The organism is Streptomyces sp. NBC_00090 (assembly GCF_045160815.1).
Lineage (GTDB): Bacteria > Actinomycetota > Actinomycetes > Streptomycetales > Streptomycetaceae > Streptomyces.
Map to the genome: position 1 here is coordinate 455,269 of NZ_CP108224.1, position 56,262 is coordinate 511,530.

General features: G+C 72.7%; 51 protein-coding genes (2 of these 51 cut by a window edge). 22 read left to right on the plus strand and 29 right to left on the minus strand.

The window, feature by feature from the left end:
* The 8 genes from OG361_RS02110 to OG361_RS02145 form a co-directional block, all read right to left on the minus strand.
* Window positions 1-1,088, minus strand: partial view of an ATP-grasp domain-containing protein gene (locus OG361_RS02110; RefSeq protein ID WP_405851542.1) — the 5' portion only. 175 nt of this gene lie to the left of the window's left edge; only the first 1,088 of its 1,263 coding nucleotides appear in the window; the start codon lies at window positions 1,086-1,088; its stop codon lies off the left edge, out of view.
* A 145-nt stretch (window positions 1,089-1,233) separates the two neighbouring features.
* Complete coding sequence (locus OG361_RS02115) at window positions 1,234-1,605, minus strand: ArsR/SmtB family transcription factor (protein ID WP_405851543.1); 372 nt, start codon at window positions 1,603-1,605, stop codon at window positions 1,234-1,236.
* Window positions 1,606-1,614: 9 nt separating this feature from the next.
* Entirely contained in the window at window positions 1,615-2,688 is a 1,074-nt protein-coding gene (locus OG361_RS02120) for an inorganic phosphate transporter (protein WP_405851544.1), read from the minus strand.
* 70 nt (window positions 2,689-2,758) lie between these two features.
* Window positions 2,759-3,547 (minus strand): methyltransferase domain-containing protein, encoded by a 789-nt coding sequence (locus OG361_RS02125; RefSeq protein ID WP_405851545.1) that lies wholly within the window; start codon window positions 3,545-3,547, stop codon window positions 2,759-2,761.
* A 19-nt stretch (window positions 3,548-3,566) separates the two neighbouring features.
* On the minus strand, window positions 3,567-4,673 hold the full coding sequence (locus tag OG361_RS02130; RefSeq protein ID WP_405851546.1) for a GTP-binding protein: 1,107 nt from the start codon (window positions 4,671-4,673) through the stop codon (window positions 3,567-3,569).
* A gap of 54 nt (window positions 4,674-4,727) precedes the next feature.
* The gene (locus tag OG361_RS02135) at window positions 4,728-5,990 is read right to left on the minus strand and encodes a GNAT family N-acetyltransferase (protein ID WP_405851547.1); all 1,263 of its coding nucleotides are present in this window, start codon (window positions 5,988-5,990) and stop codon (window positions 4,728-4,730) included.
* A gap of 30 nt (window positions 5,991-6,020) precedes the next feature.
* Entirely contained in the window at window positions 6,021-7,271 is a 1,251-nt protein-coding gene (locus OG361_RS02140) for an RCCLKC-tail radical SAM protein (RefSeq protein WP_405851548.1), read from the minus strand.
* A gap of 590 nt (window positions 7,272-7,861) precedes the next feature.
* On the minus strand, window positions 7,862-8,170 hold the full coding sequence (locus OG361_RS02145; protein WP_405851549.1) for an ArsR/SmtB family transcription factor: 309 nt from the start codon (window positions 8,168-8,170) through the stop codon (window positions 7,862-7,864).
* A gap of 87 nt (window positions 8,171-8,257) precedes the next feature.
* Between OG361_RS02145 and OG361_RS02150 the strand changes: the two genes are divergently transcribed.
* Entirely contained in the window at window positions 8,258-8,674 is a 417-nt protein-coding gene (locus tag OG361_RS02150; RefSeq protein WP_405851550.1) for an arsenate reductase ArsC, read from the plus strand.
* 56 nt (window positions 8,675-8,730) lie between these two features.
* Here OG361_RS02150 and OG361_RS02155 read toward each other — a convergent pair whose 3' ends face one another.
* The 4 genes from OG361_RS02155 to OG361_RS02170 form a co-directional block, all read right to left on the minus strand.
* A complete protein-coding gene (locus OG361_RS02155; RefSeq protein WP_405851551.1) occupies window positions 8,731-9,111 on the minus strand; it encodes an ArsR/SmtB family transcription factor in 381 nt (126 codons plus the stop codon).
* Window positions 9,112-9,199: 88 nt separating this feature from the next.
* Window positions 9,200-10,258: an ArsO family NAD(P)H-dependent flavin-containing monooxygenase gene (locus OG361_RS02160; protein WP_405851552.1), complete on the minus strand. Its 1,059-nt coding sequence runs from the start codon at window positions 10,256-10,258 to the stop codon at window positions 9,200-9,202.
* Between the two features lie 134 nt (window positions 10,259-10,392).
* Complete coding sequence (gene arsB / locus OG361_RS02165; protein ID WP_405851553.1) at window positions 10,393-11,478, minus strand: ACR3 family arsenite efflux transporter; 1,086 nt, start codon at window positions 11,476-11,478, stop codon at window positions 10,393-10,395.
* Window positions 11,475-11,783, minus strand: coding sequence for an ArsR/SmtB family transcription factor (locus OG361_RS02170; RefSeq protein WP_405851554.1), 309 nt, complete (start codon window positions 11,781-11,783; stop codon window positions 11,475-11,477). Before OG361_RS02170 ends, arsB begins: the two co-directional genes overlap by 4 nt.
* A gap of 71 nt (window positions 11,784-11,854) precedes the next feature.
* On the opposite strand from OG361_RS02170, the gene OG361_RS02175 reads away from it, so the two are divergent.
* Entirely contained in the window at window positions 11,855-12,274 is a 420-nt protein-coding gene (locus OG361_RS02175) for an arsenate reductase ArsC (RefSeq protein ID WP_405851555.1), read from the plus strand.
* Between the two features lie 622 nt (window positions 12,275-12,896).
* Window positions 12,897-13,178, plus strand: a complete 282-nt coding sequence (locus OG361_RS02180; protein ID WP_405851556.1) for a pyrimidine/purine nucleoside phosphorylase — start codon at window positions 12,897-12,899, stop codon at window positions 13,176-13,178.
* Between the two features lie 274 nt (window positions 13,179-13,452).
* Here the strand turns inward: OG361_RS02180 and OG361_RS02185 are convergent, their stop codons facing one another.
* The 3 genes from OG361_RS02185 to OG361_RS02195 form a co-directional block, all read right to left on the minus strand.
* The gene (locus OG361_RS02185) at window positions 13,453-14,643 is read right to left on the minus strand and encodes an acyl-CoA dehydrogenase family protein (RefSeq protein ID WP_405851557.1); all 1,191 of its coding nucleotides are present in this window, start codon (window positions 14,641-14,643) and stop codon (window positions 13,453-13,455) included.
* Window positions 14,644-14,908: 265 nt separating this feature from the next.
* Window positions 14,909-15,109 (minus strand): hypothetical protein, encoded by a 201-nt coding sequence (locus OG361_RS02190; RefSeq protein WP_384559286.1) that lies wholly within the window; start codon window positions 15,107-15,109, stop codon window positions 14,909-14,911.
* 475 nt (window positions 15,110-15,584) lie between these two features.
* Window positions 15,585-19,067, minus strand: a complete 3,483-nt coding sequence (locus tag OG361_RS02195; protein WP_405851559.1) for an AfsR/SARP family transcriptional regulator — start codon at window positions 19,065-19,067, stop codon at window positions 15,585-15,587.
* A 116-nt stretch (window positions 19,068-19,183) separates the two neighbouring features.
* On the opposite strand from OG361_RS02195, the gene OG361_RS02200 reads away from it, so the two are divergent.
* A complete protein-coding gene (locus tag OG361_RS02200) occupies window positions 19,184-21,268 on the plus strand; it encodes a SpoIIE family protein phosphatase (protein ID WP_384559295.1) in 2,085 nt (694 codons plus the stop codon).
* 10 nt (window positions 21,269-21,278) lie between these two features.
* A complete protein-coding gene (locus tag OG361_RS02205) occupies window positions 21,279-22,307 on the plus strand; it encodes a PHP domain-containing protein (protein ID WP_405851560.1) in 1,029 nt (342 codons plus the stop codon).
* Window positions 22,308-22,427: 120 nt separating this feature from the next.
* Here OG361_RS02205 and OG361_RS02210 read toward each other — a convergent pair whose 3' ends face one another.
* On the minus strand, window positions 22,428-23,825 hold the full coding sequence (locus OG361_RS02210) for an NADP-dependent succinic semialdehyde dehydrogenase (protein ID WP_405851561.1): 1,398 nt from the start codon (window positions 23,823-23,825) through the stop codon (window positions 22,428-22,430).
* A 169-nt stretch (window positions 23,826-23,994) separates the two neighbouring features.
* On the minus strand, window positions 23,995-24,654 hold the full coding sequence (locus OG361_RS02215; RefSeq protein WP_405851562.1) for a ThuA domain-containing protein: 660 nt from the start codon (window positions 24,652-24,654) through the stop codon (window positions 23,995-23,997).
* A 188-nt stretch (window positions 24,655-24,842) separates the two neighbouring features.
* On the opposite strand from OG361_RS02215, the gene OG361_RS02220 reads away from it, so the two are divergent.
* Entirely contained in the window at window positions 24,843-25,658 is an 816-nt protein-coding gene (locus OG361_RS02220; RefSeq protein WP_405851563.1) for a DUF3626 domain-containing protein, read from the plus strand.
* A 119-nt stretch (window positions 25,659-25,777) separates the two neighbouring features.
* Window positions 25,778-26,584, plus strand: a complete 807-nt coding sequence (locus OG361_RS02225; RefSeq protein WP_405851564.1) for a class II aldolase/adducin family protein — start codon at window positions 25,778-25,780, stop codon at window positions 26,582-26,584.
* On the opposite strand, the gene OG361_RS02230 is transcribed toward OG361_RS02225, so the two are convergent.
* Window positions 26,548-27,204, minus strand: coding sequence for a TetR/AcrR family transcriptional regulator (locus OG361_RS02230; protein ID WP_405851565.1), 657 nt, complete (start codon window positions 27,202-27,204; stop codon window positions 26,548-26,550). The genes OG361_RS02225 and OG361_RS02230 overlap by 37 nt on opposite strands.
* Window positions 27,205-27,306: 102 nt before the next feature.
* Between OG361_RS02230 and OG361_RS02235 the strand changes: the two genes are divergently transcribed.
* The 5 genes from OG361_RS02235 (at window position 27,307) to OG361_RS02255 (ending at window position 33,292) form a co-directional block, all read left to right on the plus strand.
* Complete coding sequence (locus OG361_RS02235) at window positions 27,307-30,084, plus strand: FHA domain-containing protein (RefSeq protein ID WP_405851566.1); 2,778 nt, start codon at window positions 27,307-27,309, stop codon at window positions 30,082-30,084.
* A gap of 5 nt (window positions 30,085-30,089) precedes the next feature.
* The gene (locus OG361_RS02240) at window positions 30,090-30,830 is read left to right on the plus strand and encodes a hypothetical protein (protein ID WP_405851567.1); all 741 of its coding nucleotides are present in this window, start codon (window positions 30,090-30,092) and stop codon (window positions 30,828-30,830) included.
* On the plus strand, window positions 30,830-31,819 hold the full coding sequence (locus OG361_RS02245; RefSeq protein WP_405851568.1) for a serine/threonine-protein kinase: 990 nt from the start codon (window positions 30,830-30,832) through the stop codon (window positions 31,817-31,819). The genes OG361_RS02240 and OG361_RS02245 overlap by 1 nt, the downstream gene beginning before the upstream one ends.
* A gap of 517 nt (window positions 31,820-32,336) precedes the next feature.
* The gene (locus OG361_RS02250) at window positions 32,337-32,693 is read left to right on the plus strand and encodes a PadR family transcriptional regulator (protein WP_405851569.1); all 357 of its coding nucleotides are present in this window, start codon (window positions 32,337-32,339) and stop codon (window positions 32,691-32,693) included.
* Window positions 32,690-33,292, plus strand: coding sequence for an HAAS signaling domain-containing protein (locus OG361_RS02255; RefSeq protein ID WP_405851570.1), 603 nt, complete (start codon window positions 32,690-32,692; stop codon window positions 33,290-33,292). Before OG361_RS02250 ends, OG361_RS02255 begins: the two co-directional genes overlap by 4 nt.
* A 257-nt stretch (window positions 33,293-33,549) precedes the next feature.
* Here the strand turns inward: OG361_RS02255 and OG361_RS02260 are convergent, their stop codons facing one another.
* Window positions 33,550-34,902: a streptophobe family protein gene (locus OG361_RS02260; RefSeq protein ID WP_405851571.1), complete on the minus strand. Its 1,353-nt coding sequence runs from the start codon at window positions 34,900-34,902 to the stop codon at window positions 33,550-33,552.
* A 107-nt stretch (window positions 34,903-35,009) separates the two neighbouring features.
* On the opposite strand from OG361_RS02260, the gene OG361_RS02265 reads away from it, so the two are divergent.
* Window positions 35,010-36,473: a DUF6777 domain-containing protein gene (locus OG361_RS02265; protein WP_405851572.1), complete on the plus strand. Its 1,464-nt coding sequence runs from the start codon at window positions 35,010-35,012 to the stop codon at window positions 36,471-36,473.
* Between the two features lie 165 nt (window positions 36,474-36,638).
* On the opposite strand, the gene OG361_RS02270 is transcribed toward OG361_RS02265, so the two are convergent.
* Together OG361_RS02270 and OG361_RS02275 are read right to left on the minus strand one after the other, a co-directional pair.
* Window positions 36,639-37,226, minus strand: coding sequence for a universal stress protein (locus tag OG361_RS02270; RefSeq protein ID WP_405851573.1), 588 nt, complete (start codon window positions 37,224-37,226; stop codon window positions 36,639-36,641).
* Complete coding sequence (locus OG361_RS02275) at window positions 37,223-37,474, minus strand: hypothetical protein (RefSeq protein ID WP_405851574.1); 252 nt, start codon at window positions 37,472-37,474, stop codon at window positions 37,223-37,225. The genes OG361_RS02270 and OG361_RS02275 overlap by 4 nt, the downstream gene beginning before the upstream one ends.
* 101 nt (window positions 37,475-37,575) lie before the next feature.
* Here OG361_RS02275 and OG361_RS02280 point away from each other — a divergent pair, with 101 nt between their 5' ends.
* Window positions 37,576-39,042 (plus strand): PLP-dependent aminotransferase family protein, encoded by a 1,467-nt coding sequence (locus tag OG361_RS02280; protein WP_405851575.1) that lies wholly within the window; start codon window positions 37,576-37,578, stop codon window positions 39,040-39,042.
* A gap of 84 nt (window positions 39,043-39,126) precedes the next feature.
* Entirely contained in the window at window positions 39,127-39,630 is a 504-nt protein-coding gene (locus OG361_RS02285) for an FBP domain-containing protein (RefSeq protein WP_405851576.1), read from the plus strand.
* 65 nt (window positions 39,631-39,695) lie between these two features.
* On the opposite strand, the gene OG361_RS02290 is transcribed toward OG361_RS02285, so the two are convergent.
* On the minus strand, window positions 39,696-40,907 hold the full coding sequence (locus OG361_RS02290) for an acyl-CoA dehydrogenase family protein (RefSeq protein WP_405851577.1): 1,212 nt from the start codon (window positions 40,905-40,907) through the stop codon (window positions 39,696-39,698).
* Window positions 40,908-41,059: 152 nt separating this feature from the next.
* Between OG361_RS02290 and OG361_RS02295 the strand changes: the two genes are divergently transcribed.
* Together OG361_RS02295 and OG361_RS02300 are read left to right on the plus strand one after the other, a co-directional pair.
* Window positions 41,060-42,244 (plus strand): CaiB/BaiF CoA transferase family protein, encoded by a 1,185-nt coding sequence (locus OG361_RS02295; RefSeq protein WP_405851579.1) that lies wholly within the window; start codon window positions 41,060-41,062, stop codon window positions 42,242-42,244.
* Window positions 42,245-42,317: 73 nt separating this feature from the next.
* Complete coding sequence (locus OG361_RS02300; protein WP_405851580.1) at window positions 42,318-42,989, plus strand: GntR family transcriptional regulator; 672 nt, start codon at window positions 42,318-42,320, stop codon at window positions 42,987-42,989.
* A gap of 24 nt (window positions 42,990-43,013) precedes the next feature.
* On the opposite strand, the gene OG361_RS02305 is transcribed toward OG361_RS02300, so the two are convergent.
* Window positions 43,014-44,516 carry a hypothetical protein gene (locus OG361_RS02305; RefSeq protein WP_405851581.1) on the minus strand — a complete coding sequence of 501 codons (1,503 nt, stop codon included), beginning with the start codon at window positions 44,514-44,516 and terminating at the stop codon, window positions 43,014-43,016.
* Between the two features lie 185 nt (window positions 44,517-44,701).
* Between OG361_RS02305 and OG361_RS02310 the strand changes: the two genes are divergently transcribed.
* The 3 genes from OG361_RS02310 to OG361_RS02320 all read left to right on the plus strand — a co-directional run bounded on the left by OG361_RS02310 (window position 44,702) and on the right by OG361_RS02320 (window position 48,473).
* Window positions 44,702-45,472 (plus strand): hypothetical protein, encoded by a 771-nt coding sequence (locus OG361_RS02310; protein ID WP_405851582.1) that lies wholly within the window; start codon window positions 44,702-44,704, stop codon window positions 45,470-45,472.
* Between the two features lie 212 nt (window positions 45,473-45,684).
* Window positions 45,685-46,278 (plus strand): TetR/AcrR family transcriptional regulator, encoded by a 594-nt coding sequence (locus tag OG361_RS02315; RefSeq protein WP_405851583.1) that lies wholly within the window; start codon window positions 45,685-45,687, stop codon window positions 46,276-46,278.
* Window positions 46,279-46,400: 122 nt separating this feature from the next.
* Complete coding sequence (locus OG361_RS02320) at window positions 46,401-48,473, plus strand: discoidin domain-containing protein (RefSeq protein WP_405851584.1); 2,073 nt, start codon at window positions 46,401-46,403, stop codon at window positions 48,471-48,473.
* A gap of 3 nt (window positions 48,474-48,476) precedes the next feature.
* Here OG361_RS02320 and OG361_RS02325 read toward each other — a convergent pair whose 3' ends face one another.
* Window positions 48,477-49,826, minus strand: a complete 1,350-nt coding sequence (locus tag OG361_RS02325) for a YncE family protein (RefSeq protein WP_405851585.1) — start codon at window positions 49,824-49,826, stop codon at window positions 48,477-48,479.
* A 175-nt stretch (window positions 49,827-50,001) separates the two neighbouring features.
* Between OG361_RS02325 and OG361_RS02330 the strand changes: the two genes are divergently transcribed.
* Window positions 50,002-50,613 carry a CBS domain-containing protein gene (locus tag OG361_RS02330; RefSeq protein WP_405851586.1) on the plus strand — a complete coding sequence of 204 codons (612 nt, stop codon included), beginning with the start codon at window positions 50,002-50,004 and terminating at the stop codon, window positions 50,611-50,613.
* A 116-nt stretch (window positions 50,614-50,729) separates the two neighbouring features.
* Here the strand turns inward: OG361_RS02330 and OG361_RS02335 are convergent, their stop codons facing one another.
* Both OG361_RS02335 and OG361_RS02340 read right to left on the minus strand, forming a co-directional pair.
* Window positions 50,730-51,029 (minus strand): DUF1876 domain-containing protein, encoded by a 300-nt coding sequence (locus OG361_RS02335; RefSeq protein ID WP_405851587.1) that lies wholly within the window; start codon window positions 51,027-51,029, stop codon window positions 50,730-50,732.
* A 130-nt stretch (window positions 51,030-51,159) separates the two neighbouring features.
* Complete coding sequence (locus OG361_RS02340; RefSeq protein WP_405851588.1) at window positions 51,160-52,059, minus strand: maleylpyruvate isomerase family mycothiol-dependent enzyme; 900 nt, start codon at window positions 52,057-52,059, stop codon at window positions 51,160-51,162.
* A 143-nt stretch (window positions 52,060-52,202) separates the two neighbouring features.
* Here OG361_RS02340 and argG point away from each other — a divergent pair, with 143 nt between their 5' ends.
* Window positions 52,203-53,648, plus strand: coding sequence for an argininosuccinate synthase (gene argG / locus OG361_RS02345; RefSeq protein WP_384559378.1), 1,446 nt, complete (start codon window positions 52,203-52,205; stop codon window positions 53,646-53,648).
* Between the two features lie 116 nt (window positions 53,649-53,764).
* Here the strand turns inward: argG and OG361_RS02350 are convergent, their stop codons facing one another.
* The 3 genes from OG361_RS02350 to OG361_RS02360 all read right to left on the minus strand — a co-directional run.
* Window positions 53,765-54,157, minus strand: coding sequence for a nuclear transport factor 2 family protein (locus OG361_RS02350; RefSeq protein ID WP_405851589.1), 393 nt, complete (start codon window positions 54,155-54,157; stop codon window positions 53,765-53,767).
* 91 nt (window positions 54,158-54,248) lie between these two features.
* Window positions 54,249-54,752 carry a GNAT family N-acetyltransferase gene (locus OG361_RS02355; RefSeq protein WP_405851590.1) on the minus strand — a complete coding sequence of 168 codons (504 nt, stop codon included), beginning with the start codon at window positions 54,750-54,752 and terminating at the stop codon, window positions 54,249-54,251.
* Window positions 54,753-54,882: 130 nt separating this feature from the next.
* Window positions 54,883-56,262 carry the 3' portion of a helix-turn-helix domain-containing protein gene (locus tag OG361_RS02360; RefSeq protein WP_405851591.1) on the minus strand. The gene runs 252 nt beyond the window's last position, so 1,380 of the gene's 1,632 nt are visible here — the last part of the coding sequence; its start codon lies beyond the right edge, outside the window; it ends in the stop codon at window positions 54,883-54,885.

Genomic DNA, 56,262 nt, shown 5'->3' on the forward strand with positions numbered 1-56,262 from the left:
ACCGTGGGCCCGAAGAGGTCGGTGCGGACGGTCACCTCGACCGCCTCGCAGTCGGCCTCCGGGTAGAGGAACCTGATGGCGGCGGTCCGCCGGGCCTTCGGCGCGGTGTCGGGGGTGAGTCCGGCCGCGACGTGGGCGGCGGCGACCGCCGGGTCGGTGCCGGTGGCGAGCATCCCGATGAGGGGGATGAAGTCGCCGCCGAGGCGGGCGTTGATCTCGACGAGCCGGAGGCCCTTGGGGGTGAGCTTGAACTCGGTGTGCGTGGCGCCGTGTTCAAAGCCGAGTGCCTTGTGGATGGCGTGCAGCTGGTCCAGGAGCTCGGGGTCGCCGAGGAGCGGGTCGCTGGCGTCGACGGTGTGGCCGGTCTCCTCGAAGTACGGGTCCATGCCGACCTGCTTGCGCGCCACGATCATCGGGGTGACCACGCCGCCGACGACGACCGCGTCCACGCTGATCTCGGGGCCGGTCAGGTACTCCTCGACGAGGACGTCGGCCTCGTAGCGCGGTACTCCGGGCCAGTTGGCGGAGCTGGCGGCGTCGAAGGCCGCTTCGACGGCGTCTCCGTCGTCGGCGCGGACGACGCCGAGGCTTCCGGCGAGTCCGCGGGCCTTGATCACGACGGGGTACCCGGTCGCGTCGGCCGCGCCGCGGGCCTCGGCCGCGGTGGAGACCGGGGTGCAGGCGGGCTGCGCCACCTGTGCGGCCGTCAGCCGCGCCCGGGTGGTCGCCTTGTCGCGGCAGGCGAGCACGGCGTCGGGTGCGCTGCCGGGCAGGCCGAGTGCTTCGGCGAGCCGCGCGGTGGCGTGCACGAGCGACTCGTCGTAGGTGAAGACGCCGGCGATCGGCAGCTGTTCCATGACGTTCTTCGTCTCGGCGAGGAGTGCGTCGAGGTTCTTGGTGTCGAGGAGCGAGGTCCCCTGCACGTACGGCAGCTGCCAGGTCGGCTCGTGGGCGTCGAGGAGCCACAGCCGGAAGTGGCGGGAGACCGCCTCCACGATGTACTCGCGGTAGCGGCGGTCGCCGCTGCCGACGAGGAGCAGGACCGGGGCCTCGGTGGTGGACGAGTCGGGGTGGGGCGTGGCGGCCATGTTGCGGAACCTTCTGTCGACGTGTGGTCGGACGTGTGGTGGGACGGGCGGTCGGGCGGCCGGGCGGCCGGACGGTCGGGGCAGGGGCCAGGGCCGGGACCGGGAGCGGCCGACGGAGCGGGCTGGGGCCCGAGGGGTGTCTCCGTCAGTCGGCCCCGGCGCCCCGGTGGGGTCGGGCCGGGGACCCGAGGAGGATTTCGGCGGCGCCGGGAATCTCACCGATGCAGCGGGAGTTGACGGCGTAGAGGATGTTCGCTCCGGCCCGCCGTCTGGTGAGGAACCGCACGTTGTGGAGGATCTTCAGGTGGTGCGAAACGGTCGATTGGTTGAGCTTCAGGTGGGCGACGATCACGCCCGCCGGCACAGGATCCGGCCGACCGCTGAGGAAGCGCACGATGAGGATGCGCGTGGGGTCGGACAGGGCCTGGAACCAGCGGGCGTACTCCTCGACGGTCTCCCGTTCGAGCGAGGTCTCGGCACGGGGCGAGATCTCGGGCCCGGGTGAGGTCTCGGACATCGGTGATCCTCAGCGGACCACCAGGAAGACCACCGCCGCGACGGCCGCGGCGAACGGCGGGGTGACGAGCCAGGCGATCAGGAAGTGCCGGAGGGTCTTGCCGCTGAGGCGGCTCAGGTTGGGTCCGGCCGATCCGGCGATCGCGCCGGTCGACGTGTGCGTGGTGGACATGGGCAGGCCGTAGCCGGCTCCCAGTCCCACGAGCGTGGCGGTGGTGAGGTTGGCCAGGAACCCTTCCTTGTGGTTCATCTTGATGACGCCCTCGCCCAGGCGCTGGGCGATGCGCATGCCACCGGTGAGGGAGCCCACGGCCATGGCGGCGGCGACCAGGATCATGATCTGCCAGGTCGTCATGCCGGCCGGGATGAGCGCGAAGGCGCCGATGGCGACGATCTTCGGGGTGTCGTTGAGGCCGCGTGCGAAGCCGGTTGCGCCGCTGGTGAGCCAGTGCGCGGCGGTCAGGACGCGGCTGCCGGTGGTGGGCTCGGTGGCCTCGGCGGTCTGCGTGGCCACCCGCTCGGCGGCGAGAACGGTGCCGCCGTCACCGGTGGCCGTGGGCTTCGCCTGCTCCCCGGTGCCCGCGGCGGGCGTGGCCTTGCGTCCACTGAAGCGGCCGACGACGAGCGCGAGGATCAGCGAGATTCCGTAGGCGACTCCGATGCTGGTGAGCAGCGGGATGAGGAGCTTCTGCGGGATCGCGCTCCAGGCGATGGAGTCCGAGGCCAGCAGCAGGCCGGCGCCGAGGAGCGCGCCGATCAGGGCGTGGGTGGTGGACACCGGCAGACGCAGGACGGTGGCGAGCGCCACCCAGCTGACCGCGCCGGCGAGGACGGCCACGGCGAACGCCTCGGTCGGCTCGGCCGTGACGATGCCCTTGGAGAAGAGCTTGGTCATCTTGTCGGCGAGCGCGAGCGAACAGACGCACCCGACCAGGGTGGTCGCGGTGCCCCACATGATGGCGGTGCGGTAGTTCGTCACGCCGGCGCCGGCGAGGGTGGCGACACCCTTGGGGACGTCGTTGCTGCCGTTGGCCGCGGCGAGCGCCGCGACCAGTATGAACACGAGTACGACGGTGAAAGACATGGCGGTGTCTCCCTGGGAGTGGCCGCTACGAGCGGCGCGGCCATGGGTGAGTGGTGGGTGCTGGGACGCGTCAGCAGCACGAGCCGCCGGGGGCGCACTCCTGCGCCTCGGCGTCGCCGCTGACGGGCTTGTGGGCGCGGATGATCGCGGCGTGGAGGCCGTCGGCGGCCTCCTGGGTGAAGACGACCTCGGCGTCCTTGAGGCCCACCGCGTCGAGGAGTTCCTTGTACTCGGCGACCGACAGCGCGCCGGCGATGCACTGGCTGTGTCCGCCGCGCTCGGCCCGCTCCTCGGGGCTGAGCCGGTCCTCGGCGACGACGTCGCTGATGCCGAGGCGGCCGCCGGGGGTGAGGACGCGTGCCATCTCGGCGAACACGGCGGGCTTGTTCAGCGACAGGTTGATCACGCAGTTGGAGATGATCACGTCGACGGTGTCGGCGGGCAGCGGGATGGACTCGATCGTGCCCTTGAGGAGGACGACGTTGTCGATCTCGGCGTCGGCGACGTTGCGGGCGGCGAGGGCGAGCATCTCCTCCAGGAAGTCCAGGCCGAAGACGCGACCGTCGGGGCCGACGCGCCGGGCGCTGAGGATGACGTCCAGGCCGCCGCCGGAGCCGAGGTCCAGGACCGTCTCGCCCTCGCGCAGTTCGGCGACGGCGCTCGGGTTGCCGCAGCCGAGGCTGGCGAGCAGGGCGGCGTCGGGCGCGGTGCCGGGCCCGATCTCGTCGTACGCGGCGGGGCCGAAGGTCTGCGGGTCGGGCGAGCAGCAGGCGCCGCTCGTCTCGGCTTCGGCGGCCTTGGCCCGGTAGTACTCCCGGACCTCTTCCTGCAGGCTGCCGGCGGTGGTGGTCTCGCTCATGACAGGTGGTCCTTCTCGGTCAGGCGCCGGCGGGGGCGAGGCGGTGCACGGGGCGCGGGTAGGAGGGCTTGAACGACACCGGGGTGGTCGCCGAGGAGGTGACGGCGGTGGCGAGGTCGGCGGCCTTGACCGCCTCCGTCACGGCCGCGTCCAGGGCGTCGGGCTCGCAGGCGACCCGGGCGTTGACGACGGCCCGGCCGGTCGGAGCGTCGGCCTCGGCGGCGCGGTCGAGCGTGGGCCGCGCGCCGGACTCGGTGAGGCTGAGCTTGGCGAAGTCGCCGTCGGCCGTCTCCACGGTGATCTTGGCGTGGCCGATCACCGCGTCGTGCTCCGCCGACCAGGCGGACAGGCCCTCCAGGACGGTGCGGGCCCAGGCGGTCGCGTCGAACCCGTCCTCGGCGGCGGTGAGGTCGAGCTCCTGGTTCATCCAGGCGAGCTGGGCCTCGGCGGCCGCGTAGCGGTCGTAGTCGATGTCGAGGACGACGTCCTCGTTGGTGGCCGGCGCCTGCCACGCGTCGAGCAGAGTCTCCAGGTGGGCGCCGGTGGTGGCGGAGTATCCGACGACGGTCGCCTTCGGGTTGCTCTCGCGCAGCGAGGCGAGGAGCTCCTCGGCCCGGTCCGCCTTGATGGTGTCCAGCTTGTTCACGGCGATGACGTCGGCCTCGGTGACCTGCTGACGGAAGAGGTACGACAGGTCCGACTCCGGCTCGCCCCGCTCGGCCGCGCGGGCGAAGGCCAGGTGCCGCAGCGGGTCGACGACGGTGGTCAGGGGGGCGACGACCATGTCGTCGCCGTAGTACTGACGCAGCGGCCGTACGACGGTGGCCTGGAGGTCCGTGCAGCTGCCGACGGCCTCGGCGATGACGGTGTCGACGCCGTCGGAGGCGACCAGCGCGACGATGGCCTCGACGAGGTCCTCGAACTTGCAGCAGAAACAGCCGCCGGTGACCTCGGCGACGCTGTCGAGCTTGCTCCGTACGAGCTTGGTGTCGACCAGTTCGACGCCCTGGTCGTTGGTGATGACGGCGACCTTGCGGCCCTGCGCCTGGAGCGCCAGGGCGGCGGCGGTCATGGTCGTGGTCTTGCCCGCCCCGAGGAATCCGGTCAGGGGTATGAAGGTGATCATGTGGTCCTTCTCGTCCTTGTCGTCCTTGTCGGCCTGGTCGTGAGCCGGGCGGGGTCAGGCGCAGCAGCCGCTGTCGCCGGAGCCGCCCAGGAGGGGCAGGTTCGCGGGCGGGGCCGGGGCGGGGGACGCGGCGCCGAACGCGACGCGCCGGCTGTTCCCGAAGGCGGCGAGCCAGGCGTTCGCCTGCGGGCGCAGCGCCGGGTCGGAGAGCAGCATCGAGGTGGTGACTTCGCGCGGGGTGCAGCCGCGCAGGGCCTTCGCCTGGTGGGCTCCGGCGCCGAACTCGACGGTGCGCAGTCCCTCGGCGTAGGCGTCGCGGACGGGCGCGTCGAGGACGAGGGCGAAGTAGATGCCGCTGCGCTCGCCGATCGCGGCGTAGTCGAAGCCGGCCCACTTCGGGAAGAGGCGGTGGTTCTTGCGGATGGTGACGCAGGTGGCGACGAGCGCGCCGTCCTTGTAGCCGAGGTAGGCGCGGACGTCCGCGCCCTCGTCGATGAGCGCGGAGAGGATGCCGACGATGTGCTCGGGCTCCTCGCCTGCGCCGTTCTTCTCCCGGTTGAGGCAGGTGAGTTCGGCGATGCGGGCGATGTAGGGGCGGATGTCGGTGCCGTCGACCCGCTCGATCGTCACGCCGGCGGCTTCGGCGCGGCGCACGTCGCCCTTGATGCGCTGGCGCTTCTTCAGCGGCAGGGCGGCGAGGTGTCCTTCCCAGTTCGGCGCGTCGAGGCTCATGAAGTCCTCGTAACCCCAGAAGGTGCTGGACGCGCCGGCGGCGTCGAGGGCGTCGACCAGGGCGTCGTTGCCGCGCCGGCTGGGGATCCAGGGGGCGACGATGCAGCGGATGCCGGCCTCGAAGGCGGCGGGCACCAGCTTGTCGACGATGGCGCCCATCAGGGTGGGGGTCCAGAAGTTGTAGGCGACCTCGGTGCGGTAGCCCAGCGGGGAGCCGAGCAGGAGCGTCGGGAAGAAGGGCTCGGTGCCCAGGGCGTCGACCTCGGCGCTGCGCGCCGCGTCGGTCTCGGCACCGCAGCACACCTCTTCGCCGGAGGGCGCCTGCCACCCGAGGTAGGTGCGCGGTTCGTGGTCGACGACCGGCGGGGTGGTGAGGACGTAGCCGGGGAGGAGGGCCAGCTCGCCGCGGGCGCGGTGGGCGAGGGTGTGCCAGGGCTGGACGTCCGGGAGCACCTTCTCCGTGGCGCGGAGCCAGGTGGGTCCGAGGTACGGCCACGAGTCGGTGAGCCCTGCCAGTTCGCCGGTCCAGTCCATGTCCGGGAGGGCCTGGCCGGTGGAGATGACGACGCGGGGTGATCCACCCATGTCAGTGTCCTTGTCTTGTGAGCGGGTGGGTCAGCACTTCACGCAGCAGCGGATCTTGCCCGCGTCCTCGGCGTCGGTCCGGCGCTCCTGCCAGAGCTCCTCGACGCGCTTGTCGGGGTGCGTCCACTCCACCCAGAAGCCGCGGTCGACGGTGGCGATGTCCTCCATCCACGGCGAGGAGAGCAGCGGTGAGCCCTTGAACAGCAGCAGTCGGGTCTGCAGGGCGGTGGGGTCGGTGACGCGGGCGAGGCCCGTCTCGACCAGCCAGTCCTCGAAGCCGAGGAGCTCCTCGTACTCGATCCACGGGGTGAACGGGATGAACGTCGGGTACAGCTCGAAGCCGATCCGCTCGGCCTCGGCGACCGCCTCGCGCATGTGGTCGACGTCGATGTGCTTGTCGAAGATGCGCAGGATGCGGTTGGAGGGGAACTCCAGCGCGCAGGTGACGCGGCGCAGCCCGAGCGAGACGAGCTTCTCCAGCTCCTTGGTGTAGTCGAGGACGTGGTCGACGCGCGTCGTGAACTCGAACGTGATCGGACCGATGGCCTCGACGAGCCGCTCGACCACACCGATGCCGATGGTGCGGGAGTTGAAGAACTCGGCGTCGATGAAGCAGAAGTGCCGGACGCCCTCCTCCGCGAGCTGCAGGGCGTCGGCCAGGACGCTGTCGGCGTCGTAGGCGGCGACACCACCGTCGTACGCGCCGTAGACGGAGCAGTACGTGCACTTGTGGTGGCAGCCGCGGGACGCCTCGATGTTGCCCATCAGGCCGAACGGCGAGTGGTGCGCCGGGTAGTGCACGAGCGAAGGGAAGAGGTCGCGGGCGGGCTTGGTGACGGAGATGCGCCGGCGCGGGGGCTTGGGCCGCATGCCCGTACGGGTCATCAGGGCGGGCACCGCGTCGAGCGCGAGGGTGCCGGCGGCGAGCTGGGCCAGCTCCTCGCTGATGAGCTCGGGCTCCTCCATGATGATGCCGTCGGCGACGTCGAGGAACTCCCGGTGGTTCATCTGCGCGTACTGGCCGAAGGTCACGACCGTGGTGCCGTACGCCTCCGAGACCCTCCGCGCCAGGGCGATCCCGCGCTCCAGGCCCTCGAACTGCTGGACCGAGACGAGCGTGAGGTCGAAGGGGCCTTCCGGAAGGGCGTCGGGAAGCAGGTGCGCGTCCCAGCCGACGACGTCGGCGCCGTGGTGCTGCAGGGCGGCGGCCGCACACGCGGACGTCAGTGGTTGGAGCTCCGCTTCGAACGCGGAGGCAACGAGGACACGGGGATGGCTCACACTTCCCCCCCAGGGAGTGATCAAGGAATGTGACGGGTCTGGATCGGGCCGGGTCGGAACCCTGATCGGCAACGGCACTGTCGGCCGACGGCCGGAACCCTGCCAGCGTTAAGCGATGTATGTCAATAGATCGATGAATGGCCGAAGGGGCCCCTTACCCGGCGTCATCGCCGCACGACGCCGCTGCCCCGATTCGCCCGCCTCTGTGGGTGCTTGTGAAATCCCGTCACGTCACCTAGATGGCGCGTTCATGCAGATAGACGCGGTAAGAACCAAGGGCGGCCGCACTCCTTGCGCTCTCTGCGGATTTCGCCGCCACGGCCACGAAGGGCCGTCGCGGGAATGCGTCACGTGGCGGAAATCAATCGGCAATCATCGATGATTCCCGCGCGGGAGTTGGTCCCGAGTTCAACCTGTCCGGCGCGATCACCGGCCTGATCACCGACGCACCAAGCCGCTCGCACAGGGGTCGCCACAGAGGCGGGCAGGGAGTAACGTTCGCGCACGGATCACGATCCGCCGCCCGATGGGTCACGGGCGAGTGGACGTCGAGACGGTGCGGACGCTCCGAAGGCGAAGCGGCCGGGCTTTCAGCCGCAGGGACGTCGGGCCGCGGCGGCCTCACGGCCTCCGTCGGCCAGGCCGCCGAAGAACGTCGCCAGATCCGCCAGCGCCTCGGGGCGAAGTCGGTAGTAGGTGAAGCGCCCGCAGGGCTCGGTCTCCACGACGCCCGCTTCCCGGAGAACCCGGAGATGGTTCGACAGGTTCGTCTGCCGTGCGCCCGTCTCCTCGACGAGGTGAGTCGTACACAGCGACTCACTGGCAAGCAGGCACACGATGCGAAGCCGCAGAGGGTCGGACAGGGCCCTGAGCAGTTCCGCGTTCACCGACGTCAGCATGGCCCGATCGTGACACACCGAGTACAACCAGTGTCAACCACACGATTCTGAACACCCATGCTTTACAAGCCACTTGAAGAGAAGTAGGTGTCTCGGATGCCCTCTGTCCTGTTCGTCTGCATTCACAACGCGGGCCGGTCCCAGATGGCCGCCGCGTGGCTTCGCCACCTGGCCGGAGACCGGATCGAGGTCCGTTCGGCGGGCTCCGCTCCGGCCGCGACCGTGAATCCGGCGGCCGTCGAGGCGATGCGAGAAGTCGGCATCGACATGTCCGCGGAGGTCCCCAAGATCCTCACCACCGAGGCCGTCAGCGAGTCGGACGTGTGCGTCACGATGGGCTGCGGTGACACCTGCGAGGTCTTCCCGGGCAAGCGTTATCTCGACTGGAAGCTCGACGACCCGGCCGGGCAGGGAGTGGAGGCGGTGCGCCCCATCCGCGACGCCATCAGGGGACTCGTCGAGAACCTCGTCGAGGAGATCGACTCGACGCGACCGACGCGCTGAGCAGCCGCCGGAGGCGGAGCCAGAGCTGGAGGCGGAGCGGTCAGAACGGTGAGCCGTCAGAACGGTGAGCTGTCGGCACCTCGCGGGAAAGCCCGCTTCCGGAGCTCCTGAAGAGCGTCCCAGCGAATCGAGAACCAGGCCCAGGTTCCGCGCTGTTCACGGCGCAGCAGCCCCGCGGTCGTGAGGATCTTCAGGTGGCGGCTCACCGTCGGCTGGGCCAGGTCGAGCGACTCGGTCAGGTCGCAGACGCAGAGCTCGCCGGCCGGCGCCTGGTCGATGAGGTGGATGATCTGCAGACGGGTCTGGTCGGCGATCGCCTTCAACTGGGCGGTCAGCGACTCGACTTCGTCGCGGTCGATCAGTCGTCCCGGGGAGCACGGCACACAGCGCTCCCCGCTCAGATCCTCGATCGGTATGTCCGCCAACGGAATCGCCATCCGGACACCATACGAGCCGACAAGATCGAACGGCGAATCCGAGGAACGATATCCGTCAGGCGTTCACCATCCGTTCACCCTCGCGGTCTCATCGCAGGAGGGCCGCGATACTGCGAGCGGCTTCGCGGGCGGGACGGCCGACGCCGACAAGGGTGGCCGAGGCGGGACCGGTCCAGTCTCCGTATCCGAGCAGATGCAGACGGGGCTCTCCGACCGCTTCCGTTCCCTGGGTGGGGATGTGTCCACGAGGACCGCGGAGCCCGAGCGGGGCGAGGTGGGCGAGAGCGGGACGGAAGCCCGTGCACCAGATGATCGCGTCGACCTCGGCCCGCGTACCGTCGGCCCATTCGACACCGGTCCCCGTCACACGCGTGAACATCGGCTGGGCCTTGAGGAGTCCGGCATCACGGGCTTCGCGCACGGGAGGTACGGCCACGATGTCGCCGAGCGAAGCGACTCCCCCGCCGTCGGCGCGGCCTTCGTCGAGGGCCCGGCGGCGGGCGGTGGCGTGGTCGAAGAGAGCGCGGCCGTCGATGTCGTCGGCGAGGAACCGCGCGGGCCGCTGCGTGACCCAGGTGAGGTCGGCGCCGTACGCGAGATCGGCGGCGATCTGCGCTCCGGAGTTCCCGCCTCCGACGACGGCGACCCGCATTCCGGCGAAGTCGCGGGGAGTGCGGTACTCGACGGTGTGGAGCTGTCGCCCCCGGAACACGTCACGGCCGGCGACGGCGGGGATGAAGGGCCGTGACCACGTTCCGGTGGCACTGACGACGGCGCGGGCGCGCCAGGTTCCGGAGTCGGTCTCGACACGAAGGAGCTCGCCGTCGCGGTGGACCGCCCGGACCCGGACGGGCCGGTGGACGGGGAGCTCGTAACGCCGCTCGTAGTCGGTCAGGTACTCGACGACGTGGCCGGCGTCGGGGTACGTCTCCCCCTGCTGCGGCGGCATGAGGCGGCCGGGCAGGGAGGAGTACGCGGCCGGCGAGAAGAGGTGGAGCGAGTCCCACGTGTGCTGCCAGGCCCCGCCCGGCGTGGGCTGAGCGTCCAGGACGGCGAAGTCGAGGCCGCCGAGGCGACGCAGGTGGTAGCCGGCGGCAAGTCCCGCCTGTCCGCCGCCGATCACGACGACGTCGAGTGAGCTGCTCATCTCTCCGGCTTCCCTTCGTACGACGGTGCCTCGCCCGGTCGGAGGGGCGAGGCGCCGAGGAGTGACGTGGTGGGGCTAGGGCCTGTCCGGCGGACCAGACGCCGCGGCCCCGGCCGTGATCCGCCGGACAGGCCCTAGTGCTGGGCGGGGGCGAACTTCTTGCGCCAGGCCAGCGACATGTACACGAGCGCCACCAGGACCGGGACCTCGATGAGGGGGCCGACCACTCCGGAGAGGGCCTGCCCGGAGGTGACGCCGAAGGTGGCGATGGCGACGGCGATGGCGAGCTCGAAGTTGTTGCCGGCGGCGGTGAAGGCGAGGGTGGCGGTGCGGTCGTAGTTCAGCCCGATGGCCTTGCCCAGCGCGAAGGTGCCGAACCACATGACCGCGAAGTAGACGAGGAGCGGCAGCGCGATCCTCGCGACGTCCAGCGGCTGCGAGGTGATCGTCTTCCCCTGGAGGGCGAAGAGGATGACGATCGTGAAGAGCAGGCCGTAGAGCGCCCACGGCCCGATCTTCGGCAGGAACTTCGTCTCGTACGACGCCCGGCCCATCTTCTTCTCACCGATCCGGCGGGTGAGGAATCCGGCCACCAGCGGGACGCCGAGGAAGATGACGACGTTCAGGGCGATCTTCCACATCGAGATGTCGAGCGTCTCGCCCTCGCCGAGGCCCAGCCAGCCGGGCAGCAGGTCGAGGTAGAACCAGCCCAGGGCACCGAAGGCGATGACCTGGAAGACCGAGTTCAGGGCGACGAGGACCGCGGCCGCCTCGCGGTCGCCGCAGGCCAGGTCGTTCCAGATGATCACCATGGCGATGCAGCGGGCCAGGCCGACGATGATCAGGCCGGTGCGGTACTCGGGCAGGTCCGGCAGGAAGATCCAGGCGAGGGCGAACATGAGTGCCGGGCCGAGGATCCAGTTGACGACGAGCGACGAGACCATGAGCCTCCGGTCGCCGGTGACGGCGTCGAGCTTGTCGTACCGGACCTTGGCGAGGACCGGGTACATCATGATCAGCAGGCCGACGGCGATGGGGAGCGAGATACCGCCGATCTCGACCTTGGCCAGGACGTCGTTCAGGCCGGGGATCAGCCGCCCGAGCCCGAGGCCGAGGCCCATGGCGAGGAGGATCCAGACGGCGAGGAAGCGGTCGAGTGTCGACAGCTTCGCGACGACCGGGGAATCCGCCGCCGGAGCGGGCGCTTGGGTGGGGGTCACGGACAGGCCCTCTTGTTCTCGGCAGCGGTACGGGTGGACTCGGCCAGGTCGGCGAACTGGCCGGCGAGCTGGGCGATGACGTCCGGCTTCAGGCGGTAGTACGTGAAGCGACCGCAGGGCTCGGTCTCCACCACACCGGCCTCGCGCAGGACGCGCAGGTGGTTGGAGAGGTTGGTCTGCCGGGCACCCGTCTCCTCGACGAGGTGGGTGGTGCAGAGGGTCTCGCGGGCGAGCAGGGTCACGATCTGGAGCCTGAGGGGATCGGCCAGAACCCGGATCAGGTCAGCGTCGACTGACGTCATCATGGACTGATACTCTCACATCACTCGCTGCTGATACCAGCCGGGGCTGACCTCTTGCCGGCAAGGAAGAACCGATGACCACCGCTCCGCTCGCCTCCGTGCTCTTCGTCTGCGTCCACAACGCGGGCCGCTCCCAGATGGCCGCCGGGTTCCTGAACCACCTCGGCGGCGACCGCATCGAGGTCCGCTCCGCCGGCTCGGTCCCGGGCGACCGGGTCAACCCGGCCGCGGTCGAGGCGATGAGGGAGATCGGCATCGACATCTCCGACCAGAGGCCGAAGGTGCTCACCACCGAGGCCGTCCAGGCGTCGGACTACGTCATCACCATGGGCTGCGGCGACGCCTGCCCGATCTTCCCCGGCAAGAAGTACCTGGACTGGGCCCTGGAGGACCCGGCCGGCCAGGGCGTCGAGGCCGTCCGCCCGATCCGCGACGAGATCAAGGTCCTCATCGAGGGCCTCATCGCCGAGATCGACGCGAAGCAGGAGGCGTGAGTCCCGCGACGGACCCGACCGCCACCGGCGGCGACGACATCCGCGCGGTCATCGCCAGAGGCTCCGGACCCGCCGATACACCGCCGCCCTCCTCACCGCCCGGTCCCCGCTCAGCCCTCCACCCGCACGCCCCCTGAACACCAGCTCCTGTCCGTCGCGTTGGCGGACCTGACGGGCAGGAGCTGGGCCCACTCCCCATCGCCCTCGATGCCGACGAGAGATGCTCGTGACAACGCGGTGTGATGGTCGGCGCCCTGGTCCGAGGACGGCCGTAACGAGGCCATCCGGCAGAACCGGCTTACCTTCGCCCGCGACGCACGGCTCACCGTACGCAAGGAATGGGAGGTGTCCGGAGTCCTCGGGACGCTGGGAGACATCGCGACGGCGGTGGCCCAGTTCCTCGGCGCGACAGCCGTCACGGGCGCCGACGGAATGGCCGCGGCACTGGTCATCGGCTCCCCACTCGGAGAGGCCGCCGGCGAGCCCCCCCTGCTCCGTCCAGCACGTGAGACCGACCGAGGGGGCGATTTGTCGGCTGCCCCCGCGGCGTTAAAGTTCCCCTACCGGTGGCCGGTACGCGATGCCCCGGCCACCTCTTCTGCCTGATTCCACGAGGATGCCCATGTTTACGGTCAACGAGTACTTCGACGGCACGGTCAAGTCGATCGCGTTCACCCAGGAGCAAGGCCCGGCGACCATCGGCGTCATGGCTCCCGGAGAATACGAGTTCGGCACCGCCGCTCCGGAGATCATGCACGTGGTCAGCGGCGCTCTCACGGTCAGGCTGCCCGGCGCCGACGATTGGGAGACCTTCGCCTCCGGGGACCACTTCAAGGTCCCCGGAGACAGCAGGTTCCAGCTCAAGGTCGCGGTGGAGACCGCCTACCTCTGCGAGTACCGCTGACCCTGCGCGGGCCGCGGACGTAGTCCTCGCCGACCTGCATCAGTGTGGTGAGGCCCTTGGCCGTCTGGCCTTGGATGGACATCAGCACCACGATCGCCCGACGGAGTTTCACCCGGGTCCTTCGCGGTTCGGCTGATCCGCTGCAGCTTCCGGCCCTCGTGCGACCGGGCTGAGCACATCGGTGGTGTGTCGGCAGGGCGCAGGGTGCGAACCGGCGCCCCTCATCACACGGCTGGCGGTTCCAGGTCGACCCCGTCACGGAACCTGAACGCGGTCACCGGCGGACGCGGGGCATTCCCAGGCCGATCCAGGAGATGATCTCGCGCTGGATCTCGTTGTTGCCGCCGCCGAAGGTGAAGATGACTGCGGAGCGGTAGCCGCGCTCCAGTTCGCCGTGGAGGACCGCGCCCGCCGAGCCCTCCTTGAGCGCGCCCGCCGAGCCGACGACCTCCATGAGGGCGGCGTAGGCGTCGCGGCGGGCCTCGGAGCCGTAGACCTTGACCGCGGAGGCGTCCTGCGGGGTGAGCGTGCCGTGCTGGACGGCGTTCACCATCTGCCAGTTGAGGAGCTTCATCGCGTCGAGCCGGGCGTGGGTACGGGCGAGGGTGCGCCGGACCCAGGGGAGGTCGAGGACGCGGCGGCCGTCGGTGAGCGTCGTCGCGGCGGCCCAGCGCTGGACGTCGTGGAGGGCGCGGATGGCCATGGTCCCGTGCGCGGCAAGGGTGACGCGTTCGTGGTTGAGCTGGTTGGTGATGAGCCGCCAGCCCTTGTTCTCCTCGCCGACGCGGCGCGAGGCCGGGACGCGGACGTTGTCGTAGTAGCTGGCCGTGGTGTCGTGCGAGGCAAGGGTGTTGATGATGGTGCAGGAGTACCCGGGGTCGCTCGTCGGGACGAGCAGCATGGTGATGCCCTTGTGGGGCGGGGCGTCGACATCGGTGCGGACGGCGAGCCAGACCCAGTCGGCGGTGTCGCCGTTGGTGGTCCAGATCTTCTGGCCGTTCACCGTGTAGTGGCCGGTGGTCTCGTCGCCCTCCCGTACCGCGCGGGTCTTGAGGGCGGCGAGGTCGGTGCCCGCGTCGGGCTCGCTGTAGCCGATGGCGAAGTCGATCTCGCCGGAGAGGATCCGGGGCAGGAAGTACGCCTTCTGCTCCTCGGTGCCGTACCGCATGATCGTCGGGCCGACCGTGTTGAGGGCCATCAGCGGGAGGGGCACCCCGGCCTGGGCGGCCTCGTCGAAGAAGATGAACTGCTCCATCGGGGAGAGCCCGCGGCCGCCGTACTCGGTGGGCCAGCCGACCCCGAGCCAGCCGTCGCCGCCCAGTCGGCGCACGGTCTCCCGGTAGAAGCGCTTCTGGGCGGCGGGGTCCTCGTAACGGGTGTGGACGTCGTCCGGGACGAGTTCGGCGAAGTACGCCCGCAGCTCGGCGCGCAGGCGGTTCTGGGCGGGCGTGTACTCGAGGTGCATGGGGGCCTCCCGTGGCGGCGCGCCCTTCGGCGTCCTGTGGCGTCCTCGGTGCGGTGCGGTGGCATGTGGTGAGGTGCGGTCGCATGCCCGTGAGGTGCTCTGCGACGCGCGGCGCGTGGGGCGACTCGCGCGACGGCGGCCACGGTAGAACGTGTTCCACAAATGCGGAAGCCTCGGGGCGACACCGGACAGCCCGAAGCCCCGGATCGGAAGGACCGATCCGGGGCGAAACGGGAGAGTGGGCGGCTGGGCCCTGCCCTGCGGACTACGGCAGGAGCTCGTCCATGGAGGCGCGCCCCTTCTCCGCGATACGGCGTTCGGCCCAGGCGAGGGTCTTCGGATTCACGTCACGGCCGGAGGCCAGGATCAGGTCCTCCGGATCGAACGGGCGCTCCGAACCGGCATGGAGCAGCCGGTCGGGCGTCGGAAGGTCCCCCGCGGACGTCTTGTCGGGCTCAGCGTTCATAGCGCCTCCTACGTGTTCTTCCGGCACTGGCCATTCTCGTGTCCTGTCGGCGGGAGCGCATCCGGGACGGCGACGGCCGGCGGTGGCGTGTCGGCACCTCCGCGTGGCCGCCGTCCGCCGGATCACCCCGCGCACGCTGCGGATCACCCTCGGTGGCCCGTCCCTGGCCCCGCCGATCCCGGCGCGGGCGACTGGACGCTCCTGTACGCCGACGCCTGCGCGCTGCCCGCGCTCGCCACCGTCGTCACCGCGCTCCCGGCGGGTCGGCGGGCCCTCGCGTACGTCCAGGGCACCTCCTGGAGGAGCGCGGCGTCGACCGCCGTTACCTCCACTTCACCGGCTACTGGCGCCGCCGCCTCACCCAGGACGACGCCCCCACCCCCGAGGACCTCGCGGGCTCGGGAACGCCTGGCGGCCGACTGAGCGGGAACGCCGTCCCAGCCACGGTCGGGACGTGATGCGGTACGCGTGGCGATCAGGTGCCCAGGATCTCCTTCGGCAGCCGGACGAGGGCCGCGGCGGTCTCCACGGCGAGACCGGCGCCCTCCTCGTAGTGACGGATGTACGTCTCCGGGGTGAGGGCCGCGCGGAGCGTCTCCTCGGCGCGGGCGCGGATCTCGGCCTCCGTCTGGGGGGCGAACGGGCGGAAGCCGCCACTGGCCCCGGAGCCGACGTGGGTGTCGTACGCGCCGAGGAGCCCGGCCCCGGTCTCGGCGTCGCCCGGGCCGCCCCGTCCGCCGCGGGCCCAGGCCGCCGTCGCGAACTGGACGACGACGAGGTGGGGCGCCACCAGGTGGGCGAGGGTCTCCACGTCCACGACGGCGCGGGCGAGGCGGTCCAACGCCCGGTCGTAGGCGCCGTCCAGGCAGTCGAGCCAGGCCCACATCCCGCCCACGAGGCCCCAGAAGAGCGCCGGGGTGTTGTCGCCGAACTCGCCCTCGAGCCGGGAGAGCTGGGCGCGGGCCAGGGCCGCGCGACCGGTGTGGCCGTAGTGCTGGGCGAGCAGCAGCCGGGCGGCGCCGGCGGCGTCGGCACCCCACTGTCCCGCCTCGTCGGCGGCCTCGGCCAGGAGCCGCTCGGCCGCCTCGTCGCCCTCCGGACGGAGCCGGAGCCGTACGGCCGCGAGGCGGGCGGTGAAGACGGGCACCTGGGAACGCGCGCCCACGCGGGCGGCTGCATGGGTGGCCCGCTCGAAGTCGGCGGCGGCCTCGGTGAGCCGTCCGGCGCACTCGTAGGCCTCGCCCCGGGCGGAGAGGGACTCCGCGATGCCCCAGGAGTCGCCGGCGGCCTCGAAGAGGGCGAGTGCCCCGCCGGCGTCCTCGGGTCCGTGACCGAGGAGTTTGCCCCGCATGAGGAGGGCGAAGCCGAGGTCCCAGCCGGTGCCGAGGTCGCGGCAGGCTGAGACGATCAGCGTCAGGGTCTCGTCGAGGTCGGTCAGCTCGCCCGTCATCAGGCGGGCGAAGAACCACATCGTCCCCGGCTGGCGGCAGGTCTGCGGGAGGCCGGGGCGGTAGGCGGTGACGAGGGCGGTGAGCCGGGCGCGGGTCTCGGGCCGTTCGAGCGAGGTGGCGCCCTCACCGCCCTCGGTCGCGAGCACGTAGAGGTGTCCCCCGCGCCGGGCCTCCCAGAGCCGTTCACCGGTCCACGGCGGCGGTACGTCGACGCAGCGGCCGTCGAACGGTTCGGCGGGACGGACGGGCTCCGCGAACGGGTCGGGTCCGAGCCGGGCCGCGGCCGCCGCCCAGGTCCGGGCGTCCGTCCCGTGGTTCCGCAGTTGCCAGAACCAACTCAGTGAGTGGACGAGGCAGAGCGCCTCCTGCTCGTCGCCGATCGCCACGGCGGTCCGCAGGGCGCTCCGCAGGTTGCCGTGCTCGCGCTCCAGGCGGGCGATGGCCTCCGCCTGTCCGGGGCCGCGGAGTTCGGGGTCGGTACGGCGGGCCAGCTCGCGGTAGTACGCGAGATGGCGCCGCTCGGTCGCGGCCCGCTCGCCCGCCTCGTCCAGCCGCTCCCCCGCGTACTCCGCCACCGTCTCAAGCAGCCGGAACCGCATCCCCTCGCCCTCGGGACCCGGCCCCGCGACGACGAGCGACTTGTCGACAAGAGCACCCAGCACGTCCAGAACGTCCGGCCCGGCCTCCCCGTCACCCTCGCCGTCGGCGCACACCGTCTCCGCCGCCGCCAGATCACACCCGCCCGTGAACACCGCGAGCCGCCGCAGCACCGCCCGCTCCGCCCCGTCCAACAGCTCCCACGACCAGTCCACCACCGCCCGCAAGGTCTGCTGACGCGGCAACACCGTCCGCGCACCCGAGGTCAGCAACCGGAAACGATCGTCAAGACGGTCCGCGATCTGCCGCACCGACAGCATCCGCAACCGCGCAGCCGCCAGCTCGATCGCCAACGGCAACCCGTCCAGACGACGACACACCTCCTCCGCCGCCCCCGCGTCATCCGCCACCCGGAAACCCGGCCGCGCCGCCGCACCCCGCTCACCCAGCAGCCGCAACGCCATCCCCACCGGCAACGGCCCCAACGGACGCACCACCTCCCCCGGCACCCCCAACGGCTCCCGGCTCGTCGCCAGGACGGTCACGCCGGGGCACCGGGTGAGAAGCGTCTGCGTGAGCTCCGCCGCCGCGTCGATCACGTGCTCGCAGTTGTCGAGGACGAGCAGCATGCGCCGCCCGGCGCAGTACTCGACCAGGTGGGCGAGCGGGCCTTTCGGCCCGGCCGACTCGGAGACGGCCGGGCCGTTCCAGAGCTGGGTCTCGCGGGCACCGAGCGCGCTGAGGACGGCGGCGGCGACCGTGGACTCCTCCCGTACGGAGGCGAGTTCGGCGAGGTGCACCGGGCCGTCCTCGTAGGCCTCGGCCGCCTCGACGGCGAGCCGGGTCTTGCCGACGCCGCCCGGTCCGGTGAGGGTGACGAGCCGCCGGTCGGCCCACTCGGCGGCGAGGGCACCCAGTTCGTCGTCCCGGCCGATGAACGAGGTCAGCCGGGCGGGCAGGCCTGGGGCATGCCGGGACCCGAGCGCCGGGGCGGGAGTGCGCGCCGGGGCGGGCACGTGCGCCGGTTCCTGCGCCGGGGCAGGCGCGTGCGACGGCCCCGATTCCTGCGCTGGGGCGGGCACGTGCGCTGGGGCAGGCGCGTGCTGCGGTGCCGGCCCCGGCGACGCCGGTGCCTGCGCGCGTGCCGGTGCCGGACCCGGTGCGGAGGTACCGAGCAGTTCGCCGTGCAGGGCCCGCAGCTCGGGGCCCGGGTCCGTGCCCAGCCGGTCCGCGAGGCCCGCGCGCACCTTCTCGTACGCCGCCAGTGCCTCGGCGGGACGTCCGGCGGCCCGCAGGGCCCGGATCCGCAGCGCCTGGAGGGGCTCGTCGAGCGGGTGCCCGGCGGCGAGGGCCGCGAGCGGTGCGAGGACCTCCGTGGCCCGCCCCAGGGCCAGCTCGGCGGCCAGCCGGTCGCGGCGCGCCTGCGTGTGCCGCTGTTCGAGGCGTACGACCAGGGGGTCGGCCTCCCGGCCGGGCAGGTCCGCGAGGGCGGGCCCCCGCCACAGGGCGAGGGCCTCGTCGAGGAGGACGGTGGCCCGCCCGGCGTCCCCGGCCGAGAGGGCGGCCGCGCCCTCGGCGGCGAGCCGTTCGAAGCGGTGGAGGTCGACCTCGTCGGGGCCGGCGGCCAGCCGGTAGCCGCCTCCGGGCGCCGTGGCGACCGCCTCGTGCCCGAGGGCCCTGCGCAGCCGGCCGACGAGCGCCTGGAGCGCGGCCGTACGGTCCTGGTCCCCGGCCGGGTCGTCGTCGGCCCACACCTGGGCGATGAGCGCGCCGGCGCTCATCGGCCGGCCGGCGGCCGCGGCGAGCGCGGTGAGCAGCGCCCGGAGCCTGGGACCGCTCAGGGCGGCCTCCGTCCCGTCGTCGGTACGGAGCGCCTGACAGGGACCGAGAACACGGTAGGGCGGCTGCACCGGCCCATTCTGCCCCGCCCGGTGAGGGGCACGGCGCGCCCGCCCTCGAGGCGAACTCGCGCCACGCCGTGTCACCGCCATGGCGTCCGCGGGGTGCTGGTTCGACAATGGGGGGGATGACCGACGACGACCGGCGTACGCGCAATGGCGAGATCGGGCCCGCCGAGCGGCTCGCCATGAACCGGACCGGCAGCTTCGACTGGGATCTCGACACGGGAACGATCGATGTCGACGAGTCCGGGCTGCTGGTCTTCGGGCTGGCCCCGGACGCCTACGACGGGCGCCCTGCGACCCTCGTCGCGCGGCTGGCCCCCGAGGAACGGACCCGGCTCGAAGGCATCGTCCGGGAGGCCGTGAAGAGTGGCTCCGTCTCGTACACCGCGCACTTCCCGATCCCGCAGGACGAAGGCGCACCCCACTGGACGCATGTCCAGGCCCGGATCCTGCGCAAGCCGAACGGACGGGCCCAGCGGATCGTCGGTGTCGTACGGGACACGACCGCCGAGGTCACGCACACCGCCTTCGTGCTGGAGCTGGAGAAGCGGCGCGAGCTGCAGACGAGCATCGTCGAGCGGACGACGAACGCGCTGTCGCGGGCGGTGACGGTGGACGACGTGACCGCCGCCCTGACCGGCCCCGGCGGGCTCGCCCGGCTCGGCGCGGAGGGGCTCGCGCTCGGGCTCGTCGAGAACGGTTCGCTCAACGTGATCGCGCTCAGCGGCGAGTCCCTCGACGTCCTGAACGACTTCCGCAGCCGCCGGCTCGACCGGGGGCTGCCGCTGGCCGAGACGGTGCTGAGCGGCCGGCCGCGGTTCGTCTCCTCGTTCCAGTCGCTCGGGCTGGAGTTCCCCGAGCTGGCCCCGTACCTCTCGCGGCTCCAGTTCCGGTCCGCCTGCTACCTCCCCCTGGTGGCGCAGGCCCGCTCGCTGGGCGGCATGGCGCTGTTCTACCGGGGCCGTTCGTCCTTCAACGCCGACGAACGCAATCTCGCGCTCGGTCTCGCCGCGATCGTCGCCCAGTCGCTCCAGCGGGCCATCCTCTTCGACGAGGAGCGGGAGCTCGCGACGGGGCTCCAGGCGACGATGCTGCCGCGCCGGATCCCCGAGATCGCCGGCGGCGAGATCGCCGTGCGCTACCACGCGGCATGGAGCGGGCGGCAGGTCGGCGGCGACTGGTACGACGTGATCCCGCTGCCCCGCGGCCGGGTCGGGATCGTCGTCGGCGACGTGCAGGGGCACGACACCCACGCGGCCGCCATCATGGGCCAGCTGCGGATCGCGCTGCGGGCGTACGCGGGTGAGGGGCACGCCCCGTCGACGGTCCTCGCCCGGGCCTCGCGCTTCCTCGCCGAGCTGGACACCAACCGCTTCGCGACCTGCACCTACGCGCAGGTGGACCTGGCGAACGGCACGCTGCGCGCCGTACGGGCCGGGCACCTCGGTCCGCTGATCCGGCACACCGACGGGCGGGTCGGGCAGCCCAAGCTGCGGGGCGGCCTGCCGCTGGGTCTGGCGACCGTGTTCGGGGACGAGGAGTTCCCTGAGACGCGGCTGGACCTGGTGCCCGGGGAGACGCTCGTGCTGTGCACGGACGGACTCGTGGAACAGCCCGGCTCCGACATCGACGCGGGTCTCGACGCGCTCTCCGACGCGATCCGCAGCGGCCCGCCGCAGGCGGAGGCCCTCGCCGACCATCTCTCCGAGCGGCTGTGGGAGCGGTGGGGGTCGGGCGACGACGTGGCCCTGCTCGTGCTGCGGCGCAGCCCGGACCCCGGCACGCCCCGGGCGCCGCGGATCCACCAGTACATCCACCAGGCCGACCCGCAGGGCCTGTCGGACGCGCGGGCGGCCGTGGGGCAGGCGCTGCGCGACTGGGGGCTGCCGGAACTGGCCGACGACGCGGAGCTGTTGACCGGCGAGCTGCTCGTCAACGTCCTGCTGCACACCGAGGGCGGCGCGGTGCTCACCCTGGAGGTGCTGCCCGAACCGGTGCGGCGGGTAAGGCTGTCGGTGCAGGACCGGTCGAGCGCCTGGCCCCGTCGGCGTACCCCCGGTGAGGCGGCCACCTCGGGCCGGGGGCTGCTCCTCCTGGACGCGCTCGCGTCCCGATGGGGGGTCGAGCCGCGCGGCGAGGGCAAGGCGGTCTGGTGCGAGATCGAGCCGGTGCCGGTCGCGGTCGACACCGCCCCGGGCGGTGGGTGAGGAGGACGGCGTGGACCCCGTGGCCGCCCTGAACCGGATCGCGTTCCTGCTGGAGCGCGCCCAGGCGCCGGGATACCGGGCTCGGGCGTTCCGTACGGCCTCCGCCGCCGTCGACGCCCTGCCGGAGGGCGACGCGGCCCGGCGCGCGGCGGCGGGCACCCTGGAGTCGGTGAAGGGGCTCGGGCCGAAGACGGCGGCGGTGGTGCGCGAGGCGCTGGAGGGCCGGGTGCCGGAGTACCTGGCCCGGCTGGAAGCGGAACTCGAGACGACGCTACGGCCCTTGGAGCCGGCGGACGGTGGCGGCGAGGCGCTGCGGGCGGCCCTGCGCGGCGACTGCCACCTCCATTCGGACTGGTCCGACGGTGGCGCCACGATCGAGTCCATGGGCCGTGCGGCGGCGGACCTCGGGCACGAGTGGGCGGTGCTGACGGATCACTCGCCCCGGCTCACGGTGGCGCGGGGGCTGTCGCCGGAGCGGCTGCGGGAGCAACTGGACGTGGTGGCGCGGCTGAACGAGGAGTGGGCGCCCTTCCGTCTCCTCACCGGGATCGAGTGCGACATCCTGGAGGACGGTTCGCTCGACCAGGAGCCCGGGCTGCTCGAACGCCTGGACGTGGTGGTCGGATCGGTGCACTCGAAGCTGCGGATGGACGCGCGGACGATGACCCGCCGGCTCGAACGGGCCGTCCGCGACCCGCTGGTGGACGTGCTGGGGCACTGCACGGGGCGGCTCGTGGCGGGCGGGCGGCTGCGCCCCGCGTCCGAGTTCGACGCGGAACGGGTCTTCGCCGCGTGCGCGGAGGCGGGCACGGCCGTGGAGATCAACAGCCGTCCGGAGCGCCTCGATCCCCCGCGCGCGCTGCTGCGGCTCGCGGTCGACGCGGGGGCGTACTTCGCTATCGACACGGACGCGCACGCGCCGGGCCAGCTGGCGTGGCAGCTCCTCGGCTGCGCCCGGGCCGAGGAGTGCGGGGTACCGGAGGACCGGGTGATCAACACCTGGTCGGCGGAGCGGCTGTTGGAGTGGACGCGGGCCTGAGGGCCCGAGGTGGAACGGGCCCGAGGTGGTGCGGGCCCGAGGTGGAGCGGGCCTGAGCCGGCGCGGGCCCGAGGTGGCGCGGGCCCGAGGTGGTGCGGGTGTCCGAAGAGGTGGCGCGGGTCAGGCGCGCTGCCAGACCGTGGTCGCGTTGCAGAACTCGCGGATGCCGTGGCCGGCGAGTTCGCGGCCGTAGCCGGAGCGCTTGATCCCGCCGAAGGGGAGCGCCGGGTGGGAGGCGGTCATGCCGTTGACGAAGACCCCGCCCGCCTCCAGATCGCGGACGAAGAAGGCGACGTCCTCGTCCTTGCGGGTCCAGACGTTCGAACTCAGCCCGAACGGGCTGTCGTTGGCGACCGCCACGGCCTCCTCGATGTCCCGCACCGGGTAGACGGTGGCGACCGGACCGAACGTCTCCTCCTGGTGGATCCGCATCTCGGGGGTGATCCCGGTGAGCACGGTGGGCCGGTAGTACCAGCCCCGCCGGAGCGCCTCGGCCTCCGGGCGGCCACCACCGCACAGGACGACCGCGCCCCGGTGCACGGCGTCGTCGACGAGGGCCTCCAGGTCGGTGCGGCCCTGTTCGGTGGCGAGGGGGCCGACGTCGGTGGACTCGTCGAGGGGGTCTCCCACGGTGAGGGCGTTCATGGCGGCGGCGAAGCGCTCGGCGAAGTCGTCGTAGACGTCCTGGTGGACGATGAACCGCTTGGCGGCGATGCAGGACTGGCCGTTGTTCTGCACGCGCGCGGTGACGGCGGTCTTCACCGCCCGCACGATGTCGGCGGAGGGCATGACGATGTACGGGTCGCTGCCGCCCAGCTCCAGGACGGTCTTCTTGACCTCGTCCCCCGCGACGGCGGCCACGGCCCGGCCCGCGGGTTCACTGCCGGTGAGGGTGGCGGCCACGACCCGCGGGTCCCGGAGGACGGCCTCGACGTCCCGGGAGCCGATGAGGAGCGTCTGGAAGCAGCCGTCCGCGTAGCCGGCCCGGCGGAACAGGTCGCCGAGGTAGAGCGCGGTCCTCGGCACGTTGGAGGCGTGCTTGAGGAGGCCGGTGTTGCCGGCCATGAGCGCGGGCGCGGCGAAGCGGATCACCTGCCAGAGCGGGAAGTTCCACGGCATGACGGCGAGGATCGGGCCGAGGGGCCGGTAGTGGACGCGGGCCAGGTCCGCGCCGGAGTCCTGGACGTCGCTCTCGGCGGGATGCTCGTCGGCGAGCAGCTCCTCGGCCTTGCCGGCGTACCAGCGCATGGCCTTGGCGCACTTGGCGGCCTCGGCGCGGGCGGCGGCGATCGGTTTGCCCATCTCGACGGTCATGGTGCGGGCGATGTCATCGCCGTCCTCGTCGAGCAGGGTGGCGGCGGCCCGCATCAGACGGGCGCGCTCGGCGAAGGAGGTGGTGCGGTACTGGCGGTAGGCCTCGTGCGCGGCGGCGATGCGCCGCTCGACCTCCTCGGGCCCGTGGGCCTCGTAGGTACGCAGCGTCTCGCCGGTCGCCGGGTTCACCGTGGCGATGCCCATGACGTCTCTCCTCCTGCCATCGGCCCCCACCGGAAACCTCCCGCGCCGGGCGCGGCGGCGCAACAGGGGCGGGGCGGTGGGGTGACGGGACGGCGGGGACTGGATGGTGGGGACTGGATGGCGGTGTGACGGGGCGGTCGGGCCACCGGCGGGGGCGGAGCAAGCGCCGTCAGGCGGTCAGCCACGCCAGGGCGCCGCCCAGGTGTGCGCGGAAGGCCGGGTCGTCGTACGCCTCCGATGCGTGCCCGAGCGCGGTGAAGAAGACGCGCCCCCGGTCCACCTCGCGGCACCACACCAGCGGGTGGTCGTCGCCGAGGGTGCCACCGCGGTACGAGCTCTCGTCGGCCCGCGCGAGGACCCGTACGCCGGACCCGCGCGGATTGGCCGTGAAGTTGTACCACTCGTCGGTCCAGGCCCAGCGGCCCGGGAGCGGCGCCGTCGCCGGGTGGTCGTGGGCGTCCACGAGAACCGTGCCCGGCTGGATCTCCGGGTGGCCGTCGAAGCGGGTGCCCAGGAGCTCCCCGTAGAAGGGCCAGTCCGGCTCGGCGTTGGCCGCCGCGTGGACGGCCAGGAGGGCGCCGCCGCCGCGGAGGTACGCCTCGAAGGCGGCGCGGCCCTCGGGCGTCAGGACGTTGCCCGTGGTGGAGAGGAGCACGACGGCGGCGCACCCGGCGAGCCGCTCGGGCGTGAAGGCGGCCGGGTCCTCGGTGACCTCGGCGCTCCAGCCGCGCTCGCGGGCGATCCCGGCGAGGGCGGCGGCGCCCGCGGGGATGGAGTCGTGGCGGTAGCCCGCTGTGCGGGTGTAGATCAGCACGTCGGCGGTGGGCACGCGAGGGACTCCCGGGGCGAGGGCTGGGCGGACGAACGGACGACCGGACGGATGGATGGACAGACGGACAGACGAATGGACCGCGGAGGTGACCCAAGCCACAGAAAGCGCTTTCTGTCATCCACTCCCCGACCGTAGCCAGCGGAAACCCCGGGCCGCAAGTCCCGCCCCTCGGGCACACTGCCCCGATGACGCGCTTGGACGACCACGCCCACCGGGCCCTCGCCCATGTCGCCGACCGCTCCACGGGCGATCCGCTCGACCCCCACCTGCGGGTCACGCTCAACTTCCACCCGCACTTCCTCGACCGGCTCGCGGACGACGGCGTCTACCACTCCCAGTTCGTCACCGGCACCAGCAACGGCGGCCTCACCGCCCGGCCCGGCGGGGACCGCCGGCGGTGGGAGAGCCGGATCTTCGGCGGGGCGTACGACGAGGCCCCCGCGCACGCGCGACCGGTCTACGGCGCCCTGGACTTCCGCCGCCGCCCCGTCGGCGCCGCGCCCCGCTTCGGCTCCGCCCATCTGCGGCTGACGGCGGCGACCCTGCAGCGGGCGTCCTTCTGCTACCCCGACAGCGTCCTGGAGCCCACCGACTTCGGCGTCGCCTCCCGCATGCGCCTGGTCGCCCTCGCCGAGGCCGACGGGAAGGATCCGCTCGACGACTACGTCGAGGCGCATGTCCACGGCCCCGTCGTGATCGGGCGCGATGTCGAGGCGCTGGTCCTGGACCCCAGCCACCGGGGTACGGAGGTCGAGGCGGCCGCCCGGCGGCTGCCGTGCGCCGTCGAGTGGCACGGCGGCTTCCGGCTCTCCGTCGAGGAGCTGCGGCGGCACCCCGGCTTCCGGGGACCCGAGTACGTCGAGCTCGGCGCCCGGATATCCGTCGACGGGTTCCTCGACCCCCGGATCGTCCAGGCGGCGGCGGGTTCCGGGGACCACGACCCGCAGGACGTGAAGAAGGTCTGGCACTACCTGGCCCGGTTCGGGGCGCCGACCCCCTGAGTCGCGAGGCGGCCGGGAGCGCACACCTCCCGCACGGGTTCCTCGGATCCGTTGTCGTATCGGATACATCTCTGTATCTTTTGGCGCGCCGTGCCCCACCCGCTCGTCGAGGAGCCGCCATGAGCACCGTGCCGCCCGCGCTCGCCGCCGCCGTCGGGCCCCTGCCCGACGGGGTCGTCCTGCCGCTGCCGCCCACGTTCGACACCGTCGAGGAGGAGCGCGCGTACCGCAAGGAGCAGCTCGCCGCCGGGTTCCGGATCTTCGGGAGGTTCGGCTTCTCCGAGGGGGCCGCCGGGCACATCACCGTCCGCGACCCGGGTGACCCGAACGCCTTCTGGGTCAACCCGTTCGGGATGAGCTTCAGTCAGATCAAGGCCTCCGACCTGATCCTGGTGGATCACGAGGGCACCGTGCTCGAAGGGCGCAGGCCCGTCAACCGGGCCGCGTTCGTCATCCACTCGCGGGTCCACGCCGCCCGGCCCGACGCGGTCGCCGCCGCCCACTCGCACTCCCTGCACGGCAAGGCCTTCTCCAGCCTCGGCATCCCGCTGGACCCGATCACCCAGGACGCCTGTGCCTTCTTCGAGGACCACGGGATCTACGACGACTACCGGGGCGTGGTCAACGAGACCGAGGAGGGCGAGCGGGTCGCGAAGGCCCTGGGCGCGTACAAGGCCGTCATCCTCAAGAACCACGGGCTCCTGACGGTCGGCCACACCGTCGCCGAGGCCGTGTGGTGGTTCGTCACCATGGAGCGCTCCTGCCAGGCGCAGCTCCTCGCGATGGCGGCTGGCACCCCGCAGCTGATCGACCGGGAGACGGCGCTCCTCACCCGCGGCCAGGTCGGCGGCCATCTCGCGGGCTGGTTCCAGGCGCGCCCACTGTGGGATCAGATCACCGCGTCCGACCCGGACCTCTTCGGCTGACCGTCCGGGCCCGTGAGCTCCCGGGTCGACACCTCCAGGAGCGGGGCGAGGAACTCGCGTTCGAGGCTGCCGGGCGGCAGCGCCGCCGGTTCGACGTAGCTCTGCGCGAGACCGCCCTCCCGCAGGGCCACGATGAGCCGGGCGAACCGGTCGGCGTCCACGGTCAGTTCGCGTCCGGCCCGGCGCAGGACGAGGGCGAGCCCGCGGGCGATCTCGGCCCGCAGCCGTTCGTCGTGGCGCGCGAGCACCCAGGCGGCCTGTCGGTCGCGGATGGCGTGCAGGGTGAACTCGGTGGTGACGAGGTACCAGTCCCGCTCGTCGGGTTCGATGCGGGAGGCGAGCTCCGCGAGCCGCGTCAGCGTGTACTCCTCGGCGGTCAGCGCGTCGATCGCCTCGGCGAGCCGCTGCACCGTCCGGTCGCTGTGCTCGTCGAAGAGCGCGAGGAAGAGCTCTTCCTTGCTGGCGAAGTTCGAGTAGTACGCGCCCCGCGTGAACCCGGCGCGCTCGCAGATCTGCTCGATCGTCGTCGCGTGGAAACCGTGCTCGGCGAAGGCCTCCAGGGCGGCTTTCAGAAGCGCCGCGCGCGTGCGGGGCCGTCGCCCGGTGACACCTTTCGGCACGGGTGGGCCTCCTTCGTCGGGCGCCGCGTCCGCGGCGGAGGCGACCACCCTACCGGCGCTCCTTCCCGGGCACGGATCAGCACCGGCGGATAGGATTCACGCATGGGAGAGCGGCCCGTCGCGCCCGCCCTGATCCTCGAGATCGGCGGGGACGCGACCCTCATGAACCCGAGCCGCGTCTATCGCATCGGGCGCGACCCCACCAGCGACATCGTGCTGTCGGACGCCCGGGCGTCCTGGCACCACGCACTACTACGCGCCGTCAACGGCCACTGGGACCTGACGGACGAGGACAGTACGAACGGGACCTTCGCGGACGGCCTGCGGCTGGCGGGATCTCGGCCGGTCGGCCCCGGGACGGTCGTACGCTTCGGGCATCCGACGGACGGCCCGCGCGCGGTGCTCACGGCCGGAACCCCGGCCCGCCCGCCCGCCGCGGAACCCGCGGCGGACGATCCTCCGCGCCCCGGACCGGTGGCCGCCGAGCCTCAAGCGCCCGCGCCTCCGGCCCCCGAACCTCCCGCGCCCGAGCCGCCGCGCCCCGGGCCACTGGCCGCCGAGCCACCGTCGCCCGCGCCTCCGTCACCCGAACCGCCGGCACCCGAGCCACCGCCCTACGCGTCCCCGGCCCCCGAGGCCCCGGCCTCCTGGGCCCCGGCCCCCGAAGCGGCGACACCCCCGCCCGTGCCACCCCCGCCCGCACCGGCGGCACCCGGACCGGCGCCGTACGCACCCGAACCGTCCACATCGGCGCCGTCCACACCCGCGCCGTCCACACCCGAGCCGTCCGCACGCCCCGTCCCCGAGCCGCAGCCCTCCGCCCCGCCCCGCCCCTCCTCCGTCTCGTACCCCGCCGCCACGGGCACGTTCCGGCAGCCGACCTCCGTGCGGCCGCTGCCCGCCCACAGCGTCCGGATCGGCCGTGCCCCCGACAACGACGTCGTCGTATCCGACCTCGTCGTCTCCCGCCGCCACGCAGAGCTGAGGGCCCACCCCGACGGCACCTACTGGATCCACGACCTCGGCAGCCACAACGGCACCTTCCTCAACGGCCGGCCCGTCGTCGACGCGCGCGTGACGGCGGACGACATCGTCGGTATCGGCCGCTGCGCGTTCTGCCTGATCGGCGGGCAGCTCGTCGAGTTCACCGACACCGGTGAGATCTCCCTCGACGTCCAGGAACTGGCGGTCACCGTCGACCACGGGCGCAAGACGCTCCTCGACGAGGTGTCGTTCCCCGTGGGCGAGAAGTGCCTGCTCGCGGTCGTCGGGCCGTCCGGCGCCGGCAAGTCGACGCTCCTGGGGGCCCTGACCGGCCAGCGCCCCGCCGACCGGGGAACCGTGCTCTACGACGGCCGTGACCTCTACCGGGACTACGCCGAGCTGCGCCAGCGCATCGGGCTCGTACCGCAGGACGACATCCTGCACCTCCAGCTCACCGTCCGCCGGGCCCTCGGTTACGCCGCCGAGCTGCGCTTCCCCGAGGACACCGCGCCCGCCGAGCGGCGGGCCCGGGTGGACGAGGTGATCCGCGAGCTCGGCCTCGTCGAGCGGGCGGAACAGCCGATCCACAGCCTCTCCGGTGGCCAGCGCAAGCGGGTCAGCGTCGCCCTGGAACTGCTCACCAAGCCCTCGCTGCTCTTCCTCGACGAGCCGACCTCCGGTCTCGACCCGGGGATGGACCGGTCCGTGATGCACATGCTGCGCGGACTCGCGGACGACGGGCGCACGGTCGTCGTCGTCACCCACAGCGTGCTCAGTCTCGACGTCTGCGACCGGCTCCTCGTCCTCGCCCCGGGCGGCCGCGTCGCCTACTACGGACCGCCCGCCGACAGCCTCGACTTCTTCGGCTACCCGCAGTGGCCGGAGGCCTTCGAGGCCTTCGAGAACGACCGGGACCGCGACTGGGCCGGACAGTACCGGTCCTCCCGCTTCCACCGCCGGTACGTCACGGAGGCGACGGCGCGCCCGTTCCTCCCCGGCGGGGACGGCGGGGACGGCCGGGTCGGCGAGGACGGCGGCGGCGCCGCACGGGCCGTGCGGGAACCGATTCCGCCGCCGAAGGCGCAGAGCTGGGGCTCCCAGCTGCGGACGCTCGTGCGCAGGTACGCCGCAGCGCTCGCCGCCGACCGCACCTTCCTCGCGATCATGATCGCGCTGCCGTTCGTGATGGGCGCGATGGCCCGCGCCCTGTCCGAGGGCGCGCTCAATCCCGAGTCGACCCTGAACGTGCTGCTCATCCTGTGTGTGGGCGGCGTCCTCACCGGCGCGGCGAACGCGGTGCGCGAGCTGGTCAAGGAGCGCACGATCTACCGGCGCGAGAGAGCCGTCGGCCTGTCCCGCTCCGCGTACCTCGCCTCCAAGGTGGTGGTCCTCGGTCTGATCACGGTCGTGCAGGCGGTGGTCCTGACCCTGGTGGCCCTGATCGGCGTGCCGCTGAACGTGCCCGGCGGAAAGGGTGTCCTGCTGCCCCCGCTCGTGGAGATCACGCTCGCCGTCGCGCTCCTCGCCTTCACCGCGATGATGCTCGGTCTGCTCGTGTCGGCGGTGGTCCGCAAGGAGGAGGTGACGATGCCGCTGCTCGTCCTCCTCGCCATCGTGCAGGTGGTGTTCTGCGGAGCGCTGCTCACCGTGCGCGGTACGCCCGGCCTGGAGCAGCTGGCCTGGCTGGTGCCGTCGCGCTGGGCGTTCGCCGCGATGGGCGCGACGATCGACATCGGTGCGGTCGCGCCGAGCGAGAAGACCGACGATCCGCTGATGCACCACACGCTGGAGGCCTGGCTGTTCGACATGGGCATGCTGGTCGTGATCTGTCTCGCCCTCGGTGTCGTCGTGGCGCGGCTGCTGCGCCGCCACGAGCCGGTCGTGATGCGGAGGTAGGGCCCGTGAGCGTCCCCGTACCCGACTACGTGCCGGACTTCCGGCCCACCCACGTCGTGCCGCGCGACGGACTCTCCGCCTGGGAGACCCCGGATCCGGGGCTTCCGACGGCCTCGCTCGACGCGTTCCTGCCGGTACGGCTGATGGAGCGGGCCGGCGACTGGGGGCGCGTGCTGTGCTCCAACGGCTGGTCGGCGTGGGTCGACGCGCGGCTCCTCGTCACCGTGCCGGACGATCCGCCGGCGGCGGGCCGGTCGCTCACCAGGACGGCCGATCCGCGGCCCCTGATCGCCCGCGCAGAGGACGCGCTCGGCCGCTACCGGCGGGCGGCCGAGGAGCTGGGCGCGGGTCGCCTGGACGGCGAGGCCTTCCGGCTGCGGACCCGCGGCCTGCGGGTGGGCATGGTCGTCGACGGCGAGTCCGTGTGGCTGTACGACGCGGAGCACGAGCGCTGGGTGTTCTGCGACGGCCTCGGTCTGAGCACGTACGCCGCCGCCGCGGCCCCGTCGCCGGCTGCCGACGCCCCCGACTCGGCGCCCGCCGCGGGCGACCGGGTGGGAGCGGGGTCCGAGGAGTCGCCGTCCGCCGGGGCGTCCGGGGACACGGCGGTGGCCGAGCCCGCTGTCGCCGAGCCCGTCGCGTACGAGCCGACCCAGGTGGTGCCCCGGGTGGACCCCGCGGTGGCGGCCGGGCCACCGCCGACGCAGGTCGTGGAACGGCCGCCCGACCCGGCGGGTGAGGACTGATGGCCGGCACCGCGCCCCGGGACGAGGACCTCCCGGCGGGCCGTCCCTCGGGACTGCTCGGCAAGGAGATCGCGGGCTACCGCGTGGAGGGCGAGATCGGGCGCGGCGGGATGGCCGTCGTCTACCGGGCCCGCGACCTGCGTCTGGACCGGACGGTGGCCCTGAAGCTCCTCGCCCCCGAACTGGCCCGCAACGACACCTTCCGCAAGCGCTTCGCGCACGAGTCCCGGGTCGCCGCGTCGATCGACCACCCCCACATCGTGCCGGTCTTCGACGCGGGCGAGACGGAGGGCGTGCTGTACATCGCGATGCGGTACGTGGCGGGGCAGGACCTGGCGGCCCTGCTCGACCGCGAGGGGCCGCTGCCGCCCGTGAAGGCGGGGCGGATCGCCGTACAGGTGGCCTCCGCCCTGGACGCGGCGCACGCGCACGACCTGGTCCACCGGGACGTGAAGCCCGGCAACATCCTGGTCGCCGAGGGCACCGACCGCGACCACCCGGAGCACGTGTACCTCACCGACTTCGGGCTGACGAAGAAGTCGCTCTCGCTCACCGGGTTCACGACGGTGGGCGAGTTCGTCGGCACGCTGGACTACGTGGCGCCCGAGCAGATCTCGGGGAAGCCGGTGGACGGCCGGTGCGACGTCTACGGCCTGGCGTGCGTGGTGTACGAGACCCTGGCGGGCGCGCCACCCTTCCGCCGCGACACGGACTGGGCGGTGCTGTGGGCGCAGCAGTACGATCCGCCGCCCCCGCTGTCCGAGGTCCGTCCGGGACTTCCGGAGGCGGCGGACGCGGTGTTCGCGAAGGCGCTCGCGAAGACGCCCGAGGAGCGGTACGGGACGTGCCTGGAGTTCGTCGCGGAGCTACGGGCCACGCTGGCGGACCCGGGCACCATCGGCGACCCGGTGGTCACACCGGGCCCCCGGCCGCTCGGCCCGCCACCGGACCCGCCCGCGTGGGCGCGGCCGGTCTTCCGGGAGCTCTAGCCGGCGGGATGAAGGGTCAGCCGACCGGACCGGCGTCCGCATCGGCCACGACACGATCACCTGGAGAGCGACGTGGCCCCCGAACCCGGGACGGCCTCCCGCCCGCGCTCCGCAAGCGCCTCGCCACCCAGCTCGCCGCACCGGACAGGCCCAAACCGTGGCCGGCGCTTCCCCCCGGGCGTACGCGTCCAGACGCCCCACGCCGACGGCCGAGCCGTCTTCGTAAAGGGAAGATCGCACGCGACCGGGATCCCGACCCCGCCCTCAGCACCCCGACGCACACCCGGACCTCGCCTGCCCTGGGTCCTCAGCCGGCTGCTCGGCGTCAACATCAATACCGCAGCCCCCTGGTCCCAGGAAGCTGGAAACACTCGCCCCGGCTACCCGGCAGAGGTTGCCCGCAGCACTCCGCAAGGACGAACAGCCGAGTGGCCAGAAGCCGTTCGGAGCTTGGTGGCCTGGCAGAAGAGGCGGCGAGGCTAGCGGGATTGGGTGCCCACCAGGTACCTTGCTGCACATGGTACTGCCGGGTGGGTCACGTTCAGGAGTGAGTCAACTCCGTCGGGGGATCCTGCAGTTCTGCGTATTGGCGCTTCTGCGTGACGGGGAGAAGTACGCCTTTGATCTAGTGCGGGAATTGTGCGATGCCCACGGACTGGTGACCAGTGAAGGCACTATCTATCCGCTCCTCTCACGCCTTCGGAAAGAGGGATGGGTCAACACGGTGTGGAGGGAGTCCGACTCAGGCCCTCCCCGCCGCTACTACACGCTGACCGCGACGGGGCGAGGAGCGCTGGATGAGTTCGCAGCCGAGTGGGGAACTTTCAGAACCACTGTCGACAACCTCCTGAGCAGTGAAGGGAGCCACGAGTGACTTCGACTCGAGATCAGCTCATAGACGAGTACCTACGCCGCTTCGACAACGCGTCTGTATTCCTTCCCGCCGACCGACGCGTGGAGCTCAGGCAGGAAATTGTCGAACACATAGAAGCCGGCCTGGAAGAAGCGGACGCCCGGCATGCCGAAGTAGTCCGGACCGTCCTGGAGCGACTTGGGCCTCCCGCAGACATCGTGGCAGCCGAGGTGAGCGGCCCGAGATCCACCGGCTCTACACCAGTACTCAACCCCATCGCTCCCCATGCGGCACAAAAGTGCGAGGCGGACAGCCAGGAACAGCTTCGGCAGGACGGCGTCTCTGGTCCTCATGTCTCCTCGTCACCTTCGCGACGAAGGAAGATGTTCCTGATCGGGCTCGTGACGACAGTGCTCGCCATCGGCGCACTGACAGTAGGCGTCAACACATCCAGCAGCGATCCAGAGCAGCCGCCCGTGCACGAGACACCGGTTAGCACCTACACCGAAGACGAAGGACCCAGCAGCACGCCACCGAGCGAGGAGCCGACGACTGCCGACGACGGGTCCACCACACCGCCCTCCGAACCCCCTTACGAACCCACAGCCTCGCCGTCCTGACGATCATGCTCCGGCGGCAGGCCTGAACGCGTTCCCCCCGGCCCGAGGCTTGGAACGTGGACCCCGCCGCATGACGGCCGTGGGTCATGGCGGAACGTGCACAGGCGCTGCCGCACGGGCGCGGTCCGCTGGGCCACTCGTTGACGGATGTAATGCAGGACGCCCCACGGCCCGTACTCGGCGGGTACGTCCCGCCACGGAACACCCGTCCCGACCATACGCCGCCGATCAGCTGCCGTCGGGGCCGGACGGGCAACCTAGGCGGCGGGCGGCTGCGGCTGCCGCTGTTCGACCTCGCCCTTGCGGTGGACCCGGGAGGCGAGCAGGCCGCCGAGGAAGCCGAGGACCAGGCCCCAGAGCAGGGCGAACCCGACGATCTTCCAGACGTGCGGGCGCAGCAGCACCTCTCCGCCGAGCGATTCGAGGTCGCCGATGCCGAGGATCGAGAGGCCGAAGCGGGCCTCGACCAGGGTGACGGGGGCGGCGACCAGCATGGTCAGCGCGAAGGCGACCCCCACGTGCAGGGAGTGCTGCCAGAGCCGGATCCGGGCCGGGGAGCGGACGGCCGCCAGGAAGGCCGCCGCGAGGACCAGGACGGCGGCGACGGGAAGCAGCCACCAGGCCCGGCCGTCCTGCGCGGCGAGCGAGGACAGGTCGACCGTGGACAGCTCCGTACCGTCACCGCCGCCGTCGCGGAGGACGGCGTCGAGGACCTGGGGCATGGGGAGGCCGAACGGGCCCTCGACCTTGCCCTCCCAGGACCCGCCGATGCCCACGCCCAGCGCGAGCCAGGCCACGTTGGGCAGCCCGAGCAGGAGGACGGCGAGGGTCTCCGCGACGTGTCCCCTGGTCGCCGCGACGACGATCCCGATGACCAGGCCCACGGCCACGTACGCGAGGAGCAGCAGGAGCATCGCGTGGGCGGCGGGCCGGACGGGCTCGTGGAAGCGGACGAGCCGGGCCGGCAGCGGGGTCTTGCGGGAGACCAGGAGGGCGATGGCGAGCACGCCGAGGATCCACAGGAGTCCGTAGAAGAGGGTGGGGCCGACGTCGGTACGGAAGCCGACGGTGGGGTTCGTGGCGTCGAGGAGCTCCCCGAAGATGTCGCCGAGGGAGTCCTCGGAGGTGTCCGAGGTGTCTCCGCCGATCGTGATCGGGAAGTCGTGCCGGGCGAGGGCGGAGAGGCCCGCGAGGGCGACCAGCCAGAGGACGACGGTGCTCGCGGCGCGGAGCAGGAGTTCGCGGGAGCCGGCCACCGCGTGATGGCGCAGGGGACGCAGGAAGCAATAGCCGGTGACGAGTGCGCCCACCAGGGTGACGGTGAGGGGCATCGCGGTCAGTTCGGCCTGGGTTCCGGCGAGGGCTCCGGCGTCGCCGGAGAGGTCGATCTTGCCGCCCGCGGCCATGACGACGACCGCGGCGAGTACGGCGGTGAAGCCGCCGGGCAGATCGGCCGCGCCGGCCGCCCAGAGGCCGAGCCCGGCGAAGACGCCCATCGCCACGTACCCGGCGAACACCGTTGCCAGGGCCTGGACGCCGATGCGCAGGAAGAGCCCGGTCGGGGTCGCGGGGCTCGCGGAGGTGGAGAGCCGACTGCTCACCCTGACCACGCTAGTACCGGTCGAGGCCGCCCGCTTGTGGACCGGGGATTCCGGGTGATCGTCCGGTCGCGGGCGGTGGTCCTCCGCTTGCGGGCGGGGGCTGTTCCGCGCACACAATGGGCGCGGAACGGAAGAAAGGGAAAAATGTGACTTCCCACCCGCCGTCCGGCCCCCCGTCGGTTCCCCCGTCAGGCCCGCCCTCCGGCCCCCTCTCGGGGCCGAGCACCCGTCCCGGGTCCGCCGCGCCCCCACCACCTCCCGGACCACCCTCCGGCGGCGGCCCGGGGGGCGGCGGTTCCGGCGGCGGCGCGGGCGGAGGCGGCTCCTCCGGCGGAGGCCCGGCCGGCGGAGGCCCAGCCGGCGGCGGTCCTCCGGGCGCGGGGAACGGCGACTCCGACAAGGGCGGCGGCCCGTGGTGGCGCTCCGTCCCGAAGGTCGCGTCGGCCACCGCCATCCTGGTGGCGGCCGCCGCCCTGGCCGTCGTCCTCACCAACCAGCCCGACGACAAGGGCGGCACGACGGGATCGGGCGGCGGCGAGGTCTTCCTCCAGAACGCCTCCGCGTCCGGACCCGCCCCCTTCACCCAGTCGACGGCCCGCACCGGCGACGGCTCCGCCTCGCCGGCCTCGATCCCGCCCCGTACCACCTCGGCCGAGGCGGGCACGCCCCGGGTGTCGGGCTCGGCGCCCGGCCTCTACGGCGGGACGCAGTCGGTCGCGAGCTGCGACGTCGAGCAGCAGGTGCGCTTCCTCGCCGCCGAGCCCGCCAAGAACGCGGCCTTCGCCTCGGTCCTGGGCATCGAGGCGAACGAGGTTCCGGGCTATCTCCGCTCCCTGACCCCGCTTCAGCTCCGGGTCGACACCCGGGTGACCAACCACGGCTTCCAGGACGGCTCCGCCACCACGTACCAGGCGGTCCTCCAGAGCGGGACCGCGGTCATGGTCGACGGCCGGGGAGTGCCCCGGGTGCGCTGCGCGTGCGGCAATCCGCTGACCGAACCGGTCGCGCAGAAGGAGCCGCGGACGAGCGGCACACCGTGGCAGGGGTACAACTCCTCCCAGGTCGTCGTCGTGGCGCCGTCGGTGACGGTCGTGAACGTCTTCGTGGTGTACGACCCCGAGAACGACAGCTGGTTCGCCCGGCAGCACGGCGACACCGGCCAGCACGACAAGCCCACCCCGCCGCCCCCGCCGCCCTCGCCGTCGAAGTCGCCCTCGGTGTCGCCGTCCACCTCGGTCTCCACCTCCCCGTCGGTCTCGCCGTTGTCGCCGGTGCCCTGTGTGACCGTGACGGGCACGGAGACCCCGACCCCGAGCAACGGGATCACCCCGTCGCCGTGCCCGTCGACGCTGTCCCCCTCCGCGTCGACGTCCTCACCGACATCGCCGTCCGACTCGACGAGCCCGTCCGACACCACGCCGTCGACCGAGTCGCCACCGCCGGCCGAGTCGCCACCGCCGGCCGAGTCGTCGGGTCCGGCGTCCGGGCCGGCCACGGACGGGTCCGCGGATCTGACGACGAGCCAGTCGGCGGACGAGTCGGTCTCGACGGTGTCCCCGCAGTCCCAGCCCCTGTCGTAGTCCCTGCCTCGGTCCCTGTGCCCCTGCCGTAGTCCCTGTCTCAGTCCCTGTCGAACTCGCCGTCGGTGTCGGGGACGGCCGGCGGCTCGGCCTCGGGCTCCGTGTCGGCGTCCGGCCGCCCGGGGACCGCGCCGTTCGCCCGACGCTTCCCCGAATTCCCCGTCCTCAAGGCCGCCCCGGCGAAGGGCCGATCTCTTCCCCGCGTACCTCCGTCCCGGCTCCGTCCGGTACGGAGGTACGCGCGTTCCGGCGCAGGACCCGTGCCTCCCCCGGACGCAGCACCGGACCCGGCACGGTCACCACGGGGCGGGCCGCGCGCTCCTGGAGCGCCCGCAGGACCGGCCGGCGGCGCAGCCGCGCGAGACGACTCCGGCGCGACGCGGCACCGACGACGAGGACGTCGCCCGGGCGGTCCGCCGCCGCGCGGAGGGCAGCAGCCGGGGCGTCCCTGACGATCCGGCGCTCGACCTCGATGCCCTCGGGGGCGGCCCCGAGGGCATCGGCGAAGGCACCCCGCAGACGGCTCCGGGCGTCCCGGCCCCACAGCCGCGCCCACTCCCGGTCGGGCGTCCGGGCGTACAGCGCCTCCCCTTCCGGCGGCGCCCAGGCCAGCACCGCGAGCAGCGGCACGGACTCCCGCCGGGCGAGGGCGGTCGCGTACCGCAGGGCGGCGAGCGAGGCGAGCGAGCCGCTCACCCCGACGACGACCCGCCCGACGGCCTGCTCGGGGACCGGTGGGTACGTCCCGGTCACGCCGTGGCGCGCGGCATGGAGGCCGCCGTCGCCGGGGCGGGCGTCGCGGGAGCGGGCGTCGCCGTGTCACGCCTCGCGGTGTCGCGCCCCGCCGTCTCGCGCCCCGCCGTCTCGCGCCACGCCGAGCCGGTCCCGATCGCCGCGCGCAGGCCACGGAGCCAGGCTCCGATCGGCAGGGGCCGGGCCGCGCGCTCCTCGGCGCGCAGCTGCCACATCCGCTCGTCGCGGTCGGTGAAGTGTCCGGACATCGGTCGTCTCCTCTCCCGTGGGGAACATGGCCACCAGGCCACTGCGAAGGAGTCTGTAGTCTTATTGGCCTGGGCAGCAGAGCCAATAAGGAGTGATTGGCATGGCAGTGGCACGTGTGGTCCACACAGCGGACCGGACCCTGACGGGCCGCCAACTCGCGTCGCTCCTCACCCCTCCCCCCGAGGGCAGGTTCGGCTACCGCGAGCTCGCGCGGGCCGTCCGCGAGGCCCTGCTCGACGGGCGGGTCGCGCTCCGCCTCCGGCTGCCGGCCGAACGCGAGCTCGCGACGGTGCTCGCGGTCAGCCGGACGACCGTGACCGGGGCCTACGACCTGCTGCGCGAGAGCGGTTACGCGCACAGCCGCCGGGGCGCGGGCACCTGGACCGCGCTTCCGGACGGCCAGGCGCCGATCGCCCTCGGTGCCTTCCAGGACGACGGGGGGTCGACCATCGACCTCGCCCTGGCCGCGCCCCAGGCTCCGGAGGAGCTCGCCGCCGCGCTGGCGTCGGCCGCCGCCGAGCTCCCCCGCTACGCCGGCTCGCAGGGCTACCACCCGTACGGGCTGCCCGCGCTGCGCGCGGCGATCGCCGAGCGGTACACGGCCCGGGGCCTGCCGACCATGCCCGAGCAGATCCTCGTCACCACGGGGGCGCAGCAGGCGCTGTCGCTCGTCCTCGCGCTGCTCGGCCGGGCCGGCGACCGGGTGCTGGCCGAGAACCCCTCGTACACGAACGCCCTCGACGCGATGCGCGGGCGCATGCTCCGCATCACGCCCGTGCCGGTGACCGAGACCGGCTGGGACACCGGGCTCGTCGACGCCGCGCTCCGGCAGACAGCGCCACGCCTGGCCTATCTGATCCCCGACTTCCACAATCCGACCGGGCACCTCATGCCGCAGGAGCAGCGCAGGGAGCTCGCGCGGGCCGCGCGCGCCACCGGGACCTGGCTGGTGGCGGACGAGACGCTCACGGACATCGCCCTCGACGTGCCCGCCCCGCTGCCCTTCGCCGCGGCGGCCGGCGGGGGCGACGGCGAGCAGATCGTCTCCGTCGGCTCGCTCAGCAAGAGCTGCTGGGGCGGGCTGCGGGTCGGCTGGGTCCGGGCCGCGTCCCGGATGGTGAACGAGCTGGCCCGGGTGCGGATCACCGCCGACCTGTCCGGTTCCGTCCTGGACCAGCTGGTCGCGGTCGCCCTGCTGGAGCGGCTCGACACCGTCCTGCCGCTGCGCGTCGAGGAGTTGCGGCGGCGACGGGACGCGCTGACCGCCGCGCTGGCCCGGCACGTGCCGGAGTGGCGCTGGACGGTGCCGCCGGGCGGCATGTGCCTGTGGATCGACCTGGGCCGCCCGGTCGCCTCCGCCCTCTCGGCCCGCGCCCTGCGGCACGGGGTGCGGGTGGAGGGCGGCGCGCGCTTCGGCGTGGACCCGGGCACGCACGAGCACCGGCTGCGGATCCCGTACACGCTGCCGGAGGACGTGTACGAGCCGGCGGCCGAGCGGCTCGCGGCGGCCCTCGAAGGGGCTCCGGGGCGGTACGCCGACCCGGCCCTGCCGGACTGGGTGGCCTGAGACCCGTCGGCGGCCCCTATGCGCGGCCCCTGTGCGGCCCTTATTCGGATGCCCGCCCACGGTGGTCCGTGTACGGTCCACCGAGTGGAACCACTGACTGACAAACAGATCCGCTCGTCCTTCGTGAACTGCACCAAGGGTGAGGCGGCGCGCCTCAAGCTGCCGCTCGACTTCGCCGAACTCCCCTGGGACGACCTGGACTTCCTCGGCTGGGTCGACCCGGGCGCGCCGCTGCGCGCGCACCTGGTCGTCCCGCGCGAGGACGGGCCGCTCGGCGTGACCCTGCGGGTCCCGGCCACCGGCCGGACCAGCGCCGTGAAGTCGAGCATGTGCCAGGTCTGCCTTACCGGACACGCCTCTTCGGGCGTCACGCTCCTCGTGGCACCGCTCGCCGGGAGCCGCGGCCGCGAGGGGAACACGGTCGGGATCTACCTCTGCGCCGACCTGGCCTGCTCCCTCTACATCCGGGGCAAGCGGCAGCCGAAGCTGCGCGGCCGACGCCACGAGGAGTCCCTCAGCGTCGACGAGCAGATCGCCCGGACGACGGCGAACCTCGACGCCTTCGTCGGCCGGGTGACGGCGGGCTGACCGGCCTCCGGTCGGTCAGCCCGCCCCCGTCAAGGGATCAGAAGGGATCAGAAGGGATTGCTGGGTCAGCGGAAGGCCTGCTCGCCGGTGAGCGCCTTGCCGATGACCAGGGAGTGGACCTCGCTCGTGCCCTCGTAGGTGAGCACCGACTCCAGGTTGTTGGCGTGGCGCAGCACCGGGTACTCCAGGGTGATGCCGTTGGCACCCAGGATCGTGCGGCACTCGCGGGCGATCGCGATCGACTCCCGGACGTTGTTCAGCTTGCCCACGCTGATCTGCTCGGCGGTGATCTCGCCCGCGTCCTTGAGGCGGCCGAGGTGAAGGGCGAGCAGCATGCCCTTGCCGAGCTCGACGGACATGTCGGCGAGCTTCTGCTGGGTCAGCTGGTAGGAGGCGAGGGAGCGGGCGAAGACGGTCCGGTCGCGGGCGTAGGAGATGGCCGTCTCCAGGCAGTCGCGGGCGGCGCCGAGGGCTCCGAAGACGATGCCGAAGCGGGCCTCGTTGAGGCAGCCGAGCGGGCCGGAGAGGCCGCGGGCGCCGGGCAGCATCGCGTCGGCCGGGAGGCGCACGTCCTCCAGGACCAGTTCGCTGGTGACGCTCGCGCGGAGCGACAGCTTCATCTTGATCTCCGGGGCGCTGAAGCCGGGAGTGCCCGCCGGGACGAGGAAGCCGCGGACGCCCTCCTCCGTGCGGGCCCAGACGACGGCGACGTCGGCCACGGAGCCGTTGGTGATCCACATCTTGGTGCCGTTGAGCACCCAGTCCGAGCCGTCGCGCTTGGCGTTGGTCCGCATCGCCCCGGGGTCGGAGCCCGCGTCGGGCTCGGTGAGACCGAAGCAGCCGATGTACTCGCCCGCCGCCATCTTCGGCAGCCAGCGCTGCTTCTGCTCCTCGGAGCCGTGCTGCCAGATCGCGTACATGGCGAGGGAGCCCTGGACGGAGACGAGGGAGCGCAGCCCGGAGTCGACGGCCTCCAGCTCCAGACAGGCGAGGCCGTACGCGACGGAGTTGGTGCCGGCGCAGCCGTAGCCCTCCAGGTGCATGCCGAGAACGCCGATGCCGCCGAGGGTGCGGGCGAGCTCGCGGGCCGGGATCTCGCCCTTCTCGAACCAGCCGGCGACGTGCGGGCGCAGCTCGCGGTCGGCGACGGTCCGCACGGTCCGGCGGATCTCGCGCTCCTCGTCGGTGAGCAGTCCGTCGATGGCGAGGAGGTCGAAGGGGTGGACGGGGGCGGAACTCGATGACTGCGACGACTTCGAGGACTGCGACGACTTCACGGACGGCCTCCCGGCGGCTGGCGACTGTGGCAACTCGGCGAGCCGAAGCGTAGCGCCAGATCGGATATTGGATCCAGTATTGAAAATCCGATGTTCGCGCCATACGGTCCGACTGGATCCGATTGCCGGCATCGCCAGCGAGGGAGAGCGGAATGCGCGCAGATCAGCCGGGCACGACGGGCGCGGCGGAGGGCGGGGCACTGTCCGGGATCGTCGTCGCCGACTTCGGCCGGGTGCTCGCGGGGCCGTACATGACGATGCTCCTCGCCGACCTGGGCGCGGACGTCATCAAGATCGAGCGGCCCGGCTCCGGCGACGACACGCGTGCGTGGGGACCGCCGTTCGCCGGTGGCGAGGCCACCTACTTCCTCGGGGTGAACCGGAACAAGCGCTCCGTCTCCCTCGATCTCGCGGACCCCGCGGACCTGGCGGCGGCGCGCGCGATCGTCGACCGCGCGGACGTCCTGGTGGAGAACTTCCGCCCCGGCACGATGGAGAAGCTGGGCCTGGGCTACGAGGACGTGCGCGCGGGCAACCCCGGGCTCGTGTACTGCTCGGTGACCGGCTTCGGCGCCGCCGAAGGGGCCCGGCTGCCCGGCTACGACCTGCTCGTCCAGGCCATGGGCGGCCTGATGAGCGTGACGGGCGAACCGGACGGACCGGGGACGAAGGCGGGTGTCGCGCTCGTCGACGTCATCACCGGCCTGCACGCGGGGCTCGGGATCCTCGCCGCCCTCCGGCACCGCGAGCGCACCGGCGAGGGCCAGCGCGTCGAGGTCTCCCTGCTGACCTCCCTGCTCTCGGCGCTCACCAACCAGTCCGCCGCGCATCTCGGGGCCGGCGTCGTCCCCCGCGCGATGGGCAACAGGCACCCGAGCATCGCGCCGTACGAGGTCTTCGAGGCCGAGGACCGGCCGCTGGTCCTGGCGGTCGGCAACGACCGGCAGTTCCGCGCCCTGTGCGAGCGGCTCGACCGGCCCGGACTCGCCGAGGACCCGCGCTTCGCGACCAACACGGCCCGGGTCGCCCACCGGGACGAGCTGGTCGCGGCGCTGGCCGGGCCGCTCGCCGCGCGGACGGCCGACAGCTGGTTCGAGGAGCTCACCGCCGCCGGGGTGCCCTGCGGGCCCATCAACGACCTGGCCGCCGCCTTCGACCTCGCCGACCGGCTGGGCCTCTCCCCGCGGGTCCCGGAGTCCGCGGCCGGCCCGGGCCAGGTCGTCAACCCGATCCGGCTCGGCGCCACCCCGCCCTCGTACCGCAGCGCTCCCCCGCGCCTGGGCGAGCACACCGCCGGGCTGCTCGCCGCGCTGGGACGGCCCGCGCGCACGCCCTGATCCATAGGAAGATGGTCGTCACCGGCGGCGGGAGCGGCCGGTGGGCCACATGAGGAACGGAAGGTCACAGGCGATGAGCAGCGCGGTGCAGAAGCGGCGGCCGCAGACCGCCCAGCAGTTCGTCCTGGAGGAACTGCGGCGCGCCATCACCAGTGGGGAGCTCAAGCCCGGCGACCAGATCCGTCAGGACGCGCTCGCGGCGCGGCTCGACGTGAGCCGGGTGCCGCTGCGGGAGGCGCTCCAGTCCCTGGAGGCCGAGGGGCTGGTCGTCCACCACATACACCGGGGGTACTTCGTCGCGGAGCTGTCGCTCGCCGATCTGGAGGAGATCTACCGGATCCGGGAGCTCCTGGAGACGGAGGCGGTGCGGATGGCCGTGGGACGCATGCCGGACGGCACGCTCGCCGCGCTCGAACGGATCCAGCGCGAGGTGGAGCGGGCGGCCGAGGACGGTGACGTACCGCGGATGGCCGCGGCCAACAGGCGCTTCCACTTCACCCTGATCGAGGCGTCCGGGATGCCGCGCCTCGTCCGCCTCATCGCGACCCTGTGGGACTCCACCGACGCGTACCGCTCGCTGTACTACACGGAGACCCGGCACCGCGAGCAGGCCGTGCACGAGCACCGCGCCGTGCTCTCCGCCCTGCTGCACGGCGACGAGGACGCCGCCGTGCGGTGGCTCGACGAGCACCGCGCGCACGCGGTGGCGGCCCTGCGCGAGGTCCTGGACCTGGAGCGGGACTGAGCCCTCCGGCGGTTGGGCCGCGGGTCAGCCGGTGGCGGCCACGGCCCTGCCGCGGCGGACGACGCCTGCCAGGACGAGGAGCGCCGACACCGCGGCCAGGGCCCAGGGGGCGCCGCCGGCCGCGTACAGCGGGTCGGTGAACATGCTCGCGGCGGCGAGCCCCAGGAACACACCCGCGACCCACAGCCCGGTTCCGACGGGCATCGGGCCCGCCGTCCGCCAGTTCCTGCGCGGGATCCAGAGCCGCAGCAGCTCCGCGGCGACGGCCAGGGCGACGAGTCGGGCCGCCACGCGCAACCAGAGCGGGGTGTCCCCGGTCTCTCCCGCGCCCAGCACCGTCGTCAGCGCGAAGAAAGCGACCGGTACGAGCCAGCCGAGGCCCGCCCGGACTCCGGAAGCGTACGGGACGTCGGTGAGGCCGGTGGAGCCAGTGGGACCGGTGGGACCAGCGGCGCGGGCGACGCCCGACGGATCCGTCGGGCCGGTCAGGTCCGTCGGGTCGGTCACGCCGGTCGGCTCCGTCGGGTCCGGCAGGTCCGTAGGGTTCGTCCCCTTCGCCCGGATCCCCGGGGCGCGGGGCGCGGGAATCGCCGCGGGCGCGGCCGGTACGGGGCGCAGGGCCCGGGAGCGCGCCCGGCGGTCCCGCAGCCCCAGATCGCCGTACCGGTCGACATGGGCGGCCAGTTCGGCCCGTAGCGCGAGCAGCCGCTCCCCCATCGCGTCGAACTCGGCCCTTCGCCGATCGGCCTCCTCCTGCGCCGCGCGCTCGGCGGCGGTGAGCGCCACCAGCTTCTCCGCGAGGATCTGTTCGACCTCGGCGCGCGCGGCCTCCGCGGTCCGGGGGAGCTCGGCGAGTTCTCCCTGGATACGGACCCGCTCGTTCTCGATGATCTCCTCGATGCGGTGCCGCTCGTCCGGCGGGAGCTCGTGCGGGGCGCGCGCCTCCGCCCGGGCGACGGCGGCCCTCCGCCACTCCATCAGCGGTCGGCCGCGGTGCTCGCCGATACCGTTGATGTGGACCTTCCGGCCCTGCGTACGGTGGATGTAGAGCACCTCGCCGCCGCGGCCGTTGGGGGACTTGCCCCAGCTGACGCGCCGGAAGTCGGCGGCCGTCGTGATCCCCTGCGCGGCGAGGTCGCGGACCAGTCCGCTGCCGATGCCGTTCACCTGGCTCGCGGTCAGGCGCGTGCCGCGCAGCGACCGTTCGATCGACTCGCGCCGCAGGACGGCGAGCGCCTGCCGCTCCCGGCCGGCGCGCTTCCCGTCCAGGCCGGTCAGCTTGCCCGTGAGCGAGCGTTCGTTCCTGACCCGCTTCTCGTGGATGCGGTGCAGGGCCTTGCCCCGCCGGGCCGCGGCACGGTCACGTTCCGCGGCCTCCCGGTCGAGCCGTCGCCGATCGGCGAGTTCGAAGGGCCGCCGTGCCGCGAGCAGTCGGCGATGGGCGTGGACCGACTCGACGATCCGTCGGCGCTCGGCGCGTATCTCGGCCTGCTGCGGGGCCTGGAGGGAGGTGGTGCTGTCGATCACAGGTGCGCTCTTCGGGGGATGGAGAGAAGGGGGTCTCATTATCGCCAAACGTAGGGCCAGCGACAGAGCCTCGCCCCTTCTCTTTGCCGCGAGTCCGGTTGACCGCAACCGCGGCGCGGGGTGGCGCGTCTTCGCCCCTGCCGGCCGGCGGACGGGCGGCGGGAGCGCGCAAGGGGGAAGCTGCGATGAAGAGGACCAGTAGTCGGACGGCCCAGGGAACATGGCTGATCGCCGCCCTCGCACTGGCGGCCGGGGCGGTGGGGTGCCAGGACTCGGATGGCACCGGTACGGGGTCGGGGGCCCGGCCCGGGACGCCTGCCGCTTCCTCGAAGACGCCCGGTGGCACTCCCGGCGAGGGCGACGGGAGCGGCAAGGACGGAGGCAAGGGGAAGGGAAAGGAATCGGCCAAGCCGTCCCCGGACGCCTCGAAGAAGCCGAGCCCCTCGAAGAAGCCGGACGGCGACGGTTCGTCGAGCGCGCTCAGCTGCGACCGGCTGCGGAACGCCGAGTTGCAGAACTCGGCGTTCCGTCATCCTGACGCCCCGGAGGGGACGATCGCCTTCACGGACGGCCGCTGGGAGGGGGACGGCGTCGTGATCGAGCTGCAGCCGCAGTGCGGCATCGGGGACGTGACCGGGGACCGCGCCGCGGACGCCGTGGCGGCCGTCAAGGTCACCACCGGCGGCACGGGCCGCTTCTTCGGCCTCGTCACCTGGCGCAACGACGCCGGGACGCCCGTACCCGCCGCCGCGGCCTCGCTCGGCGACCGTACGCCGGTGGTCTCGATCGACATCCCCTCGTCGTCGCCGCGACGGGCGACCGTCGTCTACCTCACCCGGGGTGGCGACGATCCGGCGGCCGTGGTGACGATCCGGCGGACCGCCGTCTACCGGGTGGTGGAGCCCGCCATGACCGAAGTCAGCCACAGCGACACCCCGCACACCCCCACTTACTGACGCGGCGCACCTCCACGTGACCGGTCCCGCCGCCCGTCGCGGGACCGGCCCGCTCCGGCCCGGCCCGCCCTGCCCCGGTCGGCCCGGCCCAGGTCGCGGGACCGCCCCGGCCCGGCCGAGGTCGCGGGACCGGCCCGCCCCGGCGGAAAGTGCCCTCCGTTACGCGGTTCGGGCCTCGCGCCTTACCCTGTCGCCGGACGCGAGGAGGAACCATGGCGCGGATGCCGTCGGCCGAACGACGCACGCAGCTGGTCGAGGCGGCGATCAGGGCGATGACCAGGGACGGTGTCGCGCGGACGACCACCCGGTCGATCTGCGCCGAGGCGGGCGTCTCGCTGAGCGTGTTCCACTACTGCTTCGACTCGAAGCAGGCGCTGCTCGAAGCCGCGATCGAGACGATCACCGGCAACTACGTCTCCCGGGTGATGTCGGCGGTCGAGCCGAGGGCCACGCTGCGCGAGACCGTCAGGGCCGCGCTGCAGACGTACTGGGACCACGTCACGGCCCATCCCGGCGAGCACATGCTGACGTACGACCTCACCCAGTACGCCCTGCGCGAGCCGGGGTTCGAGCATCTCGCGCGTGCGCAGTACGAGCAGTACGTGGTGTCCGCGACCGCCCTGATCGAGCAGGTGCGGGTGGTGCGCGGGGTGGAACCGCGGGTGCCGGTGGAGGTGCTCGCGCGGTATCTGGCGGCGGCGATCGACGGCCTCACCCTTCAGTACCTGGTCCTCGGCGACCGGCAAGTGGCGGACCGTCAGCTCGATATGACGGCGGATCAGATGGTTCTTCTGATCGGGGGGTGACGGTTCGTCATTCGATGTCGTTCGCCAACAGGTCATTTGTCCCGGACTCTTGACTCACTGGCTCGACACCGCGATCCTCGGGGCGCCCGGCACACCCCCACCGACCGGAGGCATCGCCGAACATGACTCGACCCTCACAACGGAGGACCGGCGGCAGGTCCGCCTTCCTCGCCCTGTTCCTCGCCCTCGCCGCGCTCCTCTTCGGCTCCGGCCCGGTCCCCGCGGCCGCCGCCGGCGCCGCGAGCGGGTCGTGGTGGGAGCCCACCTCCCGACCGGCTCCGGACTCCGGCATCAACGTCACGGGCGCGCCGTTCACCGGGACCGACGCCCAGGGGAAGGTGCGCGGCTTCGTCGACGCGCACAACCACCTCATGTCCAACGAGGGCTTCGGCGGCCGGCTGATCTGCGGCAGGACGTTCTCCACGGCAGGCGCCGCCGACGCGCTCAAGGACTGTCCCGAGCACTACCCCGACGGCTCGGGCGCGCTGTTCGAGAACATCACCGGCGGCGCCGACGGGCACCACGACCCGGTCGGCTGGCCCTCGTTCAAGGACTGGCCGGCCCACAACTCCCTGACGCACCAGCAGAACTACTACGCCTGGGTCGAGCGCGCCTGGCGCGGCGGGCAGCGCGTGCTCGTCAACGACCTGGTGACCAACGGCCTGATCTGCTCGATCCTGCCGCGGGACCGCGGCTGCGACGAGATGGAGTCGATCCGTCTCCAGGCCCGCAAGACGTACGAGCTGCAGGAGTACGTCGACGGGATGTACGGCGGCCCCGGAAAGGGCTGGTTCCGGATCGTCACCAGCGCCGCCCAGGCCCGCTCGGTGGTCGAGCAGGGGAAGCTCGCGGTCGTCCTCGGGGTCGAGACCTCGGAGCCGTTCGGCTGCAAGCAGATCCTCGACATCGCCCAGTGCGACAAGGCGGACATCGACCGCGGGCTCGACGAGCTGTACGGGCTCGGGGTGCGCAGCATGTTCCTGTGCCACAAGTTCGACAACGCCCTGTGCGGGGTGCGTTTCGACCAGGGGGCCATCGGAACGGCCGTCAACATCGGCCAGTTCCTGTCGACCGGGACCTTCTGGACCACGGAGCGGTGCGCGGGTCCGCAGCGGGACAACCCGATCGGGCTCGCCGCGGCGCCCGTGATGGCCTCGAAGCTGCCGGCCGGGGTGAGCGTGCCCTCGTACGCCTCGGACGCCAAGTGCAACACACGGGGTCTCAGCAGGCTGGGCGAGTACGCGCTGCGGGGCATGATGGACCGCGGCATGATGCTGGAGCTCGACCACATGAGCGTCAAGGCCGCCGGCCGGGCGCTCGACATCCTGGAGTCCGAGGAGTACCCGGGCGTCCTCTCCACCCACAGCTGGATGGACCTCGACTGGACCGAGCGGCTGTACCGTCTGGGCGGTTTCGTCGCCCAGTACATGCACGGCGCGGAGGGCTTCATCGGCGAGGCGGGGCAGAAGGCGGAGCTCCGGCAGAAGTACCGGGTCGGCCTCGGCTACGGCACGGACATGAACGGGGTCGGCGGCTGGCCGGGCCCGGTCGGCGCCGACGCCCCGAACGCGGTGAAGTACCCCTTCCGCAGCTTCGACGGCGGCTCGGTGATCGACCGTCAGGTGACCGGCGAGCGCACGTGGGACCTCAACACCGACGGCGCCGCGCACAACGGACTCGTACCGGACTGGATCGAGCAGATCCGGCTCAGCGGCGGTCAGGGAGTCGTGAACGAGCTGGCCGGCGGCGCGGAGTCGTACCTGACCACGTGGAGGGCGACCGAGAAGCACGAGCCGGGCGTCAACCTCGCCTCGGGCGCGGCGACTTCGGCGAGCTCCTCGGAGTGGAACCCGTTCACGAGCTACGCGCCGGGCCGCGCCGTCGACGGCGACGTGGGCACGCGCTGGGCCAGCAACTGGTCGGACGACCAGTGGTGGCGGGTGGACCTCGGGTCCGTACGCCCGGTGGGCAGGGTCACCCTGGACTGGGAGCGCGCGTACGCCCGGGAGTATCGGATCGAGGTGTCGGAGAACGGCACGGAGTGGCGGACGGCGTGGGAGACGGCGGCCGGTGACGGCGGCTACGACACGGCGGAGTTCCCGTCACAGGCCGCACGGTACGTACGGATCCAGGGGGTGCGGCGCGCGACCCAGTGGGGCTACTCGCTCCACGAGGTCGCGGTCCATCGCAGCTGAGGCTCAACTCCCCGCGGGGCCCGTCCAGTCGGCGGGCACGCGGGCGAGCCGGATGCGCTGGGGGTGGTCACCGACGTCCACGGTGGCCACCCGCCGGCCGGTGGCGAAGTCGATCGCCGTGACGCGGTCGGCGCCGCTCTCGGAGACGACACAGGACCGGCCGTCGCCGCTGACGGTCGCCCAGTAGGGCTTCGACACCTCGACGAGCGGGCCCTCCTGGAGGGTGGCGCGGTCGACGACGGTGGCGTAGTCGTCCATCGTGCCGGCGACGCAGAGCTTGGCGCCGTCCGGGCTCATCGAAAGGCCGTGGTGGCGGGAGTCGTTGACCCAGGTCGTGCGGTCGGGGTCGGTCGCCGGGCTGCCGGGGAGGTACTTGGCCCGGGTGATCCGGTCGGCTTCGATGTCGTACTCCAGGAACCCGGTGAGGAACGAGACCTGGAAGTAGAGCTTCTTCTCGTCCGGGGTGAAGGCGACCGGCCGGACGGCGTCGGAGAGGTCGGCGCGGCCGAAGGCGTCGAGACGGGTGCGCATGTCGATCACCCGGACGGTCTCGAAGGTGCGCGCGTCGACGACGGTGATGCGGCGGTCACCCTTGGTCCAGTCGAGCCAGGGGGCGTCGAGGGCGGTGGTGACCTCTCCGATGGACATGTTCCACAGGAGGCCGTCGGAGGTGAAGACGTTCTCGTGCGGCTTGTCGCCCGTCTTGAAGGAGCCCACTTGACGGCCGGTGACGATGTCGAGGACATGGACCGTGTTCGCCGTGGAGGCGGAGACCGCGACCCGGGTTCCGTCGGGCGAGACGGCCATGTGGTCGGAGCGGTAACCGGCCACCGGGAAGCGCCAGTTGATGCGGCCGGTGCGCAGGTCGATGGAGACGACGTCGGCGAAGCTGGGACGGGAGACGACCATGGCGGAGCCGTCGGGGGTCGAGTACATGTCGTCGACGAACTGGTCGTGCCCCTCGCCCGGCCCGCTGCGCACGCCGAGGAAGAAGGCGAGCTTGACGGGGTTCAGGTAGATCTCCCGGAGCCGCTCCTCCCGGTCGGGGACGACGTTCACCCTCCCGATGCGGCGGAAGTCGCCCCGGGACTCGATGACGTCGGCCGTGCCGTCCCAGTTGTTGCCGACGAACATCACCTCGCGCAGCCCGGCGGGGGTGACGGAAGCGCCCGTCACCCGGGCGGCCGCACCGGGGGCGGCCGTGTCCACGGCGGCGGTGTCCGCGGCGGCGGTGTCCGCGGCGGCCGTGCCGGGGACCGCCACTCCGGTGCCGCCGGTCGCGGCGAGAAGGGCGAGGGCGAGCGCGAGGGTGCCGCCGAGACGGCGGTGGCGGTGCGTGCGAGGGGAGGGCATGAGGGGTCCTTCTTCCTTCTCGGAACCGCGACTTACCCGAAAGTAACCATGTACATGTCAAGCCTGCAAGCCCTCGTCGCACCCGGCTCCACACCCGGCTCCCCACCCCCTCACACCAGGACTACGTCCGGTGCGGGACCATGGAGTCCGGAACGCAGAAGGGACGGAACGGACGATGAGGCACCGCAGTGTCGCGGACCTGATGACGCCGACCGCGGTCGCGGTGCAGCGCGGGACCTCGTTCAAGGAGATCGCGCGGCTCCTCGACGAGTACGGCATCACCGCGGTCCCGGTCGTCGACGACGACAACCGCCCCGTGGGCGTGGTCTCCGAGGCGGACCTGCTGAGGCGCCACACCGCGAAGGACGGCCCCAGCACGGCCGAGGCGATGATGTCCAGCCCGGTCGTGACGGCCCGCCCCTCGTGGACGGCGGTCGAGGCCGCCCGCCTGATGGAGCGACACCGCGTCAAGCGGCTGCCGGTGGTGGACGCGGAGGGCCGGCTCATCGGGGTGCTGAGCCGGAGCGACCTCCTTCAGCTGTTCCTGCGGCGCGACCGCTCGATCCAGGAGGAGATCCGGGAGGACGTGGTCGTCCGCATCCTGCGCCTCTCCCCCGCCGCCGTGCACATCGACGTCGACGAGGGGCTGGTGACGCTCAGCGGCACGCTGGAGCGCCGGGGACTCGGACCGATACTGGTCCGGCTGTGCGAGACGGTGGACGGGGTGGTCGAGGTCGTCGACCGGCTGACGTACGAGGACGGCGACGAGGGGTCGTCGACCGGCTGACGTACCAGGACGGCGACGAGGTCCCGTAGTCGAGGCCCCGTAGCGGGCACGCCCCGCCCCACGACGGACGCAGGGCCCCACGTCCGAGGTCCGTCACGGGGTGGGCGCCGGGGCGGTCAGGAGACCGCCTCCGGCCAGCCGTAGCCGGGACCGGTGTGCTGGGGCACGGTCCCCGCGCCCACCGCCTCCATCTCCCGGTTGGCCTCCCGCATGAGCTTGCCGGCCAGGTCCTTCATCGCCCGGCTCGCGGCGAGCTCGTCGCCGATCGCCGGAACGTCCACGTCCGACGGGTTGCAGCGGGCGGAGCCGTGGCCCGTGATGGTCGAGGTTCCGGTGGTCAGCCGGGCCTCGGCCTCCGTCCTGCCGCTCTCCTCGACCAGTTCCAGGCCGACCTTCCACTCCACAGTGCGTGTCATGGTCTGCCTCCTCGCACGTCGCCGCCGGGTCCGTCCGCCCGGTTCTCCGCGACGGCCGTTCGCCCGGTTACCTCCAGCATCCATCCGCTCGCGCCTCCGCGCGCGGGGGACGGCCCGGCGGCGCCCGGCCTCAGGGCGCGCGGAAGAGGCGGGGGAAGCGGGGCGCGAGCCAGGGCTTGCGGCCCCAGCCGAGCGCCTTGCCCCGGGCGATCACGGGCCACGGGTCGAGCCGGCCCAGACCGAGCAGGAGGAAGGCGACGGGCTCCGTGAGGATCGTGCAGTCCGGCCGGGCGGGCGGTTCGGGGGCGGCCAGGACCACTCCGCCCGTGACGGTGACGCCGAAGGCCGGGCCGCCCCGGAGCCGTATCGCGAACCGCGCGGTCAGCCCGGCGACGGCGGCCGGATCGGTCACCCTCGGCATCGCCGCGATCATGAACGGGAGGGTGAGCTCCACCCGGCGGGCGTCGAGCATGTGGGGACGGCCGAGGGCGAGGGCCAGGTCGTAGCCGTGGCCGAGCATATGGGTCAGCAGGTACGAGCCGAGGACGGCCGGGCCCATCGGGCCGAGCGGGGTGGAGAGGGTCTCGGCCGGATCGCGCCGCTCGACGGAGGCCAGGAAGGCGGCGGCGTGCTCCGTGATCATCCCTGCGAGGGGGCCGGGGTCGCGCTCGTCGAACGCGGCGAGGGCCCGTTCGTTGGCCTCGGCCAGGCTGCCGGGCGTGCCGCCGCCGTAGGGCCGCTCGCGACCGGCGGCGAGGTCGGCCATCAGGACGTTCGCCTGGGCCAGGTGCGCGGCGGCCTCGCCGACCGTCCAGGTGGAGCGGGGAACCGGCAGGCCACCACGGTGCCCGGCGGCGCTCCCCGCACTCCCGGCACTCCCAGCGATCCCCGCACCCCCAGCACTCCGGGCACTCCCCGCACTCCCGGCGCTGCCGCCCCGTGGTGTGCGCAGGACCTCCGCTATGTCCTCGGCGGTCCCGCGTATCGCCTCCGCGAGCCCCTCAGGAAGCACTCCGACTGTGCGCCGCACCCTCTCCGCCCCTCCCCGAATGCCGGTACACCTCGTGCGGAGCGCCGGCCGATGAGGGACCGTACCAGGGGTAAGGGCAAGCGGCAGCGATCTCCGGGACAGCCCACGTTGCATGACCATGCAGGATGATGCATACTCTTCCCATGTCTAAGGTCCTCACCTCCCTTCCCGCCGGCGAGCGCGTCGGCATCGCCTTCTCGGGCGGACTCGACACCTCGGTCGCGGTCGCGTGGATGCGCGACAAGGGCGCAGTCCCGTGCACCTACACGGCCGACATCGGCCAGTACGACGAGCCCGACATCGCCTCGGTGCCCGGCCGCGCCAAGACCTACGGTGCCGAGATCGCCCGCCTGGTCGACTGCCGCGCCGCCCTGGTCGAGGAAGGCCTGGCCGCGCTCACCTGCGGAGCGTTCCACATCCGCTCGGGCGGGCGTGCCTACTTCAACACCACGCCGCTCGGCCGCGCCGTCACCGGCACCCTGCTGGTCCGGGCGATGCTCGAGGACGACGTACAGATCTGGGGCGACGGCTCGACCTTCAAGGGCAACGACATCGAGCGGTTCTACCGGTACGGCCTGCTGGCCAACCCGCACCTGCGGATCTACAAGCCGTGGCTGGACGCCGACTTCGTGACCGAGCTCGGCGGCCGCAAGGAAATGTCGGAGTGGCTCCTCGCCCACGACCTGCCCTACCGCGACAGCGCGGAGAAGGCGTACTCCACCGACGCCAACATCTGGGGCGCCACCCACGAGGCGAAGACCCTGGAGCACCTGAACACCGGCGTGGAGACCGTGGAGCCGATCATGGGCGTCCGGTTCTGGGACCCCTCGGTCGAGATCGCCACCGAGGACGTGACGATCGGCTTCGACCAGGGCCGCCCGGTGACGATCAACGGCAAGGAGTTCTCCTCCCCCGTAGACCTGGTGATGGAGGCCAACGCCATCGGCGGCCGCCACGGCATGGGCATGTCGGACCAGATCGAGAACCGGATCATCGAGGCCAAGAGCCGCGGGATCTACGAGGCGCCCGGCATGGCCCTGCTGCACGCGGCCTACGAGCGGCTCGTCAACGCGATCCACAACGAGGACACCCTCGCCCAGTACCACAACGAGGGCCGGCGTCTCGGTCGGCTGATGTACGAGGGCCGGTGGCTGGACCCGCAGGCGCTGATGGTCCGCGAGTCGCTCCAGCGCTGGGTCGGCGCGGCCGTCACCGGCGAGGTGACCCTGCGGCTGCGGCGCGGCGAGGACTACTCGATCCTCGACACCACGGGCCCGGCGTTCAGCTACCACCCCGACAAGCTCTCCATGGAGCGCACCGAGGACTCGGCCTTCGGCCCGGTGGACCGGATCGGCCAGCTCACCATGCGGAACCTCGACATCGCCGACTCCCGCGCCAAGCTGGAGCAGTACGCGAGCATCGGCCTGATCGGCACCTCCAACCCGGCGATCGGCGCTGCCCAGGCGGCCGCGACCGGTCTCATCGGGACGATGCCGGAGGGCGGAGCCGAGGCGATCGCCTCCCGCGGCGAGGTCTCCGAAGACGAGGAGATGCTGGACCGCGCGGCGATGGAGTTCGGCACGGACTGACCGTGCGCCCCTTCGGGGCCAGGCCTTTCGGGGCCCGGCACCCCGGGGGCACGACTCAATGGAAGGGCCGGACCGGCGCACAGTGCGCGGGTCCGGCCCTTCCGTCGTCGCTCGCCTCAGGCGCCCGCCGCCTCCCGGGCGATCCGGTCGAACTGCGCGCCCATGGCCTCGGCGAGCGCCTGCGCGGCGGACAGCGGGCGGACCATGACGGTGAGGTCATCGATCTTCCCCTCCTCGTCGAGATGGAGGAAGTCGCAGCCCTGGAGCCGCTTGCCGTCGACCGTGGCGGTGAAGACGAGGGCGTGGTCGCGGCCGTCGGGGTTCGCGATCTCCCGTACGTAGGTGAAGTCCTCGCAGACGCGCATGACGCCGCGGAGGATCGCCGCGGTCATCGCCTTGCCCGGGTACGGCTTGAAGGCCACCGGGCTGGTGAAGACGACGTCGTCCGCGAGCAGCGCCTCCAGGGCGCCCGGATCACGGTTCTCGACCGCCTTGCGGAAGGGGTACATGAACCCTCACTCACGTACTCAATTATTTGAATAGGTGAGTCGGAGGGTACGTCTCGGCCGCACGGCTGTCCAGGCGATCGGGCTCCCCGCGTCACGGCAACGAGCGGGTGAGCCAGACCACTTCACCGTTGTCTTCCATGGAGACGTGATCCCGCTCGAACCCGAGCTTCTCAAGGACGCGGAGCGACGGTGTGTTCCACGTGCCGACGGTCGACCAGAGGCGTTTCCGCCCGGTCGCGACAGCGGCATCGAGCACCGCAGCGGCCGCCTCGGTGGCGTAGCCACGCCCATGCGCGTGCTGGAACAGCTCATACGCGATTTCCGGCTCCTCCAGAGTGGCGCGGCCGATGATCAACCCGCAATAGCCGATGAAGTCACCTTCGTCACGGCGCTGGATGGGCAACAGGGCGATCCCCGTAGTCGCCGTCGCGGCGAGCAGCTCCGCGATGGACGTCCGGATGTGCTCAACCGTGGGGGTCCCCTTGCCGCGTTCGGAGAGGAGGGCGCAGAACTCGGCGGCGTCCGACTCGGCCCACGGCCGCAGTATCAGGCGCTCGGTCTCAAGGTGGAACGACATCGTCTCGTACGTAGACATGCCCTTACTCTGCCCCACGGGTCGCCACGAACTACAGCTGGAGTACTGGAAGTCGAGTTCGGCGCGGACGGTCTTCCCGACGGGCGCGTGGCACCGGACGGTACGCGGTGCCGGACGGTACGCGGTGCCGTCAGCGGCAGAGCAGCGCGGCGCGCAGGTCCAGCCTGTGGTCGAGGCGGGACAGGTCCCGTCCCGTCAGGACCTCGACGCGCGCGATGCGGTAGTGGACCGTGTTGACGTGGAGGTGCAGGACCTTGGCGGTCCTGGCCCACGATCCGTCGTGCGCGAGGAACGCCTCAAGGGTTTCCAGGAGCACGGCGTTCGAGGCCCGCTCGACCGGCAGGAGCGCCCTCAGGACCCGGTGACTGAACACCTCCTTCACATCCCCCGGGACGCCCGCCAGCAGGGCCTCCAGGTTGGCGAGGTCCCCGACGGCGAGCACACGGGCGCCCCGTGGCGCCGCGGCCGGGGCGGCCGCTCGCGCGTAGCGGGCCTGGGTGACGGCCGCGGCCAGCCCGGCCGCCGTCGCGACGGGGCCGCTGACTCCGGCGTACAGCGCGGTGTCCGGGCGGCAGGCCTGCACCAGCGGCCACACCTGCCGCAGCTCGGCCTGGAACTCTTCGCCGGTGGGGAAGACCGCGCCGGTGGGGAGGGCGGCGCCGGGGTGCGGTTCCCCTTCGGCCCGGATGCCGACCACCGCGATCGCCTCGCCGTCCGAGCGCTCCCCGACGGCGAACCCGGCCGTACGGACGTGACTCAGCGCCTCGGCGAGGGCGTCCCGGCAGCCGGGGCGATCGCGATGCTCCGAACGGTCGGAACGCTCGGGGCGCTCCGGGCGCTCCGGGCGCTCATCGATCGCTGCCGGTGCCGCCACGACGACGACGTAAGGCCCCTCGTCGGGCAGACCGCAGGAGCGCAGAACGCCCTCCACGTCGTTCGCCTCCGGGCCGAAGGCGCCGATCAGGTCGACGAGTTCCTGGCCGGCCCGGCGTCGCGCGGACTCCCGACGGTCGTGGTGGCTGCGGTACCGGGCGACGACCTCGGCTATCTCGTGGAGCGCGCGCGGCGGTGCCTCGACCGCGCCCGGCACATGAAGGTGCCAGGCGTCGAAGGAGGTGCCGTCCGCGTCGACGCGGAGGGTCGTACCGTGCGCGCCGCGCAGGCTCTCCGCGGCCCGTCGGGCGGGGAGCGGCGGCGCGGAGGCCGTACGGGCCACCGTGCGTCCGCTGCTGGTCAGGAGGTAGCAGGGCGGCGAGCCGAGGTGGGCGAAGGCCCTGTCCAGCAACTCGGCCGCGGAGGCGCCCCGTTCGGAGAGCCGCCCTAGTTCGGCCCGTACGTTCTCCGGCAGGGCGTACAGGTGGGAGGGGCGACGGCTGAGGTCTCCCCACTGGCGGAGGTACACGGCCTCGGTGATGGCGCGGAAGGTGGTGCGGGAGGGGACGGAGAGCAGGGCGATCCGGTGGGCGCGACAGGCGTCGACGAGCTCTTCGGGGACCGCGCCGTGGGTCTC

What these genes read in the sequence shown, in the direction of transcription:
- OG361_RS02350 (WP_405851589.1), bottom strand. Translation starts at nt 54,157, where the DNA reads ATGTACCCCTTCCGCAAGGCGGTCGAGAACCGTGATCCGGGCGCCCTG.
- OG361_RS02250 (WP_405851569.1), top strand. Translation starts at nt 32,337, where the DNA reads ATGGTACTGCCGGGTGGGTCACGTTCAGGAGTGAGTCAACTCCGTCGG.
- OG361_RS02175 (WP_405851555.1), top strand. Translation starts at nt 11,855, where the DNA reads ATGACCACCGCTCCGCTCGCCTCCGTGCTCTTCGTCTGCGTCCACAAC.
- OG361_RS02190 (WP_384559286.1), bottom strand. Translation starts at nt 15,109, where the DNA reads ATGAACGCTGAGCCCGACAAGACGTCCGCGGGGGACCTTCCGACGCCC.
- OG361_RS02220 (WP_405851563.1), top strand. Translation starts at nt 24,843, where the DNA reads ATGACGCGCTTGGACGACCACGCCCACCGGGCCCTCGCCCATGTCGCC.
- OG361_RS02330 (WP_405851586.1), top strand. Translation starts at nt 50,002, where the DNA reads ATGAGGCACCGCAGTGTCGCGGACCTGATGACGCCGACCGCGGTCGCG.
- OG361_RS02235 (WP_405851566.1), top strand. Translation starts at nt 27,307, where the DNA reads ATGGGAGAGCGGCCCGTCGCGCCCGCCCTGATCCTCGAGATCGGCGGG.
- argG (WP_384559378.1), top strand. Translation starts at nt 52,203, where the DNA reads ATGTCTAAGGTCCTCACCTCCCTTCCCGCCGGCGAGCGCGTCGGCATC.
- OG361_RS02225 (WP_405851564.1), top strand. Translation starts at nt 25,778, where the DNA reads ATGAGCACCGTGCCGCCCGCGCTCGCCGCCGCCGTCGGGCCCCTGCCC.
- OG361_RS02200 (WP_384559295.1), top strand. Translation starts at nt 19,184, where the DNA reads ATGACCGACGACGACCGGCGTACGCGCAATGGCGAGATCGGGCCCGCC.
- OG361_RS02320 (WP_405851584.1), top strand. Translation starts at nt 46,401, where the DNA reads ATGACTCGACCCTCACAACGGAGGACCGGCGGCAGGTCCGCCTTCCTC.
- OG361_RS02160 (WP_405851552.1), bottom strand. Translation starts at nt 10,258, where the DNA reads ATGAGCAGCTCACTCGACGTCGTCGTGATCGGCGGCGGACAGGCGGGA.
- OG361_RS02325 (WP_405851585.1), bottom strand. Translation starts at nt 49,826, where the DNA reads ATGCCCTCCCCTCGCACGCACCGCCACCGCCGTCTCGGCGGCACCCTC.
- OG361_RS02130 (WP_405851546.1), bottom strand. Translation starts at nt 4,673, where the DNA reads ATGATCACCTTCATACCCCTGACCGGATTCCTCGGGGCGGGCAAGACC.
- OG361_RS02170 (WP_405851554.1), bottom strand. Translation starts at nt 11,783, where the DNA reads ATGATGACGTCAGTCGACGCTGACCTGATCCGGGTTCTGGCCGATCCC.
- OG361_RS02135 (WP_405851547.1), bottom strand. Translation starts at nt 5,990, where the DNA reads ATGGGTGGATCACCCCGCGTCGTCATCTCCACCGGCCAGGCCCTCCCG.
- OG361_RS02300 (WP_405851580.1), top strand. Translation starts at nt 42,318, where the DNA reads ATGAGCAGCGCGGTGCAGAAGCGGCGGCCGCAGACCGCCCAGCAGTTC.
- OG361_RS02275 (WP_405851574.1), bottom strand. Translation starts at nt 37,474, where the DNA reads ATGTCCGGACACTTCACCGACCGCGACGAGCGGATGTGGCAGCTGCGC.
- OG361_RS02335 (WP_405851587.1), bottom strand. Translation starts at nt 51,029, where the DNA reads ATGACACGCACTGTGGAGTGGAAGGTCGGCCTGGAACTGGTCGAGGAG.
- OG361_RS02355 (WP_405851590.1), bottom strand. Translation starts at nt 54,752, where the DNA reads ATGTCTACGTACGAGACGATGTCGTTCCACCTTGAGACCGAGCGCCTG.
- OG361_RS02120 (WP_405851544.1), bottom strand. Translation starts at nt 2,688, where the DNA reads ATGTCTTTCACCGTCGTACTCGTGTTCATACTGGTCGCGGCGCTCGCC.
- OG361_RS02125 (WP_405851545.1), bottom strand. Translation starts at nt 3,547, where the DNA reads ATGAGCGAGACCACCACCGCCGGCAGCCTGCAGGAAGAGGTCCGGGAG.
- OG361_RS02265 (WP_405851572.1), top strand. Translation starts at nt 35,010, where the DNA reads ATGGGCGCGGAACGGAAGAAAGGGAAAAATGTGACTTCCCACCCGCCG.
- OG361_RS02210 (WP_405851561.1), bottom strand. Translation starts at nt 23,825, where the DNA reads ATGGGCATCGCCACGGTGAACCCGGCGACCGGCGAGACGCTGCGTACC.
- OG361_RS02295 (WP_405851579.1), top strand. Translation starts at nt 41,060, where the DNA reads ATGCGCGCAGATCAGCCGGGCACGACGGGCGCGGCGGAGGGCGGGGCA.
- OG361_RS02280 (WP_405851575.1), top strand. Translation starts at nt 37,576, where the DNA reads ATGGCAGTGGCACGTGTGGTCCACACAGCGGACCGGACCCTGACGGGC.
- OG361_RS02145 (WP_405851549.1), bottom strand. Translation starts at nt 8,170, where the DNA reads ATGCTGACGTCGGTGAACGCGGAACTGCTCAGGGCCCTGTCCGACCCT.
- OG361_RS02315 (WP_405851583.1), top strand. Translation starts at nt 45,685, where the DNA reads ATGGCGCGGATGCCGTCGGCCGAACGACGCACGCAGCTGGTCGAGGCG.
- OG361_RS02180 (WP_405851556.1), top strand. Translation starts at nt 12,897, where the DNA reads ATGTTTACGGTCAACGAGTACTTCGACGGCACGGTCAAGTCGATCGCG.
- OG361_RS02245 (WP_405851568.1), top strand. Translation starts at nt 30,830, where the DNA reads ATGGCCGGCACCGCGCCCCGGGACGAGGACCTCCCGGCGGGCCGTCCC.
- OG361_RS02185 (WP_405851557.1), bottom strand. Translation starts at nt 14,643, where the DNA reads ATGCACCTCGAGTACACGCCCGCCCAGAACCGCCTGCGCGCCGAGCTG.
- OG361_RS02310 (WP_405851582.1), top strand. Translation starts at nt 44,702, where the DNA reads ATGAAGAGGACCAGTAGTCGGACGGCCCAGGGAACATGGCTGATCGCC.
- OG361_RS02115 (WP_405851543.1), bottom strand. Translation starts at nt 1,605, where the DNA reads ATGTCCGAGACCTCACCCGGGCCCGAGATCTCGCCCCGTGCCGAGACC.
- OG361_RS02155 (WP_405851551.1), bottom strand. Translation starts at nt 9,111, where the DNA reads ATGGCGATTCCGTTGGCGGACATACCGATCGAGGATCTGAGCGGGGAG.